Source organism: Sphingomonas sp. MM-1 (assembly GCF_000347675.2).
In the GTDB taxonomy this organism is placed as follows: Bacteria; Pseudomonadota; Alphaproteobacteria; order Sphingomonadales; family Sphingomonadaceae; genus Sphingomonas_E; species Sphingomonas_E fennica.
In genome coordinates, this window is sequence record NC_020561.1 from 3,680,575 (window position 1) to 3,736,902 (window position 56,328).

Annotated in this window: 51 protein-coding genes and 1 tRNA gene (2 of these 52 cut by a window edge); 26 read left to right on the forward strand and 26 right to left on the reverse strand. The window is 66.8% G+C overall.

Annotated elements, in window-relative coordinates:
- From G432_RS17475 to G432_RS17500, 6 genes are all read left to right on the forward strand, one after another.
- Positions 1-757, forward strand: the 3' portion of a protein-coding gene (locus tag G432_RS17475; RefSeq protein WP_015460149.1) for a serine hydrolase domain-containing protein. 575 nt of this gene lie to the left of the window's left edge; 757 of the gene's 1,332 nt are visible here — the last part of the coding sequence; its start codon lies beyond the left edge, outside the window; it ends in the stop codon at positions 755-757.
- A 61-nt stretch (positions 758-818) separates the two neighbouring features.
- Positions 819-2,258 carry a 3-isopropylmalate dehydratase large subunit gene (gene leuC / locus G432_RS17480; RefSeq protein WP_015460150.1) on the forward strand — a complete coding sequence of 480 codons (1,440 nt, stop codon included), beginning with the start codon at positions 819-821 and terminating at the stop codon, positions 2,256-2,258.
- Positions 2,255-3,103 (forward strand): N-acyl homoserine lactonase family protein, encoded by an 849-nt coding sequence (locus G432_RS17485; protein WP_015460151.1) that lies wholly within the window; start codon positions 2,255-2,257, stop codon positions 3,101-3,103. Before leuC ends, G432_RS17485 begins: the two co-directional genes overlap by 4 nt.
- Positions 3,103-3,696, forward strand: coding sequence for a 3-isopropylmalate dehydratase small subunit (gene leuD, locus G432_RS17490; RefSeq protein ID WP_015460152.1), 594 nt, complete (start codon positions 3,103-3,105; stop codon positions 3,694-3,696). The genes G432_RS17485 and leuD overlap by 1 nt, the downstream gene beginning before the upstream one ends.
- 44 nt (positions 3,697-3,740) lie before the next feature.
- Positions 3,741-4,742 carry an NADPH:quinone oxidoreductase family protein gene (locus tag G432_RS17495; RefSeq protein ID WP_015460153.1) on the forward strand — a complete coding sequence of 334 codons (1,002 nt, stop codon included), beginning with the start codon at positions 3,741-3,743 and terminating at the stop codon, positions 4,740-4,742.
- 46 nt (positions 4,743-4,788) lie between these two features.
- On the forward strand, positions 4,789-5,538 hold the full coding sequence (locus G432_RS17500; RefSeq protein ID WP_041864977.1) for a queuosine precursor transporter: 750 nt from the start codon (positions 4,789-4,791) through the stop codon (positions 5,536-5,538).
- 18 nt (positions 5,539-5,556) lie between these two features.
- On the opposite strand, the gene G432_RS17505 is transcribed toward G432_RS17500, so the two are convergent.
- The gene (locus tag G432_RS17505) at positions 5,557-6,294 is read right to left on the reverse strand and encodes an SDR family NAD(P)-dependent oxidoreductase (protein ID WP_015460155.1); all 738 of its coding nucleotides are present in this window, start codon (positions 6,292-6,294) and stop codon (positions 5,557-5,559) included.
- Positions 6,291-7,751, reverse strand: coding sequence for an amidophosphoribosyltransferase (gene purF / locus G432_RS17510; protein ID WP_015460156.1), 1,461 nt, complete (start codon positions 7,749-7,751; stop codon positions 6,291-6,293). The genes G432_RS17505 and purF overlap by 4 nt, the downstream gene beginning before the upstream one ends.
- A 124-nt stretch (positions 7,752-7,875) precedes the next feature.
- Between purF and hisI the strand changes: the two genes are divergently transcribed.
- A complete protein-coding gene (hisI, locus tag G432_RS17515) occupies positions 7,876-8,235 on the forward strand; it encodes a phosphoribosyl-AMP cyclohydrolase (RefSeq protein ID WP_015460157.1) in 360 nt (119 codons plus the stop codon).
- Positions 8,236-8,247: 12 nt separating this feature from the next.
- Here hisI and ung read toward each other — a convergent pair whose 3' ends face one another.
- The 4 genes from ung to rpoB all read right to left on the reverse strand — a co-directional run bounded on the left by ung (position 8,248) and on the right by rpoB (position 17,679).
- A complete protein-coding gene (ung, locus tag G432_RS17520; RefSeq protein ID WP_041865541.1) occupies positions 8,248-8,934 on the reverse strand; it encodes a uracil-DNA glycosylase in 687 nt (228 codons plus the stop codon).
- Positions 8,935-8,945: 11 nt separating this feature from the next.
- On the reverse strand, positions 8,946-9,125 hold the full coding sequence (locus G432_RS17525) for a hypothetical protein (protein ID WP_041864978.1): 180 nt from the start codon (positions 9,123-9,125) through the stop codon (positions 8,946-8,948).
- Positions 9,126-9,184: 59 nt separating this feature from the next.
- Positions 9,185-13,438 (reverse strand): DNA-directed RNA polymerase subunit beta', encoded by a 4,254-nt coding sequence (rpoC, locus tag G432_RS17530; protein ID WP_015460159.1) that lies wholly within the window; start codon positions 13,436-13,438, stop codon positions 9,185-9,187.
- Positions 13,439-13,524: 86 nt separating this feature from the next.
- On the reverse strand, positions 13,525-17,679 hold the full coding sequence (gene rpoB / locus G432_RS17535; protein ID WP_015460160.1) for a DNA-directed RNA polymerase subunit beta: 4,155 nt from the start codon (positions 17,677-17,679) through the stop codon (positions 13,525-13,527).
- A 376-nt stretch (positions 17,680-18,055) separates the two neighbouring features.
- Here rpoB and G432_RS24350 point away from each other — a divergent pair, with 376 nt between their 5' ends.
- Both G432_RS24350 and G432_RS17545 read left to right on the forward strand, forming a co-directional pair.
- On the forward strand, positions 18,056-18,643 hold the full coding sequence (locus tag G432_RS24350) for a serine O-acetyltransferase (protein WP_015460161.1): 588 nt from the start codon (positions 18,056-18,058) through the stop codon (positions 18,641-18,643).
- Between the two features lie 72 nt (positions 18,644-18,715).
- Positions 18,716-20,314, forward strand: coding sequence for a hypothetical protein (locus G432_RS17545; RefSeq protein WP_015460162.1), 1,599 nt, complete (start codon positions 18,716-18,718; stop codon positions 20,312-20,314).
- Positions 20,315-20,361: 47 nt separating this feature from the next.
- Here the strand turns inward: G432_RS17545 and G432_RS17550 are convergent, their stop codons facing one another.
- The 5 genes from G432_RS17550 to G432_RS17570 form a co-directional block, all read right to left on the reverse strand.
- Positions 20,362-21,906, reverse strand: coding sequence for a 2-isopropylmalate synthase (locus G432_RS17550; RefSeq protein ID WP_015460163.1), 1,545 nt, complete (start codon positions 21,904-21,906; stop codon positions 20,362-20,364).
- 304 nt (positions 21,907-22,210) lie between these two features.
- Positions 22,211-23,347 carry an FAD-dependent oxidoreductase gene (locus G432_RS17555; protein ID WP_015460164.1) on the reverse strand — a complete coding sequence of 379 codons (1,137 nt, stop codon included), beginning with the start codon at positions 23,345-23,347 and terminating at the stop codon, positions 22,211-22,213.
- Between the two features lie 373 nt (positions 23,348-23,720).
- Positions 23,721-24,014: a putative quinol monooxygenase gene (locus G432_RS17560; protein WP_015460165.1), complete on the reverse strand. Its 294-nt coding sequence runs from the start codon at positions 24,012-24,014 to the stop codon at positions 23,721-23,723.
- A 20-nt stretch (positions 24,015-24,034) separates the two neighbouring features.
- Positions 24,035-24,472, reverse strand: a complete 438-nt coding sequence (locus G432_RS17565) for an FKBP-type peptidyl-prolyl cis-trans isomerase (protein ID WP_015460166.1) — start codon at positions 24,470-24,472, stop codon at positions 24,035-24,037.
- Complete coding sequence (locus G432_RS17570) at positions 24,469-25,077, reverse strand: NADPH-dependent FMN reductase (RefSeq protein ID WP_015460167.1); 609 nt, start codon at positions 25,075-25,077, stop codon at positions 24,469-24,471. The genes G432_RS17565 and G432_RS17570 overlap by 4 nt, the downstream gene beginning before the upstream one ends.
- Before the next feature lie 156 nt (positions 25,078-25,233).
- On the opposite strand from G432_RS17570, the gene G432_RS17575 reads away from it, so the two are divergent.
- Entirely contained in the window at positions 25,234-27,489 is a 2,256-nt protein-coding gene (locus G432_RS17575) for a ribonuclease R family protein (RefSeq protein WP_015460168.1), read from the forward strand.
- Between the two features lie 200 nt (positions 27,490-27,689).
- On the opposite strand, the gene G432_RS17580 is transcribed toward G432_RS17575, so the two are convergent.
- Entirely contained in the window at positions 27,690-29,174 is a 1,485-nt protein-coding gene (locus G432_RS17580; RefSeq protein ID WP_015460169.1) for a DUF1254 domain-containing protein, read from the reverse strand.
- Between the two features lie 414 nt (positions 29,175-29,588).
- On the opposite strand from G432_RS17580, the gene G432_RS17585 reads away from it, so the two are divergent.
- The 6 genes from G432_RS17585 (at position 29,589) to clpX (ending at position 36,088) form a co-directional block, all read left to right on the forward strand.
- Positions 29,589-29,673, forward strand: a tRNA-Leu gene (locus G432_RS17585).
- A gap of 67 nt (positions 29,674-29,740) precedes the next feature.
- Entirely contained in the window at positions 29,741-31,360 is a 1,620-nt protein-coding gene (tig, locus tag G432_RS17590; RefSeq protein ID WP_015460170.1) for a trigger factor, read from the forward strand.
- A 541-nt stretch (positions 31,361-31,901) separates the two neighbouring features.
- Positions 31,902-32,933, forward strand: a complete 1,032-nt coding sequence (locus tag G432_RS17595; RefSeq protein ID WP_015460171.1) for an acyltransferase family protein — start codon at positions 31,902-31,904, stop codon at positions 32,931-32,933.
- Positions 32,934-33,000: 67 nt separating this feature from the next.
- Positions 33,001-33,963 carry a glycosyltransferase family 2 protein gene (locus G432_RS17600; protein WP_015460172.1) on the forward strand — a complete coding sequence of 321 codons (963 nt, stop codon included), beginning with the start codon at positions 33,001-33,003 and terminating at the stop codon, positions 33,961-33,963.
- Positions 33,964-34,034: 71 nt separating this feature from the next.
- On the forward strand, positions 34,035-34,709 hold the full coding sequence (gene clpP / locus G432_RS17605; RefSeq protein ID WP_015460173.1) for an ATP-dependent Clp endopeptidase proteolytic subunit ClpP: 675 nt from the start codon (positions 34,035-34,037) through the stop codon (positions 34,707-34,709).
- Positions 34,710-34,819: 110 nt separating this feature from the next.
- Positions 34,820-36,088, forward strand: a complete 1,269-nt coding sequence (clpX, locus tag G432_RS17610; RefSeq protein WP_015460174.1) for an ATP-dependent Clp protease ATP-binding subunit ClpX — start codon at positions 34,820-34,822, stop codon at positions 36,086-36,088.
- A gap of 315 nt (positions 36,089-36,403) precedes the next feature.
- Here the strand turns inward: clpX and argC are convergent, their stop codons facing one another.
- The 5 genes from argC to rimO all read right to left on the reverse strand — a co-directional run bounded on the left by argC (position 36,404) and on the right by rimO (position 41,554).
- Positions 36,404-37,342, reverse strand: a complete 939-nt coding sequence (argC, locus tag G432_RS17615) for an N-acetyl-gamma-glutamyl-phosphate reductase (protein ID WP_015460175.1) — start codon at positions 37,340-37,342, stop codon at positions 36,404-36,406.
- On the reverse strand, positions 37,339-38,280 hold the full coding sequence (locus G432_RS17620; protein ID WP_015460176.1) for a C40 family peptidase: 942 nt from the start codon (positions 38,278-38,280) through the stop codon (positions 37,339-37,341). The genes argC and G432_RS17620 overlap by 4 nt, the downstream gene beginning before the upstream one ends.
- On the reverse strand, positions 38,204-38,536 hold the full coding sequence (locus G432_RS17625) for a MarR family transcriptional regulator (RefSeq protein ID WP_041864980.1): 333 nt from the start codon (positions 38,534-38,536) through the stop codon (positions 38,204-38,206). Before G432_RS17625 ends, G432_RS17620 begins: the two co-directional genes overlap by 77 nt.
- Positions 38,537-38,767: 231 nt before the next feature.
- Complete coding sequence (locus G432_RS17630; RefSeq protein ID WP_015460178.1) at positions 38,768-40,153, reverse strand: leucyl aminopeptidase family protein; 1,386 nt, start codon at positions 40,151-40,153, stop codon at positions 38,768-38,770.
- A gap of 63 nt (positions 40,154-40,216) precedes the next feature.
- Positions 40,217-41,554 (reverse strand): 30S ribosomal protein S12 methylthiotransferase RimO, encoded by a 1,338-nt coding sequence (gene rimO, locus G432_RS17635; protein WP_041865545.1) that lies wholly within the window; start codon positions 41,552-41,554, stop codon positions 40,217-40,219.
- A gap of 210 nt (positions 41,555-41,764) precedes the next feature.
- On the opposite strand from rimO, the gene G432_RS23810 reads away from it, so the two are divergent.
- A complete protein-coding gene (locus G432_RS23810) occupies positions 41,765-41,923 on the forward strand; it encodes a hypothetical protein (protein ID WP_170112671.1) in 159 nt (52 codons plus the stop codon).
- Positions 41,924-41,947: 24 nt separating this feature from the next.
- On the opposite strand, the gene G432_RS17640 is transcribed toward G432_RS23810, so the two are convergent.
- Both G432_RS17640 and G432_RS17645 read right to left on the reverse strand, forming a co-directional pair.
- Positions 41,948-42,985, reverse strand: a complete 1,038-nt coding sequence (locus G432_RS17640) for a potassium channel family protein (protein WP_015460180.1) — start codon at positions 42,983-42,985, stop codon at positions 41,948-41,950.
- A complete protein-coding gene (locus G432_RS17645; protein WP_236626812.1) occupies positions 42,982-44,004 on the reverse strand; it encodes a M23 family metallopeptidase in 1,023 nt (340 codons plus the stop codon). Before G432_RS17645 ends, G432_RS17640 begins: the two co-directional genes overlap by 4 nt.
- Before the next feature lie 158 nt (positions 44,005-44,162).
- Here G432_RS17645 and G432_RS17650 point away from each other — a divergent pair, with 158 nt between their 5' ends.
- Together G432_RS17650 and G432_RS23390 are read left to right on the forward strand one after the other, a co-directional pair.
- Positions 44,163-44,810 carry a YoaK family protein gene (locus G432_RS17650; protein WP_041864981.1) on the forward strand — a complete coding sequence of 216 codons (648 nt, stop codon included), beginning with the start codon at positions 44,163-44,165 and terminating at the stop codon, positions 44,808-44,810.
- Positions 44,811-45,234: 424 nt separating this feature from the next.
- Positions 45,235-45,867, forward strand: a complete 633-nt coding sequence (locus G432_RS23390) for a sel1 repeat family protein (RefSeq protein ID WP_144062076.1) — start codon at positions 45,235-45,237, stop codon at positions 45,865-45,867.
- Positions 45,868-45,932: 65 nt separating this feature from the next.
- Here the strand turns inward: G432_RS23390 and surE are convergent, their stop codons facing one another.
- Positions 45,933-46,703: a 5'/3'-nucleotidase SurE gene (surE, locus tag G432_RS17660; RefSeq protein ID WP_015460184.1), complete on the reverse strand. Its 771-nt coding sequence runs from the start codon at positions 46,701-46,703 to the stop codon at positions 45,933-45,935.
- Positions 46,703-47,983, reverse strand: coding sequence for a serine--tRNA ligase (serS, locus tag G432_RS17665; protein ID WP_015460185.1), 1,281 nt, complete (start codon positions 47,981-47,983; stop codon positions 46,703-46,705). The genes surE and serS overlap by 1 nt, the downstream gene beginning before the upstream one ends.
- Positions 47,984-48,099: 116 nt before the next feature.
- Between serS and G432_RS17670 the strand changes: the two genes are divergently transcribed.
- The 4 genes from G432_RS17670 to G432_RS17685 all read left to right on the forward strand — a co-directional run bounded on the left by G432_RS17670 (position 48,100) and on the right by G432_RS17685 (position 50,455).
- A complete protein-coding gene (locus tag G432_RS17670; protein WP_015460186.1) occupies positions 48,100-48,543 on the forward strand; it encodes a host attachment family protein in 444 nt (147 codons plus the stop codon).
- 112 nt (positions 48,544-48,655) lie between these two features.
- Complete coding sequence (locus tag G432_RS17675; protein WP_015460187.1) at positions 48,656-49,213, forward strand: hypothetical protein; 558 nt, start codon at positions 48,656-48,658, stop codon at positions 49,211-49,213.
- Positions 49,214-49,486: 273 nt separating this feature from the next.
- Positions 49,487-49,948 carry an RNA polymerase-binding protein DksA gene (gene dksA, locus G432_RS17680; RefSeq protein ID WP_015460188.1) on the forward strand — a complete coding sequence of 154 codons (462 nt, stop codon included), beginning with the start codon at positions 49,487-49,489 and terminating at the stop codon, positions 49,946-49,948.
- A 105-nt stretch (positions 49,949-50,053) separates the two neighbouring features.
- Positions 50,054-50,455 carry a PilZ domain-containing protein gene (locus tag G432_RS17685; RefSeq protein WP_236626813.1) on the forward strand — a complete coding sequence of 134 codons (402 nt, stop codon included), beginning with the start codon at positions 50,054-50,056 and terminating at the stop codon, positions 50,453-50,455.
- 183 nt (positions 50,456-50,638) lie between these two features.
- Here the strand turns inward: G432_RS17685 and G432_RS22675 are convergent, their stop codons facing one another.
- Positions 50,639-50,794, reverse strand: a complete 156-nt coding sequence (locus tag G432_RS22675) for a YdcH family protein (protein ID WP_015460190.1) — start codon at positions 50,792-50,794, stop codon at positions 50,639-50,641.
- Positions 50,795-50,993: 199 nt separating this feature from the next.
- Between G432_RS22675 and G432_RS17690 the strand changes: the two genes are divergently transcribed.
- A complete protein-coding gene (locus tag G432_RS17690; RefSeq protein ID WP_015460191.1) occupies positions 50,994-51,191 on the forward strand; it encodes a YdcH family protein in 198 nt (65 codons plus the stop codon).
- 73 nt (positions 51,192-51,264) lie between these two features.
- On the opposite strand, the gene G432_RS17695 is transcribed toward G432_RS17690, so the two are convergent.
- Positions 51,265-51,735: an Hsp20 family protein gene (locus tag G432_RS17695; RefSeq protein WP_015460192.1), complete on the reverse strand. Its 471-nt coding sequence runs from the start codon at positions 51,733-51,735 to the stop codon at positions 51,265-51,267.
- Between the two features lie 310 nt (positions 51,736-52,045).
- Between G432_RS17695 and G432_RS17700 the strand changes: the two genes are divergently transcribed.
- Positions 52,046-52,480 carry a DUF1465 family protein gene (locus G432_RS17700; protein ID WP_107395897.1) on the forward strand — a complete coding sequence of 145 codons (435 nt, stop codon included), beginning with the start codon at positions 52,046-52,048 and terminating at the stop codon, positions 52,478-52,480.
- Between the two features lie 98 nt (positions 52,481-52,578).
- On the opposite strand, the gene G432_RS17705 is transcribed toward G432_RS17700, so the two are convergent.
- Together G432_RS17705 and G432_RS17710 are read right to left on the reverse strand one after the other, a co-directional pair.
- Entirely contained in the window at positions 52,579-53,562 is a 984-nt protein-coding gene (locus tag G432_RS17705; RefSeq protein WP_041864984.1) for an NAD(P)H-dependent flavin oxidoreductase, read from the reverse strand.
- A 29-nt stretch (positions 53,563-53,591) separates the two neighbouring features.
- Complete coding sequence (locus tag G432_RS17710; protein WP_015460195.1) at positions 53,592-54,860, reverse strand: aspartate kinase; 1,269 nt, start codon at positions 54,858-54,860, stop codon at positions 53,592-53,594.
- Positions 54,861-54,931: 71 nt separating this feature from the next.
- Between G432_RS17710 and ubiG the strand changes: the two genes are divergently transcribed.
- A complete protein-coding gene (ubiG, locus tag G432_RS17715) occupies positions 54,932-55,678 on the forward strand; it encodes a bifunctional 2-polyprenyl-6-hydroxyphenol methylase/3-demethylubiquinol 3-O-methyltransferase UbiG (protein WP_015460196.1) in 747 nt (248 codons plus the stop codon).
- 2 nt (positions 55,679-55,680) lie between these two features.
- On the opposite strand, the gene G432_RS17720 is transcribed toward ubiG, so the two are convergent.
- Positions 55,681-56,328: the 3' portion of a hypothetical protein gene (locus G432_RS17720; protein ID WP_015460197.1), read on the reverse strand. The gene runs 507 nt beyond the window's last position; 648 of the gene's 1,155 nt are visible here — the last part of the coding sequence; the start codon falls outside the window, past its right edge; it ends in the stop codon at positions 55,681-55,683.

Here is a 56,328-nt window from a genome sequence, read left to right on the forward strand (position 1 = left end):
CCACCGCACCGGCATCGTCCACAATGCCTATGACGACAAGCTGGAAGCGGGCGAGGACCCGCATCAGATCCGCACCGAGCTTGGCGCGCTGCAGGCCTATTGCAAGCCGGGCACCTGCCATACCTATCAGAATGTCGCCTATGACGCGGCGAGCGAGGCCGTCGTCAACGCGACCAAGCGGCCTTATGCCGAAATGGTGGCGCGCAAGCTGTTCGTGCCGCTGGGCATGACCAGCGCGACGGTGACGCGCGCCGGCCTGGAAGCCTCGCCAAGCTGGGCGCGGCCGCATGTCGGCCACCGCACGCTCAAGGTGTCGGACGCTTATTATCATGTGCCGGCGGCCGGCGGGGTCAACTCCTCCATCTTCGATCTGGGCTTGTGGCTGCGCGCGCAGATGGGCGGCGAGCCACAGGTGCTCGATCCCGCGCTGATCCAGGTGATCCACGAGCCGCGCGTGGATGTGGAGCGCCGCCACGCCCGCTCGCGCTACGATCGCGACGTTACCGATCAGCGCTACGCCATGGGCTGGCGCGACATGAAATATGCCGGCCACCATATCGTCGGCCATCGCGGCGCGGTGGCGGGCTATCGCTCGCTCGTCTTCTTCGATCCCGAAACGAAGAACGGCGTGGCGATGCTCTGGAACTCGCAGAGCGGCAAGCCGCTGGGCGTCCAGAACGAGGTGTTCGACGCCTTTTACGGCCGCCCCTTCGAGGACTGGCTGGAACTGGACAAGAAGCGCAAGCAGGGACGCTGATATAAAGTCTGCGCGGCCGGCCGCTTGAAAATGGCGGGGGAGGGCATAAAGCGGGGGCATTATGAACGCACCTCGCACCCTCTATGAGAAGATCTGGGACGCGCACGTCGTGGAACGCCGCGACGATGGCACCTGCCTGATCTTCATCGACCGCCATCTGGTTCACGAAGTCACCAGCCCGCAGGCTTTCGAAGGCCTTCGCGTGGCGGGGCGCAGGGTGCGGCGGCCGGATCTTACGCTTGCGGTGCCGGATCATAACCTGCCGACCACGCCGCGCGTGGATGCGGCGGGCCACCGCCTGCCCATCGCGGATGCGGAATCGGCGCAGCAGCTTGCCGCGCTGGAACGCAACACGCCGGAATTCGGCATCCGCTATATCGATGCCACCGCGCCGGAACAGGGCATCGTCCATGTCGTCGGGCCGGAACAGGGCTTCTCGCTGCCCGGCGCCACCATCGTCTGCGGCGACAGCCATACCTCCTGCCATGGCGGGCTGGGGGCGCTGGCCTTCGGCATCGGCACGTCGGAGGTGGAGCATGTGCTCGCCACCCAGACGCTGCTGCTGTCGCCGTCGAAGACGATGGAGGTCCGCGTCGATGGCGCGCTGGGCTTCGGCGTCAGCCCCAAGGATGTGGTGCTGGCGATCATCGGCCGCATCGGCGCTGCGGGCGGCACCGGCCATGTCATCGAATATACCGGCAGCGTGTTCCGCGACATGTCCGTGGAAGGGCGGCTCACCGTCTCCAACATGTCGATCGAAGGCGGCGCGCGCGCCGGTCTGGTCGCGCCGGACGAGACGACCTTCGCTTATCTGAAGGGCCGGCCGATGGCGCCCGCCGGGCAGGATTGGGATGCGGCCGTCGCCTGGTGGCGCACGCTCGCCACCGATCCCGGCGCGCGTTACGACAAGGTGGTGGTGCTGGATGCGGCGGATATCGCCCCCAGCCTCACCTGGGGCACCAGCCCCGAGGATGTCGTGCCGATCACCGGCGTAGTGCCCGATCCGGAAAGCTTCGCCGATCCGTCCAAGCAGGAAGCCGCGCGCAAGTCGCTCGCTTATATGGGCCTCACGCCCGGCACCCGCATGCAGGACGTGGCGGTGGAGAATATCTTCATCGGTTCCTGCACCAACAGCCGGATCGAGGATCTGCGCGCCGCCGCCGCCGTCGCCCGCGGGCGACGCGTGGCATCCAATGTCCGCCAGGCGCTGATCGTGCCGGGATCGGGGCTGGTGAAGCGGCAGGCCGAGGCCGAGGGGCTCGACCGCATCTTCATCGAGGCCGGCTTCCAGTGGCGGGAACCGGGCTGCTCGATGTGCCTGGCGATGAACCCGGACAAGGTGCCGTCGGGCGAACGCTGCGCGTCCACCAGCAACCGCAACTTCGTCGGCCGGCAGGGGCCGGGCGCGCGCACCCATCTGCTTTCGCCCGCCATGGCGGCGGCGGCGGCGGTCACCGGCCGGCTCACCGACGTGCGCGATCTCGTCGGAGGATCGGCTTGAGGCTGCGGGCGGCCTTGGCGGCGGGCCTCGCGCTCGTCGCGGCCGCTCCCGCCCCGTCCGCGCCGCCCGCCCCCGCAGCCGGCGTCAAGCTCTGGCGGCTCGATTGCGGGCGGGTGAAGAACGCGGATCTGGACATGTTCGCGGACAGCTATGCCCTTGCCGGCAAGCGCAAGGACATGGTGATAAGCTGCTACCTGATCCGTCACGGCCGGGATTATATGCTGTGGGATGCCGGCTTCGGCGCGGAGCTGGCGGGGCGGGAGGAGGAACCCGTGCCCGGCGTCCGCGTCAGCCTGGCCCGCACCCTGGTCGATCAGCTCGGCGATATCGGCGTCCGGCCGCAGGACGTGTCGATCCTCGGCATCAGCCACATGCATTATGATCACGCCAGCCAGGCGGCCAGCTTCCCGAAGGCGAAGCTGCTGATCGGCGCGGCGGACCTGGCCGAGCTACAGTCCGGCACCCGCAATCCGCTGGTCGATGCCGCCCGGCTCGATCCGTGGCTCAAGGGCGGCGCCCCCAGCGAGGGCGTGGTGGGCGACAAGGACGTGTTCGGCGACGGTAGCGTCGTCATGCTCGCCTTGCCCGGCCACACCAACGGCCATCACGGCCTCCTGGTCCGGCTTTCCAACAAGGGGCCAGTGCTGATCACCGGCGATCTCTACCATGTCTCTGACCAGATACCCGTCCACGGCGTCGCGCGCTTCAACATGGATCGGGTGGCCACGCTTTCCAGCCAGCAGCGCTTCGACGCGATCGTCGCCGCGCTGAAGCCCACCGTCATCATCGAACATGAGCCGGCCGACGTCGCCCGGCTCCCCGCATTTCCGGAGGCCGCAGACTGATGGACCCCATCACCACCGTCGAGGGCCGGGCTTATCCGCTCGGCCGCAAGAACGTCGATACCGACGTCATCATCCCGGCGCATTATCTGAAGACGATCACGCGCGCGGGCCTGGGCCGGGGCGCGTTCGAGACGATCCGTGCCGAACCGGGCAACGTCTTCGACGATCCGGCCTATGCCGGCGCGCCGATCCTGATCGCCGGCGACAATTTCGGCTGCGGCTCCAGCCGCGAGCATGCCGCCTGGGCGCTCGGCGACATGGGCGTGAAGGCGGTGATCGCGCCCAGCTTCTCGGATATCTTCTCCGGCAACGCCTTCAAGAACGGCATCGTCACCGTCGTCCTGCCGCAGGAAGCGGTGGACCGGCTGCTGGAGGTGGCAAAGGATCACCCCATCACGGTCGACCTCGAAAGCCGCACCGTGACGACACCGTTCCAGGACCGCTTCGTCTTCGAGATCGACCCCTTCCGCCGCGACTGCCTGATGCAGGGGCTGGACGAGATCGGCCTCACGCTGGCGCGGGACGCAGCGATTTCCGCTTATGAGGCGAGGATCGCGGGCGAGCGGCCCTGGCTGGCCGCCAAGGCCGGCTGATCGCCGAAACACGCGAAAAACAGAATTGATATGAGGAGACGCGCATGAAGGCCCTGCTGTCCACCACTCCCGGCGGCCCCGAAACGCTCGAGCTGCTCGACCTTGCCGATCCGGTTGCCGGCTCCGGCCAGCTGCTGATCGCGGTAAAGGCCTGCGCGATCAACTATCCCGACGTGCTGATCATCGAGGACAAATATCAGTTCAAGCCGCAGCGCCCCTTCGCGCCGGGCGCCGAGGTGTCCGGCATCGTCGCGGCGGTGGGCGAAGGCGTGGAGGGCTGGGCCATCGGCGATCGCGTGGTCGCGACCACCGGCCATGGCGGGATGGTGGAGAAGGTCGCCGTCGATGCGGTCAAATGCTACCGTCTGCCCGAAGGCCGCGATTTCGTCGAAGCATCGGCGCTGCTCCTCACTTATGCCACCACCATCCACGCCCTGCTCGATCGCGGGCATCTGAAGGCGGGTGAAACCCTGCTGGTGCTGGGCGCGGCCGGCGGTGTCGGCCTGGCGGCGGTGGAGCTGGGCAAGGCGTTCGGCGCGCGCGTGGTCGCCGCCGTCTCCAGCGAGGAAAAGGCCGAGGCCGTGCGCAAGGCCGGCGCGGACGAGGTGGTGATCTACGGTCGCGCGCCGTTCGACAAGGATCAGTCGAAGGCGCTGGCCGAACAGTTCAAGGCGGCGGTCGGCCCGGACGGCGCCAATGTGATCTACGATCCGGTCGGCGGCGATTATGCCGAGCCGGCGCTGCGTTCGATCGCCTGGGAAGGGCGTTATCTGGTGGTCGGCTTCCCGGCCGGCATCCCCAAGCTCGCGCTCAACCTCACTTTGCTCAAGAGCTGCGACGTCTGCGGCGTGTTCTGGGGCGCCTGGGCGGCGCGTGACCCCAAGGCGAACCGGGCGCGGATCGCCCAGCTTTTCGACCTGTGGGAACAGGGGCGCATCGCGCCGGTGGTGTCGGAGGTGTTCCCCTTCGCCCGAGGGGGGGATGCCATTGCGAAAATGGGCTCGCGCGGCGCGATCGGCAAACTGGTCGTGAAGATTTCGGAGTGACCGCGGGCACTTGCATCAGGCGCGCCCGGCTCTAGTCTCCACCGTCATGGACGGGGCAGAGCAGGGGCGGCCGATCGCGGTCGAGGCGGGGGCGCTGGGCGCGCGTCCGCTGCGCTATTTCGATTTCGTGATGGCGGCCTTCGTCGCGATCATGCTGCTGTCGAACGTGCTGGGCGCGGGCAAGGTGGCGGTGATCGACCTGCCGGGCATCGGCCTCTGGCCGTTCGGTGCAGGCATCCTCTTCTTCCCGCTAGGCTATGTGATCGGCGATGTCCTGACCGAGGTCTATGGCTATGCCCGCGCCCGGCGCTGCATCTGGGTGGGCACCGTCGCCCTCCTGTTCATGGCGCTGATGTCGTGGGTGGTGGTGGCGCTGCCGCCGGCTGAAAGCTGGGGCGGGCAGGCCGCCTATGAACAGGTGTTCGGCCAGGTGCCGCGCATCGTCTTCGCGTCCATCACCGCCTTCTGGGCCGGCGAGTTCGCCAATTCCTACGTTCTGGCCCGGATGAAGGTGTGGACACAGGGCCGGTATCTCTGGACCCGCACGATCGGTTCCACGGTCGTCGGGCAGGGCGTGGACAGCCTGATCTTCTATCCGCTGGCCTTCTGGGGCGCCGCGGAATGGACCCATGCTCTCGTTTTCAAGGTGCTGATAACGCAGTGGATATTGAAGGTGAGCTGGGAGGCGCTGTTGACGCCCGTCACCTATGTCGTCGTCGGCTTCCTCAAGCGCCGCGAAGGTGTCGACATCTTCGATGAGGACACCAATTTCACGCCCTTCCGAACACGTTTGTAGCCGCCGGGCGGCGGCCGGTTATTCCGCCGCTTGGGCCGCCGGCGCGCTTTCCACCCGCACGCGGTGGCCGGTCGGGAAATCGCGGGTCAGCAGCTCCACGATCGCGTCGCCGACCACGGATGCGGGTTTGAGGGTGGCTGCGTCCTCGCCGGGAAAGGCGCGCGCGCGCATCTTCGTCGCGGTGGCACCCGGATCGACGATCGCCACGCGGACGTCGCCCAGATTGGCCACTTCGTCCGCATAGGCCAGCAGCAGCGTTTCCAGCGCCGCCTTGGAGGCGCCATAGGCCCCCCAATAGGCTCTGGGAGACCCGCCGACGCTGGAGGTGATGCCGATGACGCGCGCGGCATCCGCCGCCTTCAGCAGCGGATCGAATGCCGCGATCAGCGCCTGCTGCGCCACCACGTTCAGCGCCAGCACCTTGGCGAATTCCTTGCCGTCGATCGCAGGCACGGGCGCCAGCGTGCCGAGGGTGGCGGCGTTGAGCACGAGGATGTCGAGCTTTGGCCAGCGGCCGGCGATGGCGGTGGCGAGGCGGGAGATGCTCTCCCCATCGGTCAGGTCCAGAGGGGCGATGGTGGCGGTGCCGCCGGCCGCGTGGATGCGGCCTTCCACTTCCTCGAGCCCGCCGGCGGTGCGCGCCGTCAGGATCACATGGGCGCCGGCCGCGGCCAGCGCCTCGGCCGTGGCCGCGCCGATCCCGCGCGAGGCGCCGGTGACGAGTGCGGTGCGGCCTTCCAGCGGCCTCGCCGTCATGCGACCACCCGTTCGGCGAGCAGCGAAAGCTGATCGGCGGGGGCCACTTCGTCCTGATCGGTCAGGTGGGTCGGATAATCGCCGGTGAAGCAGGCGTCGCAATATTGCGGGGTGCCTTCCTCGCGCATGTCCTCGCCCAGCGCGCGGTAGAGGCCGTCGACCGAGACGAAGGCAAGGCTGTCGGCGCCGATATAGGTCGCCATTTCCGCCACCGTCATCTGCGCGGCGAGCAGCTTGGCGCGTTCCGGCGTGTCGACGCCGTAGAAGCAGCTATGCCGCGTCGGCGGGCTGGCGATGCGCAGGTGCACCTCGGCCGCGCCCGCATCGCGCAGCATCTGCAGGATCTTCACGCTGGTGGTGCCGCGCACGATCGAATCGTCGATCAGCACGATGCGCTTGCCGTCCAGCAATTCCTTGTTGGCGTTATGCTTCAGCTTCACGCCGAGGTGGCGGACCTGATCGCCGGGCTGGATGAAGGTGCGGCCCACATAATGCGAACGGATGATGCCGAGCTCGAACGGGATGCCCGATTGCTGGGCATAGCCGATCGCCGCCGGCACGCCCGAATCCGGCACGGGAACGACCAGATCGGCCTCGACCGGATTTTCCATGGCGAGCTGCGCGCCGATCCGCTTGCGCACGCCGTAGACCGAGGAACCGTCCACGATCGAATCGGGGCGCGAGAAATAGACATGCTCGAAGATGCAGGGGCGCGGGCTGACCGGCGCGAACGGCCGGTGCGACTTGATCCCCTGTTCGGAGACGATCACGATCTCGCCCGGCTCCACCTGGCGCAGGAAGGTGGCGCCAACCACGTCCAGCGCCACGGTTTCGGACGCGAAGATATAGGCATCGCCGATACGGCCCATCACCAGCGGGCGGATGCCCAGCGGATCGCGGCAGGCGATCATGCCCTCGGGCGTCATGCAGATCAGCGAATAAGCGCCTTCCACCCGCTTCAGCGCATCGATGAAACGATCGAGCAGCGTGCGATAGGTGGAGGTGGCGACCAGATGAATGATCGTTTCGGTGTCGCTGGTCGACTGGAAGATCGCGCCGCGGCGCACCAGTTCGCGACGCAGCTTCATCGCGTTGGAGAGGTTGCCGTTATGCGCGACCGCGAAACCACCGGACGAAAGCTCGGCGAACAGGGGCTGCACGTTGCGCAGCGCCGTCTCGCCGGTCGTCGAATAGCGGACGTGGCCGCAGGCGACATTGCCCGGCAGGCCGCGAATCACGTCGTCGCGGTCGAAATTGCCGGCGACGTGGCCCATCGCGCGGTGCGCGTGGAAGGCGCGGCCGTCCCAGCTTACGATGCCCGCGGCTTCCTGGCCGCGATGCTGGAGGGCATGGAGGCCCAAGGCCACCATGGCGGACGCGGTCTCCGCGCCCCAGATGCCGAAAATGCCGCACTCCTCGCGGAGCTTGTCGTCGTCGAAAGGATTAGTCGTGATCATCGCGTGCGCCCGTCGGGTGATCCTGTTGGCGCGGCATATAGGGATGCCTTTCCCATTTGTCGCCCCTTTGTAACCGTGTCGTTGCAGCTTGTAGGATTCCATCCGCCGCGATAGGCCCCGATCCATGGATCAGGATCGCGAAACCGGCACGGAATTCCAACCGAAATTCGATGCGGCGGGGCTTGTTACCGCCGTCGTCACCGATGTCCGTAATGGGGACGTCCTGATGGTGGCGCATATGAACGCAGAAGCGATCGAGCGGACGATCGCAACCGGTGAGGCGCATTTCTGGTCGCGTTCGCGCGGCAGCCTGTGGCGCAAGGGGGAAACCAGCGGCCATGTGCTGCGGGTCGCGGAGATGCGCGTCGATTGCGATCAGGACGCGATCTGGATCAAGGCCGAGCCGGCCGGCCCCGCCTGCCATACGGGGGCGCCGAACTGCTTCTATCGCCGGATCGAAGGCGGGGTGCTGGTGCGGGTGTGATCCACCCCGCCCTCACACGTCCGGCAGCGCCCAGTCGATCGGTTCCCGCCCCTTGGCGGTGAGGAAGGCGTTGGCCTTCGAGAAATGGCGGCAGCCGAAGAAGCCGTTATGCGCCGATAGCGGGGAGGGGTGGGGCGCCTTCATCACCAGATGGCGGCTGTCGTCCACGAAGGCCGCCTTGCGCTGCGCATAGGCGCCCCAGAGCATGAACACCGTGGGCTCGGCCCGTTCGTTGACGAGGCGGATCACCGCGTCCGTGAAGCGTTCCCAGCCCTTGCCCTGGTGGGATGCGGCGCGGCCCATCTCCACGGTCAGCACGCTGTTGAGCAGCAGCACGCCCTGCTTCGCCCAATGTTCCAGGAAGCCGTGGCGGGCGGGGGCGATGCCGAGATCGGCCTGCATTTCCTTGTAGATGTTCACCAGCGACGGCGGCGTCCGCACGCCGGGCTGCACGCTGAAGCAGAGGCCATGCGCCTGCCCTTCGCCATGATAGGGGTCCTGGCCGAGGATGACGACCCGCACATCCTCCAGCGGCGTCAGGTCCAGCGCGCGGAAATATTCGCTGCCCTTGGGGAAGATGCGCCGCCCGCGCGCCTTCTCGTCGAGCAGGAACTGCTTGAGCGCGGCCATGTGGGGAGCCTGGAATTCGGGCGCCAGCGGGCCTTTCCAGCTTTGGTGCAGCTTGATCGTATCGGACATCGCGGTGGCGTTCATTCCTCGGGCGGTTGCTGATCGCGGGGGAGCCGGCGGAAGGCGCGGATGCCCGCGAGCATCGGCAGCAGCAACAGCGCCAGAAGCGCGATTATGATGACTTTGGCGAGCATGGCGGGAGGATAAAGCGGGGCGGTGGCGGATGCCAGCCCCTTCGGGTGGCGGCCCCTGCCGGCCATGAAAAACCCCGCCGGATCGCTCCGGCGGGGTCGTTCATTCCTGCCCGGACGGGCTGGTCCTATTCGAGGTCTTCGGTGGTGAAGTCCTCGCCGACCACCGCGCCCAGGGGATCGTCACCCGTGTCGTCCTCCACCGGGCGGCGGAGTTCCGCGGCATGCTCCTCGGCGGCCGTTTCCGGCGCGACGAGGGAGGCCTGCCACGCCTTCTGCGAGGCGCGGAGCGCCGCGTCGCGGCTGGAGGCGGTGACGCGCAGGCGGTTCATGCCCGCGCCAGTGCCGGCCGGGATCAGGCGGCCGACGATCACATTCTCCTTCAGGCCATCGAGCGTGTCGATCTTGCCCTGCACCGAAGCCTCGGTCAGCACGCGGGTCGTTTCCTGGAACGACGCGGCCGAGATGAAGCTGCGGGTCTGGAGCGAGGCCTTGGTGATGCCGAGCAGCACCGGCTTGCCTTCCGCGGGCAGCTTGCCCTCGGCGACCAGCTTCTCGTTCACCTCGTCCATCTCGATCCGGTCGAGCTGTTCGCCCGGAAGCAGCGTCGAATCGCCGGCCGCCGTGATCTCAACCTTCTGCAGCATCTGACGGACGATCGTCTCGATGTGCTTGTCGTTGATCTTCACGCCCTGCAGTCGATAGACTTCCTGGATTTCCGACACGAGATATTCGGCAAGCGGCTCGATGCCGAGCACTTCCAGAATATCGTGCGGATCCGGGCTGCCGCCGATCAGGTTGTCGCCACGCTTCACGTAGTCGCCTTCCTGAACGTCGATCACCTTCGACTTCGGGATCAGATATTCGATCGCTTCCGAGCCATCTTCTGGACGGATCAGGATCTTGCGCTTCGCCTTATAGTCCTTGCCGAATTCGACACGGCCGGAGACCTTGGCGATGATCGCATTTTCCTTCGGCTTGCGCGCTTCGAACAGCTCGGCCACGCGCGGCAGACCGCCCGTGATGTCGCGGGTCTTGGCGGCTTCGCGCGGCACGCGGGCAAGCACGTCGCCGGCCTGCACGGTCTGGCCGTCCTCGACCGCGACGATCGATCCCGGGATCAGGCGCGACACGCCGGTCTCGCCGCTGCTCTCGTCGAGCAGGGTGATACGCGGACGGAAGTCGTCCTTCTTCGACTTGAGATGATCTTCCACGATCACACGCTGCGAAATGCCGGTCGCTTCGTCGGTTTCCTCGCGAACCGTGCGGTTCTCGATCATGTCCTGGAAGCGGACGATACCGCCCTTTTCGGTGATGACCGGGCTGAACGAGGGGTCCCATTCCGCGATGCGATCGCCCTTGGAGACGATCGCCCCGTCTTCCACCAGCAGGGTGGCGCCGTAGGGCAGGCGATGGGTGGCGCGTTCGCGGCCATCCATGTCGAGGATCGCGATCTCGCCGTTGCGGGCCAGCGTCAGGCGACGGCCGCGCGGGTCGATGATCGTCGGCACGTCGCGATAGACGAGCGTGCCGTCCGCCACGGCTTCCAGGTTCGATTCCTGGTTGAGCTGGGCGGCGCCGCCGATGTGGAAGGTCCGCATCGTAAGCTGCGTGCCCGGCTCGCCGATCGACTGCGCCGCGATGACGCCGACGGCCTCGCCGATGTTCACCGGCGTGCCGCGGGCGAGATCGCGCCCGTAGCAGGCCGCGCAGACGCCGTTCTTCGATTCGCAGACCAGCGGGCTGCGGATCTTGACCGACTGGAGGCTGATCGCCTCGATCTGCACGATGTGCGCCTCGTCGAGCAGCGTGCCCTCGGGGATCACCACCTCGTTCGTCTTGCTGTCGACGATGTCCTCGGCCGTGGTGCGGCCCAGGATACGCTCGCCCAGCGAGGCGATGGTGGCGCCGCCCTGCACGATCGCCTTCATCTCCAGCGCGCGCTCGGTGCCGCAATCCAGCTCGACGACGACGCAATCCTGCGACACGTCGACCAGACGACGGGTGAGATAACCCGAGTTCGCGGTCTTCAACGCCGTATCCGCGAGACCCTTGCGGGCGCCGTGGGTGGAGTTGAAATATTCAAGGACGGTCAGGCCTTCCTTGAAGTTGGAGATGATCGGCGTCTCGATGATCTCGCCCGAAGGCTTGGCCATCAGGCCGCGCATGCCGGCAAGCTGCTTGATCTGGGCGGCCGAGCCACGGGCACCGGAATGCGCCATCATGTAGATGGCGTTGATCGGCTTCTCGCGGCCGGTCTCCGGGTCCGTCTTGACCGCCTGGATCTCCTTCATCATCTCGGCCGCCACGCGGTCGCCGCAGCGCGACCAGGCGTCGATCACCTTGTTATACTTTTCCTGCTGGGTGATCAGGCCGTCCTGATACTGCTGCTCGTAATCCTTCACGAGCGTGCGCGTCTCCTCGACCAGCGGGTCCTTCGCCGCCGGGATCACCATGTCGTCCTTGCCGAACGAGATGCCGGCCTTGAAGGCGTGACGGAAGCCCAGCGCCATGATCGCGTCGGCGAACAGCACCGTCTCCTTCTGGCCGGTGTGGCGATAGACCTCGTCGATCACGTCGCCGATGTCCTTCTTGGTGAGCAGGCGGTTGACCGTCTCGAAGGGCACCTTGTGGCTCTTGGGGAGGCATTCGCCCAGCAGCATGCGGCCCGGCGTGGTCTCGTAGCGCTTCATATACTGGTTGCCGGCCTCGTCCGTCTGCGGGACGCGGCTGACGATCTTGGTATGGAGCGTCACGGCACCGGTGTTGAGCGCCTGGTGGACCTCAATCATGTCCGCCAGCAGCATGCCTTCGCCCGGCTCGCCCTGCTTCTCCATCGAGAGATAGTAGAGACCGAGCACCATGTCCTGCGACGGCACGATGATCGGCTTGCCGTTGGCGGGCGACAGGATGTTGTTGGTCGACATCATGAGGACGCGCGCTTCCAGCTGCGCCTCAAGCGAGAGCGGGACGTGCACGGCCATCTGGTCGCCGTCGAAGTCGGCGTTGAAGGCCGAGCAGACCAGCGGGTGAAGCTGGATCGCCTTGCCTTCGATCAGCACCGGCTCGAACGCCTGGATGCCGAGGCGGTGGAGCGTCGGCGCGCGGTTCAGCAGCACCGGATGCTCGCGGATCACCTCGTCCAGGATGTCCCAGACTTCCTTGCGTTCCTTCTCGACCCACTTCTTGGCCTGCTTCAGGGTCATGGAGAGACCCTTGGCGTCCAGGCGGGCGTAGATGAACGGCTTGAACAGCTCGAGCGCCATCTTCTTGGGCAGGCCGCACTGGTGGAGCTTCAGCTCCGGACCGGTCACGATCACCGAACGGCCGGAATAGTCGACGCGCTTGCCGAGCAGGTTCTGGCGGAAGCGGCCCTGCTTGCCCTTGAGCATGTCGGACAGCGACTTCAGCGGACGCTTGTTGGCGCCCGTGATGGTGCGGCCGCGGCGGCCGTTATCGAACAGCGCGTCGACGGCTTCCTGCAGCATGCGCTTTTCGTTGCGGACGATGATGTCCGGCGCGCGCAACTCCATAAGCCGCTTCAGGCGGTTGTTGCGGTTGATGACGCGGCGATAGAGGTCGTTCAGGTCCGACGTCGCGAAGCGGCCGCCATCCAGCGGCACCAGCGGGCGCAGTTCCGGCGGAATGACCGGGATCACTTCCAGGATCATCCATTCCGGGCGGTTGCCGGATTCGATGAAGCTTTCGACGACCTTCAGGCGCTTGATGATCTTCTTGGGCTTCAGCTCCGACTTGGTCTCGGCCAGTTCCTTGAGAAGATCGACGCGCTCGCCCTCGAGATCGAGGCTCTCGAGCATCTTGCGCACGGCTTCGGCGCCGATGCCGGCGGTGAAGGCGTCCTCGCCATATTCGTCCTGCGCCTCGAGAAGCTCGTCCTCGGTGAGGAGCTGATACTTCTCAAGCGGGGTCAGGCCCGGCTCGATGACGATATAGGCTTCGAAGTAGAGCACGCGCTCGAGTTGCTTGAGCTGCATGTCGAGCAGCAGGCCGATGCGCGACGGCAGCGACTTCAGGAACCAGATGTGCGCAACCGGCGCCGCCAACTCGATATGGCCCATGCGTTCGCGGCGGACCTTCGAGACGGTGACTTCGACGCCGCACTTTTCGCAGACGATGCCCTTGTATTTCATGCGCTTGTACTTGCCGCACAAGCATTCGTAATCCTTGATCGGACCGAAGATGCGCGCGCAGAACAGGCCGTCACGCTCGGGCTTGAACGTGCGGTAGTTGATCGTCTCGGGCTTCTTGATCTCGCCGAACGACCAGGAACGGATGCGTTCCGGCGAGGCGATGCCGATGCGGATCTGGTCGAAGGTCTCGGGCTTCGCGATCGGATTGGCGAAATTGGTGAGTTCGTTCATTTTCTCTTCCCTCTAGAGGGCAAATCTACGGACGGCTGGGGGGAGGATGCGGGCGCGGCCTTCGAAAAGGCAGCGCCCGGAACCCCTTATTCCGCCGCCTCGGCCAGGCCGTCGTCCTCGATGCTCTTGAGTTCGACGTTGAGGCCCAGCGACCGCATTTCCTTGACGAGCACGTTGAAGCTCTCCGGGATGCCGGCCTCGAAGGTATCGTCGCCCTTGACGATCGCTTCATAGACCTTGGTGCGGCCGACCACGTCGTCGGACTTCACCGTCAGCATTTCCTGGAGCGTGTAGGCGGCGCCATAGGCCTGGAGCGCCCACACTTCCATTTCACCGAAGCGCTGGCCGCCGAACTGGGCCTTGCCGCCCAGCGGCTGCTGGGTGACGAGGCTGTACGGCCCGATCGAACGCGCGTGGATCTTGTCGTCGACCAGGTGGTGGAGCTTCAGCATGTAGATGTAGCCCACGGTGACGCGGCGATCGAACGCCTCGCCGGTGCGGCCGTCATACAGCTCCACCTGACCCGACGTGTCGTAACCCGCCATGGTCAGCATCGCCGACACGTCCGCCTCGCGGGCGCCGTCGAACACCGGCGTCGCCATCGGCACGCCATTCTTCAGCACCTTCGCCATCTCGACGATCTGGTCGGGGCTGCGGGCGTCGATCTCGGCATGATATTGATTGCCGTAGATCGTCTTCAGCCGTTCCACCACCGCGGCCGGCGGGGCCGCCGCCTCCGGGTTGGGATTGGCTTCGCGCCACGCTTCCAGCGCCTCGGTCACCTGCTTGCCCAGGCCGCGCGCGGCCCAGCCGAGATGGGTCTCGAAGATCTGGCCGACGTTCATGCGCGAAGGCACGCCCAGCGGGTTGAGCACGAGATCGACCGGGGTGCCGTCCTCCAGGAACGGCATGTCCTCGACCGGCAGGATGCGGCTGATGACGCCCTTGTTGCCGTGACGGCCGGCCATCTTGTCGCCCGGCTGCAGCTTGCGCTTCACCGCGACGAACACCTTGACCATCTTCAGCACGCCCGGCGGCAGCTCGTCGCCGCGCTGCAGCTTCTCGACCCGGTCCTCGAAGCGCGCCTTGATGACGCCGGCGGCGTCGTCATACTGCGCCTTCACGGCTTCCAGATCGGCCTGGCGGGCGTCGTCCTGCACGGCGAACTTCCACCATTCGTGGCGCTCGACCGAATCCAGCACCTCGGCGTCGATCTCCACGCCCTTCTTCACGCCCTTGGGCGCCGCCGTGGCCACCTGGCCCAGCAGCATTTCGCGAAGCCGCGCGAAGGTCGCGCGGTTCAGGATGCCGCGTTCGTCCTCGGCGTCCTTGCGCAGGCGATCGATCTCCTCGCGCTCGATCGCCATCGCGCGCTCGTCCTTGTCGATGCCGTGGCGGTTGAACACGCGGACGTCGACGATCGTGCCGGCCACGCCCGGCGGCAGGCGGAGCGAGGTGTCGCGCACGTCGCTGGCCTTTTCGCCGAAGATGGCGCGCAGCAGCTTTTCTTCCGGCGTCATCGGGCTTTCGCCCTTCGGCGTGATCTTGCCGACCAGGATGTCGCCCGGCTCCACCTCGGCGCCGATGTAGACGATGCCGGCCTCGTCGAGGTTGCGCAGCGCTTCTTCACCGACGTTCGGGATGTCGCGGGTGATGTCCTCCGGCCCCAGCTTGGTGTCGCGGGCCATCACCTCGAACTCGTCGATGTGGATCGACGTGAACACGTCGTCCTTCACGATCCGTTCGCTGATGAGGATCGAGTCCTCGTAGTTGTAGCCGTTCCAGGGCATGAACGCGACGAGCGCGTTGCGGCCCAGCGCCAGCTCGCCGAACTCGGTCGACGGGCCGTCGGCGATCACGTCGCCCTTGCGGACGACATCGCCCACCTTCACCAGCGGACGCTGGTTGATGCAGGTCGACTGGTTGGAGCGCTGGAACTTCATCAGCGTGTAGATGTCGACGCCCGACTTGCCGGCCTCGACCTCCTCGGTCGCGCGGATGACGATGCGGGTCGCGTCCACCTGGTCGACGATGCCGGAGCGGCGGGCGCCGATGGCGGCACCCGAATCCCGCGCCACCGTCTCTTCCATGCCGGTGCCGACGAACGGCGCCTCGGCGCGGACGAGCGGCACGGCCTGGCGCTGCATGTTCGATCCCATGAGCGCGCGGTTGGCGTCGTCATTTTCCAGGAACGGAATCAGCGAGGCGGCGACCGACACGAGCTGCTTCGGGCTCACGTCCATCAGCGTGATCTGGTCGCGCGGGGCGATCAGGAACTCGCCGGCCTGGCGGGAGGAGACGAGTTCCTCGACGAAGCGGCCCTCAGCATCCAACTCCGCGTTCGCCTGGGCGATCGTGTGCTTGGCCTCTTCCATGGCGGAGAGGTAGACCACCTCGTTGGTGACCTTGTTGTCCACGACCTTGCGATACGGCGTCTCGATGAAGCCGTACTTGTTGACGCGGCTGAACGAGGCCAGCGAGTTGATCAGGCCGATGTTCGGGCCTTCCGGCGTTTCGATCGGGCAGATGCGGCCATAGTGCGTCGGGTGCACGTCGCGCACCTCGAAGCCCGCGCGCTCGCGGGTGAGACCGCCCGGCCCGAGGGCGGAGACGCGGCGCTTGTGCGTCACTTCCGACAGCGGGTTGGTCTGGTCCATGAACTGCGAGAGCTGCGAGGAGCCGAAGAACTCGCGCACGGCGGCGACCGCCGGCTTCGCGTTGATCAGGTCGTTCGGCATGACGGTCGACACGTCGACCGAGGACATGCGCTCCTTCACGGCGCGCTCCATGCGGAGCAGGCCGACGCGATACTGGTTCTCCAGCAGCTCGCCCACCGAACGCACGCGGCGGTTGCCGAGATTGTCGATGTCGTCGATCTCGCCCTTGCCGTCCTTCAGGTCGACAAGCGTCTTCACCACGGCGAGGATGTCCTCGCTGCGCAGCGTCGTCACCGTATCCTCGGCGTCGAGGTCGAGGCGCATGTTGAGCTTCACGCGGCCCACGGCCGAGAGATCATAGCGCTCGGGATCAAAGAACAGGCCGGCGAACAGCGCTTCGGCGGTTTCCTTCGTCGGCGGTTCGCCGGGGCGCATGACGCGGTAGATTTCGGACAGCGCGTGATCGCGGTCCTCGACCTTGTCGGCCTTCAGCGTGTTGCGGATCCACGGACCGGTCGAGACATGGTCGATGTCGAGAAGCTCGAGCTTCTCGAGCCCGGCCTGGTCGAGCAGCTCCAGATTTTCCGGCGTCACTTCGTCGCCGGCCTCGATCCAGATGCGGCCGGTCCGCTCGTCGATCAGGTCATAGGCCGAATATTTGCCATAGATCTCGTCGGTCGGGATCAGCAGCATGGTCAGGCCGTCCTTGCCGGCCTTGTTGGCGGCGCGGGGGCTGATCTTGGTGCCGGCCGTGAACACGACCTCGCCGGTATCGGCGTTCACCACGTCGAAATTCGGCTTCTGGCCGCGCCAGTTCTCCGGGGTGTAGGGCACCTTCCAGCCGCCCTCGCCACGGACCCAGGTGAGGCGGCCGTAGAAATGGTTGAGGATTTCCTCGCCGTTCAGGCCCAGCGCATAGAGCAGGGTCGTGACCGGCAGCTTGCGCTTGCGGTCGATGCGGACGTTGACGATGTCCTTGGCATCGAACTCGAAATCGAGCCACGAGCCACGATAGGGGATGACGCGGGCGGCGAAGAGATACTTGCCCGAAGCGTGCGTCTTGCCGCGATCATGATCGAACAGCACGCCCGGCGAACGGTGCATCTGCGAAACGATCACGCGCTCGGTGCCGTTGACGAAGAACGTGCCGTTCTCCGTCATCAGCGGCATGTCGCCCATGTAGACGTCCTGCTCCTTGATATCGAGCACGGAGCGGGTTTCCGTATCGGGGTCCACCTCGAACACGATCAGGCGCAGCGTGACGCGCATCGGCGCCGCATAGGTGATGCCGCGCTGGCGGCACTCGTCCACGTCATATTTCGGCGGCTCGAGTTCGTAGTTCACGAAGTCGAGTTCGGCGGTGCCGGCGAAATCGCGGATCGGGAAGACGGAGCGCAGCGTCTTTTCCAGGCCGGAGACATAAGCGTCCTCGGGGCGGGAGCGCAGGAACTGTTCGTAGCTTTCGCGCTGCACCTCGATCAGGTTCGGCATCTGCACCACTTCGTGGATGTTGCCGAAAACCTTGCGGATGCGCTTCTTCGCGGTGTTGATGAGGGCCTGGCCGGATGCCGCCTGGGTCGCCATATTTTGTCCTCGCGTCCGATCAAAAATTCACCCGCCTCGCAGCGGATCGCAGCCGATTCGCGGGGTAGGTCCCACGAAAAAAAGTGCGGGTCCGGGCCGTCGGAACCGCACTGCCTGCGTCTGGTAGAACCTCGCCAAACTCCCCATTCGTCGCGGCCTGTGCGCAAAGCAGGCCGTGTCCCGGAAGCGGACGAAGCGGCCTTCCCCTCCCAAGGCGGGTCGAAAAGGCCGTGAAATCCGTATGGGGGCTATATAGGGCGGCTGTTGGATTTCGCCAAGGGGTTTCACCGCACCCGTTTGCCGGCATGGCCGATTAGCGGTTTCGCCCGGCGCTTCATTTGGATAGCCATGGTCGCGAAGGCAAGTGGCCGGTCGGATGAAGGTGAGGCGGGTGAAGGGCGATATCAGGAGTGGCGATCTGGCGCGGGACGAAGCCGGCTGGCGGCCGGACTGGTCGCGCGAGCGGCGCCGGCGCTGGTCCTGGACGCCCTCGCGCGCCCTGATCAGCAGCATTCGCGATTATCAGCGGGCGGCCGCCCGGCACGGGCCGTTCGCGGCGATCGCGCGGCGATCGGCCATCCTGCGCCATCGCTTCTGGAGCGTCGTGACCGGGGCGGATATTCCGCTCAACGTCTCCATCGGCGGGGGAATGCTGCTGCCGCATCCCAACGGCGTGGTCATCCATCCCGAGGCGGAGATCGGCCCCAATTGCTGCCTGTTCCAGCAGGTGACGATCGGCAAGCGCGGGCCGGGCGGCGCACCCAAGCTGGGCTGCTGGGTGGAGGCAGGCGCGGGCGCCCGGATATTGGGCGGCGTCACGATCGGCGATCACGCGCTGATCGGCGCCAACGCCGTGGTGCTTTCGGACGTGCCACCGCGCACGATCATGGTCGGCGCGCCGGCGCGGCCGGTGGGCGTGAGGGACGAGGCGGAACTGCGCGGTCGCGAGCAGGAGACGCTTTAGATCGCTTCCGGCGGCTTTGCCCGTCATAAGGATCAGGCGGCCCGCTGGCGGGCGTGGAATGGGGATGAGAGGATGGCGCTGCGGCTGAACACGGCTTCCGGGGGCGGTAGGCGCCAGGCCCGCGCCGGTATCCTGGTCGGCATCGCGACGGCGGCGCTGGCGGCGGGCGGGCTCGGCGCGGCGCTGCTGATCGGCGGCGGCGGGGATGCGCCGGCCGCGCCCGTCGCACCCGGCCCGGTGCCGCCCACCACGCTCGGCCTCAACCTGGCCGGCCTCAGCACCTGGGGCGGCGAGCGCACCTTCATGAACCTCGCGATCGGCGGGGGCTGGGCCAGCGAGATCAAGGGGCAGCGCGGCTGGAAGAAGATCGATGCGACGCGCCTCAATGCCGCGGGCATGCCTATTTCGCTTCAGGACGGCGAGGTCATGCACCGATCGCTGGCGATACCCGAGGGCGTCTATGGCGCCAATGCGGTCCGCATCCGCTGCACCTGGCAGGGGAAGGGCAGCCTTGCCCCCGGCGGCGGCGCGCGCAACGCCTCGCAATCGGGCAATGCCTTCGATTTCGACTGGCCGGGCAGCAACGGCGGCAAGCCCAAGGGCGCCTGGATATCGCTGAGCCGGATCGACGCGGCCGATCCGGTGCGCGGGATCGATTGCCGGGAGAAATCGGCCTCACCGACGGCCCTTTTCGCGCCGGCTTTCCTCCAGTCGCTTTCGGGCTTCAGCCTCGTCCGCTTCCTCGACTGGCAGAAGGTGAACGGGAATGCCGAGGTGAGCTGGGCCACCCGCGCCACGACCGGGAGCCTCGAGCAGAACGGGCCGGCGGGGCCCGCCGTGGAATATATGGTGGCGCTCGCCAACGAGGCGAAGGTCGATCCCTGGTTCCACATGCACTGGAATGCGGACGAGGATTATGTCCGCCGCTTCGCCGAATATGTGCGGGACAATCTGGCGCCCGGTCGCAAGGCCTATGTCGAAATGTCCAACGAGGTCTGGAACCTGGCCTTCCCCGTGACCAAGCAGGCGCAGGCGGAAGGGCTGAAGGAGGGGCTGGACAGCGACCAGTATCGGGTGATCGTGCTCCGCTATGCCGAAAAGGCGACGTGGATGAACAGGATCTGGACCGACGTGTTCAAGGCCGATCCCGGCCGGCTGGTCCGCGTCGTCGCCACCCAGAATGCCGGGCCGCAGGGGACGGAGGCGGTGCTGGGCTTCCGCGACACCGCCAAGTTCGTGGATGCGGTGGCGACGGCGCCCTATTTCGGCAACTCGACTTTCCGGGGCGAGCGCGCGACGATCCTCGATCCGGCCAACATCTTCGCCTATCTCGACAAGGACGTCGACGCCGCCATCGGCAAGGCGCTGGCGAACAAGGCGGTCGCGACCCGTTACGGCAAGCGCTACATCGCCTATGAGGCGGGGCAGCATCTGGTCTATCCGCCGCACGCCGCCGAAGTGGCGCAGCTCAACCGCGATCCCCGGATGTATGACGTCTATCGCAAATATCTGGCGGCGTGGAAAAGCCGGGTCGGCGATACGATGACGCTCTATGCCGCCACCGGCCCCTATGGCCCGTTCGGGGCCTGGGGCCTGCGCGAATATGGCGGCCAGCCGATGGACCAGACGCCCAAGCGCCGCGCGGCGGAGGATTTCCTCGCCGGCAAATAAGGGAGGGCGGGGGCGATGCCGGTCGTCCGCCGCCCTCCTTCCGGGCCTCAGCCGGCGGCGACGTCCACCGGCGCGCGGCCGCGCTTCACCATCAGCTTGTTGAGCGCGTTCACATAGGCCCGCGCCGAGGCGACGAGCGTGTCATGGTGCGCGCCGCGCCCGCGCGTGGTGCGGCCATCCTCCGAAAGCAGCACCGAAACCTCGGCCTGCGCATCGGTGCCGCCGGTGACGGCATGGACCTCATAGCGTTCCAGCGATCCGCGATCGTGGGGCACGAGTTCGCCGATCGCGGCGAACAGCGCGTCCACCGGGCCGCTGCCGCGGGTGGCGGCGGTCTTTTCCTCGCCGTCTATCTCCAGGGTCAGGATGGCGCGGGCGGGGCCGGTGCCGCAGTGGATCTCCACCTCCTTCACCTGGATGCGGTCGTGCCCGCGCAGCACCTCATCGTCGACGAGGGCGACGATATCCTCGTCGAACACAGCCTTTTTGGCATCGGCCAGCGCCTTGAAGCGGACGAAGGCATCCTGGAAGGCATTGTCGCCCAGCGAATAGCCCAGCTCCTCCAGCTTGGAACGGAAGGCCGCCCGGCCGGAATGCTTGCCCATCACGAGGTTGGAGGTGGATACGCCCACGCTTTCCGGGGTCATGATCTCGTAGGTGGAGGCATCCTTCAGCATGCCGTCCTGGTGGATGCCGCTTTCGTGCGCGAAGGCGTTGGCGCCCACGATCGCCTTGTTCGGCTGCACCTGGAAGCCGGTGATGCCCGAAACCATGCGGCTGGCGCGGGTGATCTCGGTCGATACGATGTTGGTGCGCACCGGCATCACATCGTGCCGCACCTTCAGCGCCATGGCGATTTCCTCCACCGCGGCGTTGCCGGCGCGCTCGCCGATGCCGTTGATAGTCGATTCCACCTGGCGGGCGCCCGCCATCACCGCCGAAAGCGTGTTGGCCACGGCGAGGCCCAGATCATTGTGGCAATGGGTGGAGAAGACGGCGAGGTCCGCGTTCGGCACCCGGTTGATCATGTCGCGGAACATCGCGCCATAGGTTTCCGGCGTCGCATAGCCCACCGTATCGGGCAGGTTGATCGTGCGGGCGCCGGCGGCGATCGCGGTCTCGATGGCGCGGGCGAGGAAATCGGGCTCCGATCGGGTCGCGTCCTCGGCGGACCATTCCACGTCGGGGCAGAGCCCGCTGGCGTGGGAGACGGTGCGCTGGATCGCTTCCAGCACCTCCTCCGGGCTCTTGTTGAGCTTGACGCGCATGTGGAGCGGGGAGGTGGCGATGAAGGTGTGGATGCGCGGCTTCGCCGCATGGCGCACGGCTTCCCAGGCGCGATCGATATCGGCGATCGCCGCGCGGGCGAGGCTGGCCACGGTCGCCTTCCGACACTGGCAGGCGACCTCGCTCACCGCCTCGAAATCGCCCTGGCTGGCGATGGCGAAGCCGGCTTCGATGATGTCCACGCCCATGGTTTCGAGCTGGGCCGCGACCTGGAGCTTTTCCTCGAGGTTCATCGAGCAGCCGGGCGACTGCTCGCCATCACGCAGCGTGGTATCGAAAATCAGAATGGTGTCGTTGGTAGTCACGGGGGCCTGCTCCTGTCGCAGGGTTGTCGTTCGGGGTGGTTTGCCTTGCCCTTAGACGCCGTGGCCTGAAGCCCCATGGATGGGGCCAAGCGAAATCGCGCGCCTAAGGGCGCGTAAGTCGAAGCAGGAGAAGGCCGCGGCACGACAACATGCCATGGGCCTTAACGTGGATCGGTTAACAAAGTCCAGCGCGATTCTGCGTAATATTATTGCGTTGAGGCGGGCGGCTGCCGCGATCGAGCCCGCGGTCCCGCAACCGGCGGAGGGCGCCTCGCCCCGGCACAGGCCGTTAGGGCAATCCGCTTCAGGCGACCGCATGCGCGATCTGCTGGAACAGCTCGACCACGCTCCACGGCGCGTCATCGCCAAAAAAGCGCGCCAGGTTCCGGGCGGATGCTTCGGCGGCTTCGCGGCTGCGGGGAAACAGATCATGTTCATAAGCCGCGAGTGCGGCTTCGATATCGTCGGGGTGGCGGATGATCGCTTTGGCCAGTTCCGCGCCGTCATGCATGGCCAGATTGGCCCCTTCGCCGGCAAAAGGGGACATGAGATGCGCCGCATCGCCGACCAGCGTGAGTCCCGGCACCCGATTCCAGCGATGTGCGGCCGGCAGCGCGTAGATCGGGCGAAGGAGCGGCTCGATCTGGCTGTCGATGATGAACGCGGTCAGATGCGGCGCCCATCCTTCGAAATGGCCTGCGACATGTGCCAGGCCGGCCCGCGCATCGCCGAAGTCGATGGCGCGGATCCAATCCTCGGGCTTGTCCAGCGCCGCATAGCCGCGTCCGGTCCCGTCCGCGTAGCGGTGGGCCATGATGCCTTTGCCCGGAGCGGCCGCAATGAGCGTGCCGCTGCCAATCGCGTCGATGGATGCCCGATGGCGCGCGCTGCCGTCGAGCAGCGCTATCTCGATGAAGCAGGTGCCGGCATAGACGGGCCTGGCATCGGAGAGGAGCGGCCGGACCTTCGACCAGGCGCCGTCCGCGCCCACGACCATATCGGCCGCGACTGTCGCGCCATCGGCAAAGATTATCACGCGGCGGCCGCGATCGGTGGCGATGGAGGCGATCTTGCGGCCCCATCGGATCGTTCCGGCCGGAAGCGACCCGATCAGCATGTCTCGAAGCTCGCCCCGGTCCACTTCGGGACGGGCGGAGGCGCGATCGCCGGGGCTGTCGAACAGGATGTTGCCGTTCTGGTCGACGACGCGTTTGGCATCCTCGCCGGGGCGGACGAGGCCCTGAAATGCATCGAGCAGGCCCGCATCCCGCAATGCGCGCTGGCCATTATGTTCGTGGATGTCGAGCAGGCCGCCTTGCGCCCTCGCGCTGGCCGTTGCCTCGGCTTCGTAGATCGTCGCGGGGATGCCGTTCACGTGCAGGACGCGGGCCAGCATGAGGCCGCCCAGCCCGGCACCGACGATCGCAATCTCGTTTCGCATTTCAGCGCTCCAATTGTCGCGCCAGCGTCGATCGACGCTGGCGGCTGCCATCGACCCGACAGGTCGTCAGGCGGTTGCTTACGGAGACGCTGGCCGGACCATGCCGATCGCATGGCCGACGTATATTCGACGGCCTGGCAAGCGTTTGATGCTCTGACCCGGCGGTCGTTTTTCGCGACGGCGCCGATGCTAGACCAGTCCGCCGTGTCGGACAACGCCCCGCCGATGCGCGACGTTGCCGATTTTTCGAAAGATGCTGCCTCTGCCACGCCCGAAGGCAGCCGATCGCACCGCGATGGCCGCAATCGTCCACATGGGCCGGGCTTAAAAAAAAAGCGCCCCGGAGCCGCTGGCCGGCCGGGGCGCGCGTGGATCAGACCACTTTCAGATAATCGAGATAATCGCCGTCCGGCGGGCCATCGAGCACCGCGAGGATCGGCGTCAGCGCGTCCTTGCCGAGCTGCGGGCCCGCCGCCTTGTGCGCGTCCACCGAATCCCACTTCTCGATGAAGATGAAGCGGCGTTCGTTGCCGATGTCGCGCAGCAATTCCACGCCCTGGCAGCCGGATATGGCGCGCACCTTGTCCGCCAGGTCGCGCAGCGCGGTTTCCAGCGTGGCGTCCCTGCCTTCCACGGCATTCATGATATAGTGCCTGGCGACTGTCATGGCCTTCCTCCTGTCTGCCGTCATTCCGGCGGGTTGATGGCAAGAAGCTCGATATCGAAAGTCAGCGTGGCGTTGGGCGGGATCACACCGCCGGCGCCGCCCTCACCGTAAGCCAGTTCCGGCGGGATGATGAAGCGATATTTCGCCCCCGGCTCCATCAGTTGCACGCCCTCCGTCCAGCCGGGGATCACCTCGTCCAGCGCGAAGGTGGCCGGCTCGTCATAACGGCTCGCGTCGAAAGTGGTGCCGTCCGCCAGCATGCCGCGATAATTCACCTGCACGCGATCGGTGGCGGCCGGGTGGGGGCCTTTGCCCTTCGTCTTGGCCGGGCGCAGCACCTGATACTGGATGCCGGATGCCGTCTTCTGCATCGCCGGCTGGGCCGTCGGCGCGGCGGTGGCAGGCAGGGGAAGGGCGATGGCAATGGCGGGCGCGATCAGCGCGGCAAGCGGCCTCATCCCGCCGTCGTCTCCGTCACGCTGGGATCGGCGCGGCGCAGCCGGGCGAACTCGAACACCTGCTTGCCCACCAGCTCGAGCTGGTTGTTGGCGCCGGCATCGCTGCACACGCCCGCCTTGAAGATGCCGCCCGAACTGTTGATCGCGGCGCCCAGCGGGGTCGGCCAGCCGCGCAGCGCGTGCACGATCGAACGCAGCGTGGCGAGCGTGCTGCCGGTCGCCTGCCAGCCATAGGCCGTGGCGATCAGCCCTACCGGCACGCCATCCAGATAGACGCGCGCGTCCTTCGCGGTTTCCTCCAGATAATCGATGGCGTTCTTCACCAGGCCGGAGATCGAGCCGTGATAGCCGGGGCTTGCGATGATCACGCCGTCCGCGCGGCGCACCGCCTCCACCAGCTCGCGGCCCTCGCTGGATGCGGGGCTTGCCTCGGTCATGTAATGCGGCAGGGCGGCGAGCGTCGCCGCGCCGAACAGCTTGACTTCCGCGCCGGCCCGCTCGGCCGAGGCGAGCGCGATCGCCAGCGCCTGCTCGGTCGAGGAATTGGCGCTGGCAGTGCCCCCGATTCCGACGATGAACGGCTTGGTGGCGGTCGAATCCGGCATCATTGTCTCCCTTATGGTGGCGATGCGATTGCCATGCGCCCCCGGCCTTCGCAACGTCCGAACGGACAGGGCGTGCGGCGTGGCCATCCCGCCATGGCGATGGCCTTCCGGCAAAAGAGCCCGGACCGGGGTGACGGCGGCCGGGCTTCGGCCTACATGACGGCGATGCCCCGTCGCCAAAGCCCCGGCCTGCCGAGCCGCCAGCAGATACTGGATTTCATTGCCCAGTCCGATCAACCCGCCGGCAAGCGGGAGATCGCGCGCGCCTTCGGCCTTTCCGCGCAGGACAAGATCGCGCTCAAAGCCCTGTTGAAGGACATGGCCGACGAGGGGTTGATCGATAGCGCCCCCGGCCGCGCCTTCCACAGGATGGGCGGGGTGCCCAAGGTCACGGTGCTGCGCATCGTCGACGTGGATGGGGACCAGCCGATCGCGGTTCCCGAAAGCTGGCAGGCGGAAACCCCGCCGCCGCGCCTCCGGGTGCAGGAGCGCGGCCGCCGCTCCGCGCTGGGGCCGGGCGATCGCATCCTCGCCCGCACCGAGGAGAAGGGTGCCGGCTGGATCGCCCACCCGATGAAGAAGCTGGCACGCGGCGAGGAGCTGGTGCTGGGCGTGCTCCATGCCGAGGGTGATCGGCTGTGGCTGAAGTCGGTCGACAAGCGGGAGAAGCGCGACTGGCCGGTTTCGGATGCCGGCGAGGCCGAGCCGGGCGATCTGGTGCTGGCCGAAAAGACCGGCCGCCCGCCGCGGATGACGGTGAAGGTGAGCGAGCGGCTGGGCGATCCTTTCGCGCCGCGCAGCTTCAGCCTGATCGCGATCCACAAGCACGGCATTCCCAACGCCTTCGCGCTTGAAACGATCGAGGAGGCCGAGCGCGTCGCCGCGCTGCCGCTGGGCGATGGGCGCGAGGATCTGCGCGCGCTGCCGATCGTCGCCATCGATCCCGCCGACGCGCGCGACCATGACGATGCGGTGTGGGCCGCGCCCGACGACGACCCCGCCAATCCCGGCGGCTTCCGCGCGATCGTCGCCATCGCCGACGTCAGCTTCTACGTCCGCCCCGGCGGCCGGCTGGACAAGGAGGCCCGCAAGCGCGGCAACAGCGTCTATTTCCCCGATCGCGTGGTGCCGATGCTGCCCGAGACGCTGAGCGCGGACATGTGCTCGCTAAAGGCCGGGCAGGATCGCGCGGCCATGGCCTGCCACCTGACCATATCGAAGGACGGCAAGCTGATCGCCTGGCGCTTCACCCGCGCGCTCGTCCGCATCGCGGCCAACATCGCCTATGAGGATGCGCAGGCGGCGATCGACGGCGATCTGGCGGGCGATCCCTTCCCGAGGGAGCTTGTGGAAGGCGCGCTCCGCCCGCTCTGGGCGTGCTGGGCGGCCCTGGCCCGCGCCCGCGACGCGCGTGAGCCGCTGGACCTCGACCTGCCCGAGCGGCGCGTGGTGCTGGACGAGAAGGGGCGCATCCTTTCGGTCGCCCCGCGCGAGCGGCTGGATGCCCACCGCCTGATCGAGGATTACATGATCGCCGCCAATGTCGCCGCCGCCAAGGCGCTGGAGGCGAAGAAGGCGGAGGTGATGTATCGCGTCCACGAGCCGCCGAGCCGCGAAAAGCTGGTCGCGCTGAAGGATTATCTCAAGACCTTCGGGGTCGAGTTCGCGCTGGGGCAGGTGATCCGCCCGACCACCTTCAACCAGCTTCTGGCTCGTATCGGCGAGGATGTGGATTTCCGCCCGCAGGTGATGGAACAGGTGCTGCGCAGCCAGACGCAGGCTTATTACGCGCCCCGCAATGCCGGCCATTTCGGGCTGGCGCTGGGCAGCTACGCCCATTTCACCAGCCCGATCCGCCGTTATGCCGACCTGATCGTCCACCGATCGCTGGTGGGCGCCTATGGCCTCGATCCCGATGCGAAGGCGACGCGGCTGACGGCGGAGGACGCCGCGGCGATGGAACGGCTGGGCACCGCGATCAGCCAGGCCGAGCGCCGCGCCATGGAGGCGGAGCGCGAGACGATCGACCGCTATGTCGCGGCCTATCTCGCCACCCATGTCGGCGACCTCATGGATACGCGGATCACCGGGGTGCAGAGCTTCGGCTTCTTCGCCACGGTGGAAGGGCTGGGGGGCGACGGGCTGGTGCCGGTATCCACGCTGGGGGCCGAGCGCTTCCGTTACGACGAGGCCGCGCAGGCGCTGGAGGGCGAGGAATCCGGCGATCGCTATACGCCCGGCATGAAGCTGAAGCTGCGGCTGGTGGAGGCCAATCCGATCAGCGGCAGCCTGCGTTTCGAGCTGGCCGAAGGCGCCAACCACATGCCCGTGCGCCGGGGCGGCAAGGACAGGCGCGTGATGGGACGGCGCGGGCGACCCGGCAATATCCGCCATCAGGGGCGGCGGCGCTGAAAGATCGCTTGAAGACGCGGAAGGGCGCATTTTGTCTGGGCGCCGGCCTTCGCGGATTTTCGAACGATGTGGGCGGCGTGAACAAATGCGGACCACGGCCGCTTTGGGAGCTTGTGGGCCGATTGTCGCCCTTCATCCGGAAGGTCGGGCGGGGGAACAGGCGTTGAGGATGTGACTCGCTCTGTGGGCAGGCGAGTGTTTCAGCCGACCCGCTTCACATCGGGCAATTTGTAATTGCCGTTGAGGATCGGTTCGGTCGGCACGTAGTTTCGCATCAGCAGGGCGAACTGGTCGTCAGGGGCAGGGAGCCAGTTCGCCTTGCCCTCGGTGTCCGTGGGCTCCTCGTGCGAGAGGATCAGTGTCAGCGAGCCATCATCGGCGAATTTAAGCTCGTTCGCGTCGAGATTGACCCGGCCGATATTGTTTCGGCCGTTCGGGCTCCGTGCCAGCATATAATAATCCCGGTCATACATGGTGAGCGACCAGAAACCGCCGCGGGCTGGATCGACCGGTGGAAGCTGGCCCTTCTCAAACCGGATCGCATAGCGATAGCGGCCCTGCAGCAGCGCGCCATCAGCGTCCGTGCCGCGGATGAAGTAGATCGCCTCGTGATAATCGTTGACGTAGATATAGATCACTGCGGCAAGTGCGCGACCGAACCAGTCGCTACCCCAGACGCCGCTATTTTCCTGCCGCTGCCAGCCGTTTCCGGCGTCGACGCCGACTTGATCATAGCGAGCGGCGGCGTGCAGTTCGGCATCGGCGGCGAGCGCCACGCGGTCGAGCAGCGTCCGCCATTGATCGGATGACTTACGCAGGGCGAGCAATGCGCGCGCCTGTTCCGCCATGGGCGCATCGTCCGGTCCGACAACCGGGTTGGCATCGAGCATTTTTTCCAGATCGTCCCAGAATTTTCGCGCATCGACCGGGCGAATGCGCAGCAGATCGGGATCTCGTTCCAGCATTTCTGCGGTGACGCCCGCCGGATAGACCTTGTTGCGCGCGCTGGCCTCGCAATCGAAGGTTTTGCGTTCGGGTGTGTCCTCACTCAACGGATAGACGCCGATCTGGTTGAGCACGCGACGCGCTCTGGCTTTGTCCTCTGGCGAATGGGCGGTGAAGCTCCGCCCGAACAGGCCGGCCACGGCGGTCGCCGAATGCAGCACATCGATGAAGCCATCCGGCTTCTCGCCCTGCCAGCCAGGCCCTACCAGCAGAAGCTTGCCGCCGGGTGTGTATGAGGCCGAGCCGAGTTGATGCGTCACGGTGGTGAAGATGTCGACGATCTGTATCGTCCAGTAATGTCCGGGCGGCACATCGACGGGCGTCTGGATCACCAGCGGTTCGACGCTGAGGTCGGCAAAGCTGACGCCGTAGATGGTATCCGCATTAGGGGTGACGACCTTGCGCTGGGCCGGGGACATATAATCGTCGAGATAGCCCATGCGGTTTTTGGGCGCGCCGGGGAAGAGGCCCATCGTCGCGCCCGGGCCGGCCTCCTTCATGACGTCCCAGGAGCTTGTTCGCCCGAAGCCATCCACTGCGGGATAGCCCCAATAATAGATGATCCGGGCGAGCGATTCGACATAAGCCTGGTAGCCGAGGCTGGCGGGGATGCCGGCTCCGTTCTTCAGATCGGGATGCGCCGGCATGAACTGGCGTGTGACATAGGGGATGTCCGTCATGGCAGCTCACCTCGATCTTCCGGGGCGAGGCTAGATTGCCCTCGATGGACTGACCATCGGGACATACCCGCAAACGAAGCTCAGGAAATTCGCGGTGGCGCGTGCGATAAGGTGACAAGCTTTCCTCCCTCCTTGCAGGGGAGGGAGGAAAGCGCTGAGAGCTGCTGCCTCTGGCTTTTCGGCCATTCGGAGCTCGTTGGGCACCTTCAGAACCTCGAGGGTCTTTCGCTTTCGGAATTTGCCATGCCGCCAACGCTGCGGGAGGGTCGGCGCCCTCCGGATGGGCGTGGCCCCATTCTCGCACGGTCCCGAAACAATATTGACGCAATGATGCGCGTCGGGGCGGGGTTCGGCACCGTTCCAGCTTGCTCCGCGCGTGTCTCCTGCTATAGACCCCGCCGACCGGCGGTCCCTGCGGGCGTGGCGGAACTGGTAGACGCGCTGGATTTAGGTTCCAGTATCGCAAGATGTGGGGGTTCGAGTCCCTTCGCCCGCACCAGATTCCGCGACATGTTCGCGGAGTGCGCCAAACGAAATTCAACCCGGAAGGCTCTGGAAGAAACCCGATGCAGACTGTCGAGACTTTGAACGAGGGGCTGAAGCGCGCCTACACGCTGACGATTTCGGCCAAGGACATTCTCGCGCGCGTCGACGCCGAGGTGAAGCAGGTCGCCCCGCAGATCCGCATGCCGGGCTTCCGGCCGGGCAAGGTGCCGGCGAACCTCGTCAAGAAGATGCACGGCCCCGCGCTGGAGCAGGAAGCGCTGAACAAGGCGGTTCAGGAAGGCGTGCAGTCGCTGATCGTCGAGCAGAAGCTCCGTCCGGCCGTGCAGCCGGCCGTCGAGCTGGACGAAGGCTATGCCCCCGGCAAGGATGCCGAGGTGAAGATCAGCCTGGAAGTGCTGCCCGACGTTCCCACCCCCGCGATCGAGGGCCTGAAGCTCGAGCGCCTGACGGTGGAGCCGACCGAGGACGAGATCGCCGCCGCCGTCGATCGCATCGCCTCGCAGCAGAAGAGCTATGACCCGGCCGCCGAAGGCCATCCGGCCGTGGAAGGCGACCTGGTCGTCATGAACTTCGCGGGTTCGGTCGCCGGCAAGCCGTTCGAAGGCGGCACCGGTGAGGCGATGTCGATCGAGATCGGCTCCGGCCGCCTGATCCCCGGTTTCGAGGACCAGCTGATCGGCATCAAGCAGGGCGAGGCGCGCAGCGTCGTCGTGACCTTCCCGGCCGACTATCCGGTCGATTCGCTGAAGGGCAAGGAAGCGATCTTCGAGGTCGAGGTGACCGAGCTGAAGACGCCGAAGGAAACCAAGGCGGATGACGAATTCGCCAAGGGCCTGGGCCTGGAGGGCATCGATCAGCTCCGCGATCTGCTGAAGGGCCAGATCGAGCAGGAACTGAATGGCCTGACCCGCACCCACATGAAGCGCAAGCTGCTCGACCAGCTCGCCGCGAGCCACGACTTCCCGGTGCCGCCGTCGATGGTCGAGGCCGAATTCGGCCAGATCTGGGCGCAGCTCGAGCATGAAGCGAGCCACGAGGCCGACCCGGAAGCCGCCCGCGCGGAGATGGAGAAGGATCGCGCCGATTATCAGGCGATTGCCGAGCGCCGCGTGCGCCTGGGCCTGCTGCTGTCGGAAATCGGCCAGCAGAACGGCGTCGAGGTGAGCCAGCAGGAAATGCAGCGCCTGATCATCCAGGCCGCCCAGCAATACGGCCCCAAGGATCGCGAGCGCTTCATCCAATATGTCCAGCAGGACCCGATGGCGGCCGCGCAGCTCCGCGCTCCCCTCTATGAGGACAAGGTCGTCGACTTCCTGTTCGACAAGGCCGAGATCAGCGACCGCGCCGTGACCCGCGAGGAGCTGGAAGCCGCGATCGAGGCGGATGACGACAGCATCGGCAGTGGCCATGTCCACGGCCCCGGCTGCGGCCATGATCACCACGATCATGACCATGATCACGACCATGCCGAGAAGCCCAAGGCCAAGAAGGCTGCGACCAAGAAGGCAGCCACCAAGGAAGATGAGGCCCCGGCCGAAGCCGTGACCGAGGAAAAGTCCGCCAAGAAGGCCCCGGCAAAGAAAGCCGCCGCCAAGAAGGCGGACGCTCCGGCGGAGGAAACCGCCGAGGCTCCGGCCAAGCCGAAGAAGGCTCCGGCCAAGAAGAAGGCCGCCGAATAAGGCCTTGCCGGTCAGATGAACGAAGAAGGGGGGCGGAAACGTCCCCCTTTTTGTTTTCCGATGGGGTGGGTTGGACCGGAGCGCGCGAGGCCGGCGACCTGTGTTCGGCGGCTTGGGTGGGCGCGCAAGCCCATGCCCGCAACGCCAAGTGAAACGGCGAACCCGAAACGTCATGCCAGCGCAGGCTGGCATCGCGAGCGGTTCAAGCGGCTCCTTCCATTCGGATCTGCTCGGTCCGTTTCCATGTGCGCAGCAGACGCCGCATAAACGTCGAGACGATGCCAGCCTGCGCTGGCATGACGCTTGAGGGTGAGGGGCCGGTTCGAGGTTGCTGCTCCTCGATACGTCAGCGCACGATCGACCCGGATCAGGTCCGGGGTGACGGAGCTTCGGGTTCGGGTGGCGTGCGGCCATGCCGATTCCACCCGATATGATGCCCATAAGGATAGGGGGGCCTTCCTTATGGGTGATATGCCTTATCGCCTTTGCGCCGGCCGGCGAAGGCGACTGGACTCGGGCTTTATCCGAATCCGGGGATGCGATGATCGCGGCAGGATCGCTTTCCGACAGGGAGCGCATCAATTCGGTGCGGGGGCTCGCCTGCCTGCTGCTCGTCGCCTTTCACAGCGTGACGAGCGCGACCGAGGCAATGGGGCATGGCGATCGGACGCTTTCGCTGATCGCCGAGCAGGCGTTCCTTTCCATCCGCATGCCGCTGTTCAGCATGATCGCGGGGTGCATCTACGCCATGCATCCGGTGGCGCCGGGCGGCTATGCCCGTTTCGTGCGGAAGAAGGGCTGGCGCATCCTCGTCCCCTGCATTTTCACCACGATCATCCTGATCCTGGCCAAGAACATGCTGGGGCGGCGCGCCCCGTGCGACACCGATTGCATGCTGGGCCATCTGGTCCTGCCCTATGAGCATCTCTGGTTCCTGCCGGCGATATTCTGCGTGTTCGTGGCGGCGGCCGCGCTGGACGTGTTGTTCCCCCAGCAGCGCCGCCGCGCGACGCTGATCGCGCTGGCGGCGACGTGCCTGCTTTTCTTCAGTCCGCTGCGGCAGATCCAGGCTTATGCCATCGGCAACGCCTTCTATCTGGCGCCCTTCTTCTTCGGAGGGGCGGCGATCTACCTCTTTCGGGATGAGATCACGCCGCGGATGGCGCGGGGCTGGCCGTGGCTGCTGGCGGCGACGATCATCGTCTACGCCATCAACTTCACGCTCATGGCGCGGGGCATGAGCAGCGGGCGGGATTCGCTGGCGGCGCTGGCGCTGGGCCTGCTCGCTTGCGGGGGGCTGCTGATCTTCTTCCCCCGGATCAGGCTGCTTGCGCGGATCGGCGTCTATTCCTTCACCATCTACCTCTATCATTTCGTCTTTTTGTCGCTGGCGAACCGCGTCGGCTTCGATCTGTTTTCCGTCACCGCGATCGGGATCGTGCTGGGGCTGGCGGGGCCGATCCTCGTCGAGGTGGCGATGATGCGATTCGCGCCCGCGCTGGGCTTCCTGATCGGCCAGCCCCGGCGGCGCCCCCGCTCGGAACCCTCGCTGGCGCTGAGCGGCGGGGGGTGAGGCCGGCCGGAAATCGGGATCGCCGGGCTAGAGACATTTCAACCTTTGCCCATTAGAGACGCGGCCCATGACATTCGAGGCCGCCCCAACCCGCATCGCGGTGATCCTGCCCTGCTATAATGAGGCCGCCGCCATTGCCGGCACCGTCGCGGCATTTCGCGCCGCGCTGCCCGATGCGGTCGTCTATGTGTATGACAATAACAGCACGGACGGGACGCCCGCCGTCGCCGAGGCCGCGGGCGCGATCGTCCGCACGGAGCGGATGCAGGGCAAGGGCCATGTCGTCCGCCGCATGTTCGCCGACGTGGAGGCGGACGTCTATGTGATGGCGGACGGAGACGCGACTTACGATGCCTCCGCCGCGCCGGAGATGGTGCGCCTGCTGGTCGAGGAGCGGCTGGACATGGTGGTCGGCGCGCGCAAATCCGAGGTGGAGGCCGCCTATCGCCGGGGCCACCGGCTGGGCAACCGGCTGCTGACGGGCATCCTCGCACGCATTTTCGGGCGCACTTTCAGCGACATATTGTCCGGCTACCGCGTCTTCTCCCGCCGCTTCGTCAAGAGCTTCCCGGTGCTTTCCGAAGGGTTCGAGATCGAGACCGAGATCAGCGTCCACGCGCTGGAGCTGCGCATGCCGGTGGCGGAGGTCGTCACCGCTTATGGCGCGCGGCCGGAAGGATCGGCCTCCAAGCTTTCCACCTATCGCGACGGCTGGCGCATCCTCAACACGATCCTGACGCTATTCCGGATCGAGCGGCCGGTGGTCTATTTCGGGGTGGTTGGCGCGGCGCTTGCGGCGCTTGCGGTCATCCTCGCGATCCCGCTGGCGATCACCTATGCCCAGACCGGCCTCGTCCCCCGCATGCCCACGGCGCTGCTTTCCACCGGCCTCATGATTCTCGCCTTCCTGAACGGCTTTTGCGGCATCATCCTGGATACAGTGGTGCGCGGCCGGCGGGAGGTGAGGCGGCTGGCCTATCTGGCGCTGCCGGCGCCGGGGGCGGGCGGCGAATCCCGGGCGCGCGCCTAATCCCCTTGAACTCGGCTCCGCGAACGCCGATGTTGCGAAGGCTAGAGAGGCACAAGGACCAAGATTTTCCCATGCACAATCCGTTCGAGACCGGCCAGTTCGCTCCTCCGGGGTATCGTGTCGACCCGATCACCGGCGCGCTGGTGCCCATCGTGATCGAACAGTCCAACCGCGGCGAGCGCAGCTTCGACATCTATTCGCGGCTGCTGCGCGAGCGGATCATCTTCGTGACCGGCGCGGTGGAGGACCATATGGCCTCGATCATCACCGCCCAGCTCCTGTTCCTGGAGGCGGAGAATCCGAAGAAGGACATCTTCATGTACATCAACTCGCCGGGCGGCGTGGTGACGGCGGGTCTCGCGATCCACGACACCATGCAATATATCCGCCCGCGCGTCGGCACGGTGTGCATCGGCCAGGCCGCCTCGATGGGCAGCTTCCTGCTCGCCGCCGGCGAACCGGGCATGCGCATCGCGCTCACCAACTCCCGCATCATGATCCACCAGCCGTCCGGCGGCGCACAGGGCATGGCCAGCGATATCGAGATCCAGGCCAAGGAAATCCTGCGGATGCGCCATCGCCTGAACTCGCTCTATGCGAAATATACGGGCAAGTCGCTGGAAGCCATCGAGACCGCGATGGACCGCGACAAGTTCCTCGAGGCCGATGAGGCCAAGGAATTCGGCCTGATCGACGAGGTGTTCGACAAGCGTCCCACGCCGGCCGAGGAGGCTGCGGCGGCTTAAACTGTTTCTACGGCGGGCGGTGGCAGATTCGGCATTGCCCGCCGGGAAAAAGCGGGTTTAGGATATCCGCGCTGCGAACGGCTGGCGTTTCCCGGCCGAAGGAAAGAAGTATGACCAAGCTGAGTGGCGGCGATTCAAAGAGCACTCTCTATTGCTCGTTCTGCGGGAAATCGCAGCATGAGGTGCGCAAGCTGATCGCCGGCCCAACCGTGTTCATCTGCGACGAGTGCGTCGAGCTGTGCAACGACATCATCCGCGAGGAAACGAAGTCGGCCCTCGTCAGCAAGAAGGATGGCGGCGTCCCCAGCCCGCAGGAAATCTGCAAGGTGCTGGACGATTATGTGATCGGCCAGAGCCAGGCGAAGCGCGTGCTCTCCGTCGCGGTCCACAATCATTACAAGCGGCTGGCCCATGGCGCCAAGGGCGCCGAGGTGGAGCTCGCCAAGTCTAACATCCTGCTCGTCGGCCCCACCGGCTGCGGCAAGACGCTGCTCGCGCAGACGCTGGCCAAGACGTTCGACGTGCCCTTCACCATGGCGGATGCGACGACGCTGACCGAGGCGGGCTATGTCGGCGAGGATGTGGAGAACATCATCCTCAAGCTGCTCCAGGCGTCCGACTATAATGTCGAGCGGGCGCAGCGCGGCATCGTCTATATCGACGAGATCGACAAGATCAGCCGCAAGGCGGACAACCCCTCCATCACCCGCGACGTTTCGGGCGAGGGCGTGCAGCAGGCGCTGCTGAAGCTGATGGAAGGCACCACCGCCTCCGTGCCCCCGCAGGGCGGCCGCAAGCATCCCCAGCAGGAATTCCTGCAGGTGGACACGACGAACATCCTGTTCATCTGCGGCGGCGCCTTCTCCGGCCTGGAGAAGATCATCGGCGATCGCCTGCAGGGCAAGTCGATCGGCTTCGGCGCCTATGTGGCCGCGCCCGAGGAACGCCGCACCGGCGAGGTGCTGCGCCAGTGCGAGCCGGAGGACCTGCTGAAGTTCGGCCTGATCCCCGAGTTCGTCGGCCGCCTGCCGGTGATCGCGACGCTGGAGGACCTGGACGAGCCGGCGCTGGTGAAGATCCTGGCCGAGCCGAAGAACGCGCTGGTGAAGCAGTATCAGAAGCTGTTCGAGATGGAGGACGTGAAGCTGGGCTTCACCGACGAGGCGCTTTCGGCCATCGCCCGCAAGGCGATCGAACGGAAGACCGGCGCGCGGGGCCTGCGATCGATCCTGGAAGGCATATTGCTGGACACCATGTTCGACCTGCCGTCGATGGACGGGGTGGACGAGATCATGGTCGACAAGGATGTGGTCGAGGGACGCAAGGAGCCCGTCCGCGTCTTCACCAAGAAGGGCAAGGAAGCCAGCCCGGCGGCCTGACGCCGGCGGGCTCCACGCCCGATAAAGCGATTGCCGCCCGCGAGGATGCCCCGCCGAGAGGTTGGGGCAGCTTCGCGGGCGGTTTCGTTTTGGGCGGGCGGTCGTCCGGGCGATGCTGATGCTTGCGCTGCGCTTCGCTCGCCACTTTCGCAAGCTGGAGCAGCGCGCCCCACGCCTCCTCCCTGGATGCGGCCGGCCTGATTGAGCCGATAGCTCCCGACACAAGAGATTAGCTACGCTGGCCTACGGCTCCCGCCTTCGCGGGAATGGCGAGTGTGTTGCGGAGGCGGCTTGCCCCCGCGGTGGCGGTGGCCGTTAAAGCCGCAGCCCCGCCGTTTCGCCCAGGCCGCACATCAGGTTGAGGTTCTGGACGGCGGCGCCGGCCGCGCCCTTGCCGAGATTGTCGAGCGCGGCGACGAGACGGAGCTGGCCGGTGGCGGCGTTGCCGAACACGTAGAGTTCCAGCCGATCGGTGCCGGCCGCCTGCTCGAGCGTGAGGAGCGCCTGATCGCCGGCCGTTTCGACATGGACGACTGGGCTGCCGCGATAGGCCTCGACCAGCGCATCGCGCACGTCGGCGAGGCCGCCCTTCAGCCATAGCGGGTGCAGCGGCACCTCCACCAGCATGCCGCGATAGGTGCGCGCTACCGCCGGCAGGAAGATGGGCGGATGGGCAAGGCCCGCATGGCCCTGCATTTCGGGCACATGCTTGTGGCCGAGACCGAGGCCGTAGATGCGGAAGGCGGTGTCGGTGGCGTCGGGCACATGGGCATGCTCGAACGCGGCGATCATCGACTTGCCGCCGCCCGAATAGCCGGACGTGGCGTTGACCGAGAGCGGCGCATCCGCCGCCAGCAGCCCTTCGCGGACGAGGGGGCGCACCAGGGCCAGGAAGCCCGTGGGATAGCAGCCCGGATTGGACACGCGCGTGGAGGTCGCCAGTTCCGCCCGGCGGCCGGGCTCCACCTCGGCGAAGCCGTAGGTCCAGCCCGGCGCGGTGCGGTGCGCGGTGGAAGCGTCGATCACCCGCGTGGTATCGTTGGCGATCAGGGCCACCGCCTCGCGCGCGGCATCGTCCGGCAGGCAGAGGACCACCGCATCGGCGGTATTGAGCATCTCGGCGCGCGCATCGGCATCCTTGCGCCGGTCCTCGGCGATGTGGAGCAGCTCCACGTCGCTCCGGTCGGCCAGCCGCTCGCGAATTTCCAGGCCGGTGGTGCCGGCCGCGCCGTCGATGAAGACCTTCACTGTCATGGCAATACTCTCCGCCGCGAAAGGACGGGCTTTTCGTGTTCAGGTTGCAGCCGGGCGACCACATCGGCCAGCGGCTCGCGGACGACGGCCATCCAATGAGCGTTGGCGTGCACCAGCGTCTCGCCGTCCGCCATCAGCCCGACATGGCCGGGGAAGAATATCAGGTCGCCGCGTCGCAGCGCCGCGCCGTCCGCGATCTCCTCGCCAATCGCTTCGGCCTGCTGATCGGTGTCGCGGGGCACGGCCAGCCCGCACAGCGCGAAGGCCGTCTGGACGAGGCCCGAGCAATCGACGCCGTCGCCGCCGCGCCCGCCCCAGCGATAGGGCTGGCCGAGCAGCCGTTCGGCCACGGCCACCGCATCCTGTTCGGCGGCGGCGATGGCGCCGGCATGGCGCGAATGGATGAAGCCGTTTTCGGCCCTGAGGAACGCGCCTTCCGCCGTGGCGGCGAAGCGGCTGCCCATCGGCAGCGTCGCGACGACCGGGGACTTGATGTCCGCATCGGCGAACACCAGCGCCGAGGCCGCCCGCACGACATGATCGGGCTCCGCACCCATATCGCCCAGGACGGCGGCGGGCAGATAGCCGACATAATGATCGTGCAGTCCATAGCCCCAGGCCCAGCCGCCCTCGCTGTCGATCACGGCGAAGTCTTCGCCGAACAGCAATTGGGATACGGCGCGGGCATCGTCCGAAGGGCCTTCGCGGAGTGCCACGGACGGCACGGCGAGGCGCGCCTGCTCGGCCTCGGCATAATGGGGGGCGAAGACCCGGTCGGCCAGCGCGATATCGGCAATGTCCTTGCGGACGGCGTAGATGCGCGGATCGAGCCGGACGCTCGGCCCCGTCAGGCGAAAGCGTTCAGCCCGCGGAGCCGCCGGCGTGCCGATGCTGGTGCGGCTCTGGCCGAGCCGCGATGAGGCTTGCGAAGCTTGCAAGGAATTCCGCTCCCTTGTCCGTGCGCGCGACGAATATGTTGCGCCGGTCGGACTCGTCCCGTTCGCGGCGCAGATAGCCGAGGCTGCCGAGCGTGTTCAAGGCGCGCGTTACGACGGGCTTGGAAACACCGAGCAATTGGGCGAGGCCGCGGACCGTATGTGGCCCGGGGGCAAGGTAAACCGCCAGCAGCAGCGCCATCTGGCGGTTGGTGAGATCGGGACTGCCCGATCGGACATAACGCACCAGGGCGTCCATCCAGTCGGAGAGTGCTCTGTCCGTCACCGGGACTCCTCGTTGCAGGCGGGGGCGGGGATCGGCCCACATCCGCAACAACCAGCCAGCGCCCTGCTGGTTTCATCCCATCGTCACGGCAGCGTAAAAAAATTGCCGGCCGCGGGGACGCAGCGTGCCGCGTGAGCGTTGGTTTGAAAATTCGCCCCGGCGAATTCTGGCGCAAACGCCGGCAAGCCGATTTGCAGATGCCGCCTATCCGCCGAAACGGGTCCGTAACATCTCCCACGCGGCGCGCAGGCCCAGCGCGTCGCCGCCGCGCGGGCGGCCGGGCTTGGCGGACGGGCGCCAGGCGAAGGTATCGAAATGCGCCCAGGGGATGGTGGCCGGCACGAACTTCTGGAGGAACAGGGCCGCCGTTACGGAGCCCGCCATGCCGCCTTCGCCGGCATTGTTGATGTCGGCGATCGTCGATTTCAGCATGTCGGCATAGCCGGCCCATAGCGGCATCCGCCAGATGGGATCGGAAACGGCGGCGGCGGCGGCGATCAGGTCGTCCGCCAGCCTGTCCTCGTTGGCGAACAAGGCCGGCAGGTCGGGGCCGAGCGCCACCCGCGCCGCGCCGGTGAGCGTCGCGAAATCGATGATGACCGTAGGGTCCTTCTCCGCCGCCAGAGCCAGCGCATCGGCCAGCACCAGCCGTCCCTCCGCATCGGTATTGCCGATCTCGACGGAGAGGCCCTTGCGGCTCCTGAGGATGTCGCCCGGGCGGAAGGCATCGCCGGAAACCGCATTCTCGACGGCCGGGATCAGCAGGTGCAGCCGCACCGGCAGGCGCGCCTGCATGACGAGCGAGGCGAGCGCCAGCGCATGCGCAGCGCCGCCCATGTCCTTCTTCATCAGCAGCATCGCCGAGGAAGGCTTGATATCCAGCCCGCCGGAATCGAAGCACACGCCCTTACCGATGATGGCGATGCGGGGGTGGGCGGGATCGCCCCATTCCAGCTCGATCAGCCGTGGCGCGCGCTCGCGGATGGCGGCGCGGCCGACGGCGGCGATCATCGGGAAACCCTGGGCCAGCGCGTCGCCCTGGGTGACGGTGAAGTTGGCGCCGTTGGCGTTGGCCACCGCCTCCGCCGCATGGGCAAGCTCCGCCGGCCCCATGTCGGCGGCGGGCGTATCGACCAGATCGCGGACCAGCGCGACGGCGCCGGCGATGCGCACCATATCGTCGATGCGCGCGGGATCGGCGGTCAGCAATATCCGTTCGGGAATGGGCTCCGCCTCGCCGCGATAGCGATCGAAGCGGTGATGGGCGAGCAGCCAGCCCAGCGCCGCCGGCCCGGCATCGCCTTCCGCCAGCCGATAGGTGCCCGCCGGCAGCCGCGCCGCCGCGCCGGCCAGATCCCACGGCCCTGTTTCCTCGGGCAGGCCCAGCGCGACGGCCCAATCATCGGGCTTGGCGCCGGGGATCAGCGCGAACTGGCCGGCCTTGCCCTTGAACAAGGCGGCTTCCAGCGCGCCGCGCGCGCGTTCGGGCTGGCCGGCGAACCATTCGTCGAAGCCCGATTTGCGGACGGTGTGGAGGAGGTGGGCGGGCTGCCCGCGATCGGGCTGCAGCAGGGGCGCGAAATCCGTCATGACGCCTTCCTAGCCAATAAAATGGCGGCGCGCGAGACGGGCTTCCACGCCTTGCCCCACGCTTCAGGCGCCGGGCAGCGCCCCGAACAGGTCGTGATCGTCGGCATCCTCGATGACGACGCTGACGATGTCGCCGGGCTTCAGGTGGCCCGCATCGCGCAGATGGACCTCGCCGTCGATCTCCGGAGCATCGGCCTTGGACCGGCCGGTGGCGCCGCCGTCCTCGGCATCGACCGCATCGATGATGACGTCGAGCGTGCGGCCGATCTTCGCGCGCTGCTTGGCAGCGGAGATGGCGGCGGTCTTCTCCATGATCCGGGCGTATCGCTCTTCCTTAACCTCTTCCGGCACCGGATCGGGCAGCGCATTGGCGGCAGCGCCCTCGACCGGCTCGAACCGGAAGGCGCCGACGCGGTCGAGCTGGGCTTCGTCCAGCCAGTCCAGCAGATACTGGAAGTCCTCCTCCGTCTCGCCGGGGAAGCCGACGACGAAGGAGGATCGGACCGCGATATCCGGGCAGATCGCCCGCCACGCCTTCAGCCGTTCCAGCACCTTGGCCTCGTTCGCCGGGCGCTTCATCGCCTTCAGCACCTTGGGGCTCGCATGCTGGAAGGGAATGTCGAGATAGGGGAGCACCAGCCCCTCGGCCATCAGCGGGATGACCTGATCGACATGGGGATAGGGGTAGACGTAGTGGAGCCGCACCCAGGCGCCCAGCCTGCCCAGCTCGCGGGCGAGATCGGTCATGTGCGCGCGCACCTCGCCGCCCTTCCAGGCGCGGGGCTGGTGCCGGATGTCCACGCCATAGGCCGAGGTGTCCTGGCTGATGACCAGCAGTTCCTTCGTCCCGGCCTGGACCAGCTTTTCCGCCTCGCGCAGGATCGCGTCGGGCCGGCGGCTGACGAGATCGCCTCGGATCGAAGGGATGATGCAGAAGGCGCAGCGATGGTTGCAGCCTTCGGAAATCTTCAGATAGCTGTAGTGGCGCGGCGTCAGCTTCAGGTCGCGTTCCGGCACCAGGTTCAGGAAGGGGGAAGGGGGCACGGGCGCGGCTTCGTGCACGGCGCCGACCACCGCTTCATACTGGTGCGGGCCGGTGACGGCGAGCACGCCGGGGAAACGCTGGCGGATCACCTCCGCTTCATTGCCCATGCAGCCGGTGACGATCACCCGGCCGTTTTCCGCGATCGCCTCGCCGATCGCCTCCAGGCTTTCCTCCTTGGCGGAATCGAGGAAGCCGCAGGTGTTCACCAGCACGACATCGGCATCGTCGTAATTGCCGGACATCTCGTAGCCGTCCGCACGCAGCTTGGTGAGGATGCGTTCGCTGTCCACCAGCGCCTTCGGGCAGCCGAGCGAAACCATGCCGACCTTCGGCGCGGAGGGGAGTGTCGTTGTCATGAGCGCGCGCCACATAGTGGATCGCGAGGCATTTTGCGAGAGGGGGAGCGATTTCGCCGTGCTGCGGCGCAAAAATTTATCGAATCTCAACCATGGTCAAGGTTTGTGCCGGTTGAGTCCGTCTTGTGACGCGACAGGTGTTCAACCCCCGTATCCCGCGAATTGAGGAGGGCGCAATCGCATGGGGCGTGTAGCGTTTGGAGTTAGTAAATGGAACGGCCCGAGGCCATCAAGAAGGAGGCTGAACGAGCCCGCCGTATAGCGGCGCTCTCTCATAATCAAAGCGTTGTCAAGATCTTGATCGATTATGCCGAGGAACTGGAACGCTGCCTGGAGCAGTGCCGGGACAAGGCCGGATCGGTCGGATAAGAGGAAATATATGAACCGGTGCCGTCAGGGCCGGGGGCGTCGGGGCTTGATCTCGACGATGACATCCCCGGCCCTGAGCTCCGACGCGGCGTCGTCCCAGGCGCCGTGGGGCTTGCCGTCGCGATAGATGCGCAGGCCAAGGCCCGTGGCGATGCTCGACAGCGGCCGCCCGATCTCCTCCGCGGTGACGGGCCGTTCGTTCAGCGCCACCCTGCCGTCCGCCGCGGCAAGATCCGCCATATATTCGGCGATGTGCGACCCTTGAGTCGATCCCGCCAGCAGCAGCCCCGCGAAGCTCACCGGATTGATGACCGTGGTGGCGCCCGCCTGCCGCGCGAGGGCCTCGTTATCCTCCGAACGGATCACCACGCTGATCGGCAGGTCGGGCGCCAGGCTGCGCGCCGTCAGCACGATCAGGATCGACGTGTCGTCGCGGCCCGCCGATATGATCATCGCGCGGGCGCGCTCGATATGGACCGCCTTCAGCGTCGCATCGCGCGTCGAATCGCCCTCCAGCACGGAAAGGCCGAGTTCCTCCGCCTCCCCCAGCGCGGCGTTGCGGCCGTCGATGGCGACGATGCGGTCGGGCGGCGTGCCACGGGCGATCAGCTCGCGCGCGGCTTCCGATCCGCTGGTGCCGAAGCCGGTGACGACGACATGGTCCTTCAGGTTGCGCTGGATCATGCTCATCCGGAACTTCTCCCACAGGCGCTTGAACATGAAATCATAGGCGGTTCCCAGGAAGAGCAGCCATACGAACAGCCTGATCGGCGTCACCACGAACGTATCGAACATCCGCGCCCGATCGGTGACGGGAACGATATCGCCGAAGCCGACGGTCGTGACGGTGATCATCGTGAAATAGAGCACGTCGACGAAGCTGACATGCCCGTCCATATTGTCGCGGAGGCCGCCGCGATCGAACCAGTGCACCGCCAGGACGATGCCGAGCAGCCCCAGCACCAGCAGCAGGCGCAGCAGCAGCGTCAGCCAGATCGGCAGCGGAGATTTGCGCCGGAGCGGCGCGAAGCGGGGGACGTGGAAGATGCGGCGCGGTTTCAACCGCGTTTCGGCAGATAGGCCATGGGATCGACCGGCTTGGCCCCCTGGCGGATTTCGAAATGGAGCTGCGGCTCCGCAATGTGCCCGCTGGCGCCGGCACGGGCGATCACCTGGCCGCGCTTCACGGCCTGGCCGCGCGTCACCAGCAATTCCGATGCGTGGGCATAGGCGGTCGTCCAGGTGTCGCTGTGGCGGATCAGGATCAGCCCGCCATAGGCGCTGAGGTCGGTGCCGGCATAGGCCACCACGCCATCGGCCGCCGCCGAGATCGATTGCCCCATGCGGGCGGCGATGTTGATGCCGTTGTTGCGCTGGCCGCTGCCGAAATTGCCGAAGCCGCGCTTGATCGTGCCGGTCAACGGCCAGTCGAACCGGCCGGAGAAGGGCCGGGACGCGGCGACCGCCTCCGTCGGCGGCAGCGGCTTGGCGCGGGGCGCGGTGGCGACCGGGCGGGCCGGGGCCTCCCGCTCGGCGAGCGCGGGCTCGCCGCCGGTGATGATATCCTCGATATCGAGATCGAAGGCCGCGGCGCGCTCCTCCAGCGACATCGCCGCCACCTCGATGGCGGACGGCAGCAGCAGCCGCTGGCCGGTGCGCAGGATATAGGGCTCCTCCAGCGCGTTCATCGTCGCGATGCGCACCCATTCCACGCCATAGGCCCGCCCGATGGCGATGCCGGTTTCGCCGGCGCGCACCTGATGCCAGCGGCCGGCGGGAATCTTCAGCTTCTGGCCGACGCGGATGATGAAGGGCGGATGCAGGCCGTTGGCGCGGGCGATCGCCTCCGATCCGGCGCCCGTCCTGTCCGATACGCGCCGCAGGGTATCGCCCGCGACGACGGTGTAGGTGCCGCCCCGGCTTTCCACGGCATTGGGCGTCACGGCCCGCACCTCGAAGGGGGCCGGGGTCGGGGCGGGCACGGCGGGCCGCGCCGGCGCCGGCGTTTCCGGGGCCACGGGCGCCGGCACCGGGGCAGGCATCGGCCGGCTGCGCGGCGCGACGCAGCCGGAAACGGCCATCAGGGCAAGCAATATCCCGGAGGAACGAACGGTCGGCCGGCCAAGCATGTCGCCGTGTCTAGGCAATCGCGCGGTGGGATGGAATAGGCGGGCGCCGTTTCGTGGCCGATATAAGCGGCATCTCGTCAAGATATCTTTGCCTCGCTAGGATCGTGCCCGTGACCCGCTATGATCGACGGACCTGGCTACTGGCCGCCTGCCTTTCCGCGCTGGCGGGCTTCGTCGATGCCGTGGGCTTCCTGAAGCTGGGCGGCTTCTTCGTCTCGTTCATGAGCGGCAACACCACGCGGCTGGGCGTGGGGCTGTTCAACCATGGCCGGGATGCGGCGATCGCGGCGGGGCTGCTCGGCCTGTTCGTGGCGGGCGTCGTGCTCGGCGCCTCGGTCGGCCGGCTGGCCGATCCGGATCGGCGCCCGGCGCTGCTGGCGCTGATGGCCATGCTGCTCGGCACGGCCGCCGGCGCGGCGATGGCGGGCGCGGACAGGATCGCCGTGGTGCTGATGGCGGTCGCGATGGGCAGCGAGAATGCGATGTTCGAGCGCGACGGCGAGATCCATATCGGCCTCACCTACATGACCGGCACGCTGGTGAAGATGGGCCAGCGCATCGCGGCCGCCTGCTTTGGCGGGGACCGGCTGGGCTGGCTGCCTTATGCGCTGCTGTGGACGGGGTTGGCGCTGGGGGCCTGCGCGGGCGCCGCCATCTATCCACTGCTCGGCCTCCACGCCCTGTGGATCGCGGCGGGCGTGTCCGCGATTCTCGCGATCGTCACCCTTGCCGCGCGACGGGAGGCCCGCGCCGCATAGGCGGATTGCGAGGCCGGGGCGTCCGTCCTGAGGAGTGTCCGGCCCCTCAACATAAGACAAGCTCCTCCCCATCCTCATTCCCGCGAAGGCGGGAATCCATTGTGTCGGAAGCTATCGGCTCAGTCGAGCCCGCCGCCTCCACGGACCAGCGGCGCTTAGCTACGCCTCTCACCCTCGCAGGATTGACGAGCGGAAGGCTGGCGAAACGTCCACTTCCCCGACTTTCCGGCTGTTGCGCCCCGGCGACGCTTGAAAATCCGAACTACGCTTCGCCTAGCGTTCGCGCCGCAGCGCGAACAGCCAGCCAATGAGGACCACGGCAACGAAGCAGCCCGCGACCGTCGAGATTATGGCCAGCTTGTCAGGTCGCCTTTCCGCAAGTCCTCGCAGGACGATAGCTCCGGCGAAGAGGATACCGCCTCTCTTGAGCCAAACGGAACGTGATGACATTTTCGACGCGTCGCAGCCGGGTAGGGCCTCGTCAAGGCGAACCCCCACCAACCCCAACTTTTCGGTCGTTACCGCAGCTGCGGCGACGCTGGAAAAAATCTGGGCCGTCGGGACATCGCGACATAGCGGACGCAATGCCTTCATGCGAGGGCCGGTCGATGGAAAGCTCCAACGACACACGAAGTTCGACCGCCTTTATCTGAAGGGCCTCGGAATCCGTTACGATCGGCAGCGCGGACTGTGGATGCCCATCATGTGGCATTTGGCTTTACGAAGGCACACAGGCGCCATGATCGAGTTGGCGGACTGGTTTTCAGCAGGGGACAGCTTGCAGTTCTTTGGTCCGGCCGCCGATGGTTTCAGTGCTGCGGGACTTTACCGACGCGCTTACAGAGCAGGCGATGCCCGCGCTGCTTCGAACGCCGCGATAAGCTGCTTCAATCGCCGCGACATGATGGGCTATCGCAACTGGCTTCGGCGCGCGGCACGGGCAGGCGACACCGATGCAGCCACGCAGCTTCGGTCTTTCGAGACGCGTCTTTGGCATGGAGCTGCCAGGAAAATTGGTCGCGCGAGACCCAAGCAGAAGCGCGACGAATTAGCCTAGCTTATGTCCGCTATCCCCCGACTATGCGGCCCTTCTCTCTACCAGCAGTTCCCGTGCGGCGATTATCAAATATCCCGATAAGCGCCGCGCAGGCTGTCGAGCGAGGGGCCGTGGGTGAGATCGAGGTGTAGCGGCGTCACGGATATGAAGCCGTCGGCGATCGCCTCCAGGTCGGTGTCGTGCTTGGGGGTCGGCACCGCGCCGCCCAGCCCGAACCAGTAATAATTATAGCCGCGCGGATCGGTGCCCTTGACGATGCGCAGCCGCCCATAATCGCGGATGCCCTGACCGACGACGCGCACGCCGCGCACCTGATCGGCGGGCACGGCCGGGAAGTTGATGTTCACCAAAGTCCCCGGCGTCCACGGCCCGTCCAGCAGCGGCGCGAGCACGCGGGCGCCCCAGGCTTCGGCGGCGGAGAAGGGAACGGCATCGCCCATCGCCTCGCGGGCATAGACCTGGCTGAGCGCGACCGACCGGAAACCGGCCAGCGCGCCTTCCATCGCGGCCGAGACGGTGCCCGAATAGGTCACGTCCTCGCCCAGATTGGCGCCGCGATTGACGCCGGAGAGGACGAGATCGGGCGGATTGTCCTTCATGATCTCGGCCACCGCCATCATCACCGCATCGGTCGGTGTGCCGGTGACGGAGAAGCGGCGCTCGCCATGCTTGCGCAGCCGCACCGGCCGGGTGAGGGTGAGCGAATGGCCCGCGCCGGACATCTCCTCGGCCGGGGCGACGATGGTGATGTCGTCGGAAATGGTCCGCGCGATCGCCTCCAGCACCGCGAGGCCGGGGGCGTGGATGCCGTCGTCGTTGGTCAGCAGGATACGCATCAGGCCGGCACCAGTCGATCGATCCCGCCCATATAGGGGCGGAGCTTTTCGGGAATGCGGACCGATCCGTCGGCCTCCTGGTAATTTTCCAGGATGGCGACGAGGGTGCGGCCCACCGCCAGCCCCGATCCGTTGAGCGTGTGGAGGAAGCGCGTGCCCTTGGCGTCGCCGCCGGGGCGGTAGCGCGCGTTCATCCGCCGCGCCTGGAAATCGCCGCAGTTGGAAACGCTGCTGATTTCCCGATAGCGGCCCTGGCCCGGCAGCCAGACCTCCAGATCATAGGTCTTGCGCGCGGTGAAGCCCATGTCGCCGGCGCAGAGCAGCATGCGGCGATAGGGCAGGCCGAGCTGCTCGAGAATCATCTCGGCCGCATCCACCATCCGCTCATGCTCCGCCTCGGATTGCTCCGGTGTGCAGATGGCGACCATCTCGACCTTGTCGAACTGGTGCTGGCGGATCATGCCGCGCGTGTCGCGGCCGGCGGCGCCCGCTTCCGACCGGAAACAGGGGGTGAGCGCGGTGTAGCGCAGCGGCAGCGCGGCCTCGTCCACGATCTGCTCGCGCACCAGGTTGGTCAGGCTGATCTCGGCCGTGGAGATCAGCCAGCGGCCGTCGGTCGTCTGGAACAGGTCCTCGCGGAACTTGGGCAGCTGGCCGGTGCCGAAAGCGGCCTCGTCGCGCACCAGCAGCGGGGGCGCGACCTCCATATAGCCGTTGCCCAGGGTCTGTACGTCCAGCATGAACTGGCCGATCGCGCGGTTCAGCCGGGCGATGCCGCCCTTCAGCACGGCGAAGCGTGCGCCGGCTATGGCGGCGGCGCTCTCGAAATCGAGGCCCAGCGCCGGACCGATATCGGCATGTTCGTTCGGCTCGAAATCGAACGCGGGCGGCTCGCCCCAGCGGCCGACCTCGACATTGCCGTCCTCGTCGGCGCCCTCGGGCACCTCGTCGGCGGGCAGGTTGGGTAGCGCCGCCAGCAGCGTATCCAGCGCGGTGCCGGCCTGCTGCTCCTCGCCTTCCAGCGCGGGCATGCGTTCCTTGAGCGTCGCGACCTCGGCCATCAGCGCCGTGGCGGTGGCCTCGTCCTTCCGGGCCTTCGCCTGGCCGATCGCCTTCGATGCCTCGTTGCGGCGGGTCTGCATGCCCTGCAGCTCGGTGGCGAGCGCGCGGCGCTTCTCGTCGAGGGCGATGATCTCGGCCGCATGCGGCTCCACGCCCCGTCGCGCGAGGCCGGCATCGAAGGTGGCGGGGTTTTCCCGGATGGCGCGTATGTCGTGCATGGCCGGGCTATGGCCAAGCCGCGCGGCCCGCGCAAGCCTGCGCGATCCTCGCCCGCGCAACTCCGTCATGCCTCATGCGTTGCGGTGCTGTTCCGATAGCGGGAAGGAGGCAAAGCATGATCCTGCCCTATAACAGCGTGGTCCTCGTCGCCGATGGCCGCAAGATGCTGCTGCTGCGCAACATGGGCGATGCCCAATATCCCCAGCTCGAGGTGATGAACGCCGCCCAGCAGCCGGTGCGTTACGACCGCGACATGAAGCGCGACGCCCCCGGCCGGGCCTTCGCCAGCGTCGGCGGATCGCGCAGCGCGATGGAGGAGACCGATTTCCAGCAGCAGGAGGAGGATCGCTTCGCCGCCGATGCCGCCGCCATGCTGGAACGGATGGCGATGGAAGGCGAATATGATCGGCTGATAGTTGTGGCGCCGCCCCGCACGCTTGGCGAACTGCGCAAGCATTATCACCGCGAAGTCACCGATCGGCTGAAGGGCGAGATCGCCAAGGACCTGACCGGTCATCCCGTGGGTGCGATCAGCCGCATCATTGCCGAGATGGATTGATCCACCGGGGCGATCCGTCGCCTTTTGGTCTCAATTCATCGCCTTGGCATGGCCTGATGGCCGGCTTCTCGCGTTTTCTCATCGGGATTTTGATCGCTAGGAGACGATTCTGATGAGATTGAAGATGGCTTTTGCGGTTTCCGCCCTTGCGCTCGCCACGGCGCCGGCACTGGCCCAGACGGCCGCCCCGGCGGCGAGCGCATCGGCCAAGGTCGCCGTCGGCTCCACCGTCTATGACACGTCGGGCGGCACCGTCGGGACGATCGAGTCGGTGAATGGCGATCTTGCCGTTCTGGCGACGGAAAAGAGCAAGGTTTCCATTCCGGTCGCCTCGTTCGGTGAGGGCGCCAACGGCCCGGTCCTGGCGCTGACACGCGACCAGATCGACGCCCAGGCCGGTGCCGCCAACGCGCAGGCCGCGCAGGAGGCCGAAGCGAAGAAGACGTCGCAGCTCGTGGCCGGCGCCACGGTGAAGGACCCGTCCGGCGGCACCGTCGGCACCATCAAGTCGGTCGATGCGCAATATGCCCTGGTCGACACCAGCAAGGTGCAGGTTCGCCTGCCCCTGACCGCCTTCGCGGCGGGCGAGGACGGCCCGGTGATCGGTATGACGAAGGATCAGCTCGACGCGCAGGCCGGCGCCAACACGCCGAGCGGCGGCGGCCGCTAAGGCGGCGCCTGCCGGAAGAGACAGGCGAAAGAACGGGGAAAGCCGTGTCCAGCCGAAAGGCCGGGCGCGGCTTTCCGCCGTTTCGGCCGGCCGGCGGCAATCGGGCGGCGATCGATCCGGGAACGCGCCGGGATTAATCGGCATAGTTGCGGGATCGATCGTTGTTTCATCGAAATGTCGCTGATTCCGGCGCTTGTGCCCGGTTCGGCGGGCCGGTATAGCGCCCCGGCAAATAGCCCACCGCGGCCAACGCGGGTGGTAGCGGAGAACGTGATGGCGACGGCGCTCAATTCGACTCCCGGTTCCAACGGTGCTCATCAGGACGATATCATCGACGCGGATTATCGCCCGTCTCCCGACGAAGAGTTCATGAACCCGCGGCAGATGGCCTATTTCCGCCGCAAGCTGATCGATTGGAAGGAGTCGATCCTGCGCGAGGCCCAGGGCACGCTGGCCCAGTTGCAGACCGACTCGCTGCGCGAACCCGACATCACCGACCGCGCCTCCAGCGAGACCGACTGGTCGATCGAGCTGCGCACCCGCGATCGCCAGCGCAAGCTGATCTCCAAGATCGAAGCCGCGCTGCGCCGGATCGAGGAAGGCGAATATGGCTATTGCGAGGTGACGGGGGAGCCGATCTCGCTGGCCCGCCTGGAAGCCCGCCCGATCGCGACGATGACCGTCGAGGCGCAGGAACGGCACGAGCGGCAGGAAAAGATCTCGCGCGACGAATAATACGCTACCGCACCGTTAACCGTTTCTGGATGATTTGCTGCTTTTTTGTCCCCATGGCGCGCTGCGGTTCAAGTGCGCGATCTATAAGAAAATATGGGGCCGGTCGTGAAGGATAGCACCGTCTCGGATGACGAGATCGGGGATGTCGCGGACGCAGGAAATGGCGGTCGCGCGCCCCGCGACAGTATGTTTTTGCAGGCGATGGCGACCTTTTCGGATCGCGGCGATTCGGTGCAGCTGCGCGTCCGCAATCTTTCCGAAGGCGGGCTGATGGCCGATTGCCTTCGCGATTGCCGTTCCGGGGATCGACTCATCGTGGAACTGAGGGGCGTCGGGCCGGTGGCGGGCCGAATCGCCTGGTGCGCGCAGGGCCGCGTGGGCGTCGCCTTCGACGCGCCGATCGATCCCCATCTCGCTCGCAAGCCGATCGCCGGGCCGAAGCCGCAGACGATGACGATCGCCGATCTGGAACGCATGCGCCGTCCGGGCTTCCGCACGGGGCGCTAGCGCCGCCGGAGCGGATCGATCTGCATGGCGGGGGAAGGGCGGGCCGGGCGCGGCGCCGGTTTGGAAATTTCGTCGTTCCAGACCTGGCCGTGAGGGGCAGGCGGGTCGATTCGGCTTTGGGATGGAGCGGAAGGAGGCCGCTGTCGCTGCCCGTTCCTGGGCAGCGACCCGGTGCGGCGGCGCTCAGACCTGGCGGAGCGCTTCCTTGATTTTCAGTTTCTGTTTCTTGAGGTTGGCGATCAGGATGCCGTCGGGTGCCGGCCGGTTGTTCTCGGCGGCGATGCGGGCGTCGAGGCCGGCATGCTTGGCGATCAGTGCAGACGAATGGGCGTTGTCCATGAAGGATCCTCCTTTCGTTTCCCGCTATGGGGAGAGGGAGTAAATCACCGATCGGCCCGCTTGTAATCCACCTATTCGCATGGTTGCGATATTTGCCATCGGGCATGCGATGGATGGGCGGCGCGGGATGTGCTTGAGCGCCGGCCCGATCGCCGATATCGCTGGCATGGCACGGAATTTCCGGCAGGGAGCGCGCGGGATGGAAGATATCGGCATCGGCCGGCGAATCGAGATTCTGCGGGAAGAACATCGCGATCTCGACATCGCGATCGAGGCGATGGGCGATGCGCCGGCCGCCGATCAGCTTGCCCTGGCGCGACTCAAGAAGCGCAAGCTCCGCCTCAGGGACGAGATCGCGCTGCTGGAGGACCAGCTCATCCCCGACATCATCGCCTGAAAGCGATCGGGACAGCAAAAGGGCCGGCGGATGGGTGATCCGCCGGCCCCTTTTTCATGCCGCGATGTCTGCGTCAGGCGGCGTCGCGCTGCTCGGTGATCGCTTCCGGCACTGGCGGGGCGGCATGGTCGATCTCGATCCGACGCGGCTTCTTGTGCTCCGGCACCTCGCGGACCAGGTCGATGTTCAGCAGGCCGTTCTCATAGCCCGCGCCCGTCACCTTGATGGTGTCGGCAAGCTGGAAGCGGCGCTCGAAGGCGCGCTTGGCGATGCCGCGATGGAGGAATTCCCGCGTGCCGTTTTCCTGCGCTTCGCCGGCGCGGCCGACCACGATCAGGACATTCTCCTGAACGGTGAGGTCAAGCTCGTCGCGGCTGAAGCCGGCAACGGCCATCGAAATGCGATAGGCGCCGTCGCCCAGCTTTTCGATATTATAGGGGGGGTAGGCGTCCCCTTCGCCGCGCGTCGCGAAATCGACGAGGCGGTTGAGGTTCTCGAAACCGATCGAGGACCGGAGGAGGGGGGCGAAATCCACTGCACGCATTGTCTCAATCCTTTCTGGCATTGAGGATGGAACAGGCCCGCGGAAACCGCCGGGCCGTAGCGTCATCGTCCCATCAGGCGACGATGCGCCACGATCGAGATAGGCAGCCGGCAGCAGGCTTCAAGGGGCGGGATGTGCATCGAAATCTTGCCGGATCGCGCGGCTCCGTCGGCCGGAGCCGGCGGGCGCGGACGGGCCTTGCGGGACAGGGCAAAGCCGGCATTCACCCTCTTTCCGGGCTGCGCCGCCGCCGCTTTCGTGGCATCATGCGGAGATGCAGGGTGATGGGCACTTGGATGTGGACGGCCGCATGGCCGCCCGGCTGGTCGACAGCCTCTATCTCGAGGCCATGGTGCTCGCCGACGAGGTGCGGGCCTATTTCGACGAACCCGGCCGGGCCGAGCGGGATGCGCTGTCGCCGCTGGCGCGCGTCAGCTTCTCCTGCGAATCGCTCAAGGTGACGACGCGGCTGATGCACGTGATTGCCTGGCTGCTGGTGCGCAAGGCGGTCGAGGCGGGCGAACTGACGCCCGAGCAGGCGCGCGAGCCGGGCCGGCGGCTGGGCGGCGCGCATGACAGCGATCCGCAGGTGGTCGCCGATCTTCCGCCGACGGCGCGCCACCTGATCGCCGCCAGCCGGGACCTTTACGATCGCGTCGACCGGCTCGATCGCGACATGGGCGGCTTTCGCGCCGTCCCCAGCCCGGCCCGCAGCCTCGTGGAGCGCCTGCAGCAGGCATTCTAGGCGCTGGGCAAGGCAGATGCCGCGGACCTTATCCGCAATTCCCGAGAAAGCGGAATGACGGTGGGGCGCCTGTCGCGGCGGCGCCCCGTGGCCCGCGTTCAGCCGCGCGCGGTGAGCGCGGTTTCGGCTTCGGTGACGAGCGCGGTGATGATGTCGGTCGCCGGTTCCTCCCTGGTCACCATACCCACCGACTGGCCGGCCATCAGCGATCCGTTCTCCACATCGCCGTCGATCACCGCGCGGCGGAGCGCGCCTGCCCAATAATGCTCGATCTGCAACTGGGCCTCGGCCATCTCCACCCGGCCTTCGTCCAGCGCCTGCGCCACTTCGCGCTGCTTTGCCGTGAACAGCTCGGTGGAGGCGTTCTTCAGCGCGCGCACCGGGATCACCGGCAGGCGCGGGTCGATCTGGACGCTGGCCACCGCCTCGCGGGCGGAAGCGCGGATGAACGCCTTCTTGAATTTGGGATGCGCGATCGACTCCACCGCGCAGACGAAGCGGGTGCCGAGCTGCACGCCGGCCGCGCCCATTTCCAGATAAGCGGCGATCGCCTCGCCCCGGCCGATGCCGCCGGCGACGAACACGGGCAGCTTGTCCGCCACCTCGGGCAGGATTTCCTGCGCCAGGACGGAGGTGGAGACCGGGCCGATATGGCCGCCGGCTTCCATCCCCTCGATCACCAGCGCGTCCACGCCGGAACGGATCAGCTTCTTGGCCAGCGCCAGCGCGGGCGCGAAGCAGAGCACCTTTGCGCCCGATGCCTTGATCCGTTCGATCGCGCCGCCCGGCGGAAGGCCGCCGGCCAGCACGACATGGCCGACCTGATGGCGCGCGCAAACCTCGATCAATTCATCAAGATCGGGGTGCATCGTTATGAGATTGACGCCGAAAGGCTTGTCCGTAAGCCCCTTGGTGCCCGCAATCTCGGCATCCAGCAGTGCCGGCGTCATCGCCCCGCAGGCGATTACGCCGAAGCCGCCGGCATTAGAGATCGCCGCGACGAGATGGCGTTCGGACACCCACGACATGGCGCCGGCCATGATCGCATGGCGCGTGCCGAGGAATTCCGCCCCGCGCGCCATCAGCGCGTCGAGGCGCGGGCTGGAAAGGCTCACGCGTCCACCGTCTCTTCCTCGGCGTCCAGGCCGTAGGCGGTGTGCAGCACGCGAACGGCCAGCTCGGTATAATCGTCCTCGATCAGCACGCTGACCTTGATTTCGGAAGTGGTGATCGCCTGGATGTTGATGCCGCGATCGGCCAGCGCCTTGAACATCGTCGCGGCCACGCCCGCATGGCTGCGCATGCCGACGCCGACCACCGAAACCTTGCAGACGTTGGTGGCGTGGAGGACGCGTTCGAAGCCGATGGTCGGCCGCGCCTTTTCCAGCACGTCCAGCGCGCGGGCCAGTTCCGCCTTGGGGACGGTGAAGGTCACGTCCGTGCTGCCCGTTTCATGGGCGATGTTCTGGACGATCATGTCCACGTTGATGCTGGCATCGGCCAGCGGCGTGAAGATGGTGGCGACGGCGCCCGGCCGGTCCGGCACGGCGACCAGCGTCACCTTGGCTTCGTTCTTGTCGTGGGCGATGCCCGTGATGAGCTGACGTTCCATGCTTCCCTCTTCGATCTCGTCGTCGCCTACGATCAGCGTGCCGCGATGGCCGTCATCGTCGCGGCTGTCGTCGAAGGACGAAAGCACGCGCACGCGCACCTTCTCCTTCATCGCCAGGCCCACCGACCGGGTCTGCAGCACCTTGGCGCCAACGCTGGCCAGTTCCAGCATCTCCTCATAGGTGACGCGGCTGAGCTTGCGGGCCCTGGGCACGATGCGCGGGTCCGTGGTGTAGACGCCGTCCACGTCGGTATAGATGTCGCAGCGATCCGCCTTCATCGCGGCGGCGACCGCCACGGCCGACGTATCCGAACCGCCCCGGCCCAGCGTCGTCACCCGATCGCCATCGGCCATGCCCTGGAAACCGGGGATCACCGCGACCTCGCCCGCCGCCAGCGACGCATCCAGCGCGGCGGTATCGATCGCGGCGATGCGGGCGGAGGCATGCGCGTCCGACGTGCGGATCGGCAGCTGCCAGCCCAGCCAGCTCCGCGCGTTCACGCCGATGGATTGCAGCACGATGGCGAGCAGGCCGCTCGTCACCTGCTCGCCCGATGCGACCACCACGTCATATTCGCGCGGGTCGTAAAGGGGCGATGCCTCGCGGCAGAAATTGACGAGGCGATCGGTTTCGCCCGCCATGGCCGAAACCACGACGGCCACCTGGTTGCCGGCGTCCACCTCATGCTTCACGCGATTGGCGACATTGCGGATCCGTTCGATGCCGGCCATCGAGGTGCCGCCGAACTTCATGACGATACGGGCCATGGGCAGGTCTTCTAGCTCTATCAGGAACCGGCTTGGCGCGCGGTGTGCCGGCCTGATAGGGAGGAGGCGCCATGAACGCAAGCACGCCCGATACGATCGATCCCGCCGAAGCCGCCCATTTCGGCGCGATGGCGGCGGACTGGTGGAACCCCAAGGGATCGTCGGCGATGCTGCACCGGCTCAATCCGGTGCGGCTGCGCTACATCCGCGACGCCGTGGACGGGCACTGGCACGGCAACCCCGCCGGGCTGAAGCCGCTGGCCGGCCGGCGGGTGCTGGATGTCGGCTGCGGGGCGGGGCTGCTGGCCGAGCCGCTGGCGCGGCTGGGCGCCAGCGTCACCGCGATCGACGCCGCGCCGGAGAATATCGCCGTCGCCCGCGCCCATGCCGAAGGGCAGGGCCTCGCCATCGACTATCGCGTCGGCGGCGTGGAGGAGATGGACGAGGTGGCCGCCTTCGATCTCGTCACCTCGCTGGAGGTGATCGAGCATGTCGCCGATCCCGCTGCTTTCGTCGCGGAACTGGCGCGGCGGCTGGCGCCGGGCGGGCTGATGGTGCTTTCCACGCCCAACCGCACGCCGGTGTCGCGCCTCGCGCTCATCGCCGTGGGCGAAAGCGTGGGCGGCATTCCGAAAGGCACGCATGACTGGCACAAATTCCTCACGCCCGAGGAACTGGCCAAGCTGGTCGAGGCGGCGGGGCTAAGGGTGGCGGACGTGACCGGCCTGTCCTTCGGGCCGGGCCGGGGCTTCCACCTCTCGGACAACAAGGCGATGGATTATCTGCTGACGGCCGTGCCCGCGGCGGCAGCGGAATAGGATCAGCGGCTGGCGGCCTTCCTGCCGGCCTTGGCCTTTTCCTCCAGGAAATGCAGGATCGCGTCCGCGCTGCGGGCCGAGGCGCCGGTGGGGTCGCCACCGATCGAATCGGACAATATCTGGCACTGGCGGGCGGCATAGAGGGGGTGGCGCTCCGCCGCCGCATCGATCGCTGGCAGCACATCGGCCACGCTGGAAACCACGTCTCCCAGCGTCCAGAACAGATAGTCGGGATTGTCCGGCCAGTCGGCATCGTGCGCGTTCAGGAACACGCAGGGGCGCGGCCGGTTGAGGAATTCATAGACCTGGCTGCTCACGTCGCCGAGATAGATGTCCGCGCCGGCCGTATAGGTCATGTCGACGAGCCGTTCGGAGCTGAGATCGACGATGATCTTGCCGGGCACGGCCATCGCCTCGATCGGCGCGGTCACGCGGGCGGGGGCATGGTCGAACAGCCGGATATGCGGCGCCACCACCAGATTGTAGCGATCCTGCGCGGCGAAGGCGCGGATGATCGCCTTGCCGAACCTGTCCCAGGACGACAGCGACGATCGGAAATGCGGTGCATAGAGCACCGTCGGCCGGCCGTTGTCGAACAGCGGCGGGCGATGCGCCGCCAGCCGCTGCATGAAATCCATCTTCACATAGCC

Bases quoted from the DNA above. Each gene is read 5' to 3' on its own strand.
- G432_RS17630 (WP_015460178.1), bottom strand. From the start codon at position 40,153: ATGACGGATTTCGCGCCCCTGCTGCAGCCCGATCGCGGGCAGCCCGCC.
- G432_RS17645 (WP_236626812.1), bottom strand. From the start codon at position 44,004: ATGGCCGTTTCCGGCTGCGTCGCGCCGCGCAGCCGGCCGATGCCTGCC.
- G432_RS17625 (WP_041864980.1), bottom strand. From the start codon at position 38,536: ATGGACGCCCTGGTGCGTTATGTCCGATCGGGCAGTCCCGATCTCACC.
- ubiG (WP_015460196.1), top strand. From the start codon at position 54,932: ATGAACGCAAGCACGCCCGATACGATCGATCCCGCCGAAGCCGCCCAT.
- leuD (WP_015460152.1), top strand. From the start codon at position 3,103: ATGGACCCCATCACCACCGTCGAGGGCCGGGCTTATCCGCTCGGCCGC.
- G432_RS17700 (WP_107395897.1), top strand. From the start codon at position 52,046: ATGGCCGCCCGGCTGGTCGACAGCCTCTATCTCGAGGCCATGGTGCTC.
- G432_RS23810 (WP_170112671.1), top strand. From the start codon at position 41,765: ATGGAACGGCCCGAGGCCATCAAGAAGGAGGCTGAACGAGCCCGCCGT.
- G432_RS17580 (WP_015460169.1), bottom strand. From the start codon at position 29,174: ATGACGGACATCCCCTATGTCACACGCCAGTTCATGCCGGCGCATCCC.
- G432_RS17675 (WP_015460187.1), top strand. From the start codon at position 48,656: ATGAGATTGAAGATGGCTTTTGCGGTTTCCGCCCTTGCGCTCGCCACG.
- rpoB (WP_015460160.1), bottom strand. From the start codon at position 17,679: ATGGCGACCCAGGCGGCATCCGGCCAGGCCCTCATCAACACCGCGAAG.
- G432_RS17560 (WP_015460165.1), bottom strand. From the start codon at position 24,014: ATGACAGTCGCCAGGCACTATATCATGAATGCCGTGGAAGGCAGGGAC.
- rpoC (WP_015460159.1), bottom strand. From the start codon at position 13,438: ATGAACGAACTCACCAATTTCGCCAATCCGATCGCGAAGCCCGAGACC.
- G432_RS17710 (WP_015460195.1), bottom strand. From the start codon at position 54,860: ATGGCCCGTATCGTCATGAAGTTCGGCGGCACCTCGATGGCCGGCATC.
- surE (WP_015460184.1), bottom strand. From the start codon at position 46,703: ATGCGTATCCTGCTGACCAACGACGACGGCATCCACGCCCCCGGCCTC.
- tig (WP_015460170.1), top strand. From the start codon at position 29,741: ATGCAGACTGTCGAGACTTTGAACGAGGGGCTGAAGCGCGCCTACACG.
- G432_RS17505 (WP_015460155.1), bottom strand. From the start codon at position 6,294: ATGACGGCGAGGCCGCTGGAAGGCCGCACCGCACTCGTCACCGGCGCC.
- G432_RS17495 (WP_015460153.1), top strand. From the start codon at position 3,741: ATGAAGGCCCTGCTGTCCACCACTCCCGGCGGCCCCGAAACGCTCGAG.
- ung (WP_041865541.1), bottom strand. From the start codon at position 8,934: ATGTCCGATACGATCAAGCTGCACCAAAGCTGGAAAGGCCCGCTGGCG.
- dksA (WP_015460188.1), top strand. From the start codon at position 49,487: ATGGCGACGGCGCTCAATTCGACTCCCGGTTCCAACGGTGCTCATCAG.
- G432_RS17565 (WP_015460166.1), bottom strand. From the start codon at position 24,472: ATGAGGCCGCTTGCCGCGCTGATCGCGCCCGCCATTGCCATCGCCCTT.
- clpP (WP_015460173.1), top strand. From the start codon at position 34,035: ATGCACAATCCGTTCGAGACCGGCCAGTTCGCTCCTCCGGGGTATCGT.
- clpX (WP_015460174.1), top strand. From the start codon at position 34,820: ATGACCAAGCTGAGTGGCGGCGATTCAAAGAGCACTCTCTATTGCTCG.
- G432_RS17555 (WP_015460164.1), bottom strand. From the start codon at position 23,347: ATGCGAAACGAGATTGCGATCGTCGGTGCCGGGCTGGGCGGCCTCATG.
- G432_RS17600 (WP_015460172.1), top strand. From the start codon at position 33,001: ATGACATTCGAGGCCGCCCCAACCCGCATCGCGGTGATCCTGCCCTGC.
- G432_RS17695 (WP_015460192.1), bottom strand. From the start codon at position 51,735: ATGCGTGCAGTGGATTTCGCCCCCCTCCTCCGGTCCTCGATCGGTTTC.
- G432_RS17670 (WP_015460186.1), top strand. From the start codon at position 48,100: ATGATCCTGCCCTATAACAGCGTGGTCCTCGTCGCCGATGGCCGCAAG.
- G432_RS24350 (WP_015460161.1), top strand. From the start codon at position 18,056: ATGAAGGTGAGGCGGGTGAAGGGCGATATCAGGAGTGGCGATCTGGCG.
- G432_RS17705 (WP_041864984.1), bottom strand. From the start codon at position 53,562: ATGGCGCGCGGGGCGGAATTCCTCGGCACGCGCCATGCGATCATGGCC.
- G432_RS17525 (WP_041864978.1), bottom strand. From the start codon at position 9,125: ATGGCCGGCAGGGGCCGCCACCCGAAGGGGCTGGCATCCGCCACCGCC.
- G432_RS17500 (WP_041864977.1), top strand. From the start codon at position 4,789: ATGGACGGGGCAGAGCAGGGGCGGCCGATCGCGGTCGAGGCGGGGGCG.
- G432_RS22675 (WP_015460190.1), bottom strand. From the start codon at position 50,794: ATGGACAACGCCCATTCGTCTGCACTGATCGCCAAGCATGCCGGCCTC.
- argC (WP_015460175.1), bottom strand. From the start codon at position 37,342: ATGACAGTGAAGGTCTTCATCGACGGCGCGGCCGGCACCACCGGCCTG.
- hisI (WP_015460157.1), top strand. From the start codon at position 7,876: ATGGATCAGGATCGCGAAACCGGCACGGAATTCCAACCGAAATTCGAT.
- leuC (WP_015460150.1), top strand. From the start codon at position 819: ATGAACGCACCTCGCACCCTCTATGAGAAGATCTGGGACGCGCACGTC.
- purF (WP_015460156.1), bottom strand. From the start codon at position 7,751: ATGATCACGACTAATCCTTTCGACGACGACAAGCTCCGCGAGGAGTGC.
- G432_RS17545 (WP_015460162.1), top strand. From the start codon at position 18,716: ATGGCGCTGCGGCTGAACACGGCTTCCGGGGGCGGTAGGCGCCAGGCC.
- rimO (WP_041865545.1), bottom strand. From the start codon at position 41,554: ATGACAACGACACTCCCCTCCGCGCCGAAGGTCGGCATGGTTTCGCTC.
- serS (WP_015460185.1), bottom strand. From the start codon at position 47,983: ATGCACGACATACGCGCCATCCGGGAAAACCCCGCCACCTTCGATGCC.
- G432_RS17570 (WP_015460167.1), bottom strand. From the start codon at position 25,077: ATGCCGGATTCGACCGCCACCAAGCCGTTCATCGTCGGAATCGGGGGC.
- G432_RS17595 (WP_015460171.1), top strand. From the start codon at position 31,902: ATGATCGCGGCAGGATCGCTTTCCGACAGGGAGCGCATCAATTCGGTG.
- G432_RS17690 (WP_015460191.1), top strand. From the start codon at position 50,994: ATGGAAGATATCGGCATCGGCCGGCGAATCGAGATTCTGCGGGAAGAA.
- G432_RS17575 (WP_015460168.1), top strand. From the start codon at position 25,234: ATGACGGCGATGCCCCGTCGCCAAAGCCCCGGCCTGCCGAGCCGCCAG.